This is a genomic window from Gordonia insulae, from assembly GCF_003855095.1.
GTDB classification, from domain to species: domain Bacteria; phylum Actinomycetota; class Actinomycetes; order Mycobacteriales; family Mycobacteriaceae; genus Gordonia; species Gordonia insulae.
The window spans coordinates 2,011,343-2,069,013 of the sequence record NZ_CP033972.1; the positions used below are offsets into that span (position 1 = coordinate 2,011,343).

Sequence of the window (57,671 nt, forward strand, 5' to 3'; positions counted from 1 at the left end):
TCCTCGGGGGTGATGTCGACAAACAAGGTCACCGGACATGTTTAGCGGCGCGCGAATGGACCGCCCAGACTTATCCTCGCGGAGAGGATAAGTCGGCGTCCGGCGCCGAGAACATTCAGAATCGCGCTGCAGCGGGGGATGTCTCAGCGGAGCGCGAGCCACACGGCAAGGGCCAGACCACCGATGCCGACGACGATGCGCAGCGGCTCGGCGGGCAGACGCTTGACCACCGGCGGTCCGCACCAGCCGCCGGCCAGGCAGCCGATCGCCATCGCCAACGCGGCCCACCAGTCCACCGGGCCGAAGATCATGAAACCGACCGCGGCCACCGTGTTCGCGATCCCCAGGAACAGCGACTTGGACAGCGCCGCACGCCACAACGGTTCGCTGGTGAGCACCAGCATCAGTGCGAGGACCATGATGCCGGCACCCGCACCGAAGTAGCCACCGTAGACCGAGATGACGACCAAGCCGATCAGCCAGACCCAGGGGCGGTCCTCGTGGCTCGTCGCCCATCGGCGCAGCATCGGCTGCACCAACAGTGCGAGCGCGGCGACCGCGACCAGGAAGGGCACGACCGCCTCGAAAGCGCCTGGCGGGGTGAGCAACAACGTCACCGCGCCGATCGTCCCGCCGATCAGGGAGGCGACGGCCCCCCAGATCAGCCGACGCCGGTCGCCGTCGAGCAGGGCGCGTCCGGACTGGGCGGTGCTGCCGATTCCGACGGCCACCAGGGACACCGTGTTGGTGACGTTCGCCGCGATCGGGTTCAGGCCCACCGCGAGCAGCGCGGGGTAGCTCACCACCGACGCGAGCCCGGTGATGTAACCGATCAATCCCGCGCCGAACCCGGCGAGCACCAGGAACGCGAACTCGGCCGCGTTCACGACATCACGGACTCAGTGCGCGAAATGTCGAGCACCCGTGAGGTACAGCGTCACCCCGGCCTCCGACGCCGCTTCGATGACCTCGTTGTCGCGGATGGAGCCGCCCGGCTGCACCACCGCGCGGACTCCGCCGGTGATGAGTACCTGCAGACCGTCCGGGAACGGGAAGAAGGCATCGGAGGCGGCGACACTGCCGACAGCGCGGTCGCCGGCGCGGGTGACCGCGAGGTGGGCGGAGTCGACACGGTTGACCTGCCCCATGCCGACACCGACCGAAGCTCCGTCGTGGGCGAGGAGGATCGCGTTCGACTTCACCGAACGGCAGGCACGCCAAGCGAATTCGAGGTCGGCGAGCGTCTCTGGATCAGCCGGTGCGCCCGCCGCGAGGGTCCATCCGCCGGGAACGTCGCCGTCGGCATCGAGGATGTCGCGCTGCTGCATGAGCAGGCCGCCCGAGATCGGTCGGGTCTCCACACCCTCGCGCTGCGGCGCCGGCGCGGTCAGAACCCGGATGTTCTTCTTCCGGGTCAGCACCGACAACGCACCGTCGGCGAACCCGGGCGCGATGATGACCTCGGTGAAGATCTCGGCGACCTGTTCGGCCATCGCCACGGTGATCTCCCGATTCGCCGCGATCACGCCGCCATAGGCACTGACGGGATCACACGCGTGCGCCTTGCGGTGCGCGTCGGCGATGTCGGTACCCACCGCGATGCCGCAGGGGTTGGCGTGCTTGATGATCGCGACCGCCGGGCCGTCGAAGTCATGTGCACTGCGCCAGGCCGCGTCGGCGTCGGTGTAGTTGTTGTAGCTCATCTCCTTGCCGTGGAGTTGCTGCGCGGCGGCCAGTCCCCCACCGCGTTCACTGACGTAGAGAGCTGCGGCCTGGTGCGGGTTCTCGCCGTACCGGAGCAGCGACGACCGGGTCCAGGTGGCACCCACCCATTCCGGGAAGATCGTCGACTCCGTCACATCCCCCGTCGCCTCGCTCGACGCAGCGGTCGGCGCGACAACGCTCGTCATCCACGATGCGACGGCCACGTCGTAATCGGCGGTGTGTCGGAAAGCCTTGGCCGCCAGAGCCTTGCGCTCCCCCAACGTGAATCCGCCGGCAGCCAGTGCGTCGCCGACGGCGGTGTAGTCGGCGGGGTTCACGACCACCGCCACCGACGGATGGTTCTTCGCCGCACCACGCACCATCGACGGTCCACCGATGTCGATCTGCTCGACGCATTCGTCCGGCGTCGCACCCGACGCGACGGTCTCGGTGAAGGGATAGAGGTTGACGACGACGAGGTCGAACGCCGCGATACCGAGTTCGTCGAGCTGGTCGACGTGGCTCTGCTTGCGGCTGTCGGCGAGGATGCCGGCGTGCACCTTGGGATGAAGCGTCTTGACGCGTCCGTCCAGGCATTCCGGGAATCCGGTGAGCGTCGACACCTCGACCACCGGAACACCAGCGTCAGCAATGGTTTTCGCGGTGGAACCGGTCGAGACGATCTCCACTCCCGCCCCGTGCAGGGCCGTCGCGAGGTCGGCCAGGCCGCTCTTGTCGTACACGCTGACGAGCGCGCGACGAATCGGTCGTCGTTCGCCGTCGGAGGGGCTCTGTGCGTTCACGGTATGTCGGCCTTTCGTCCGTCGATCACTACACCTCTGGTGACAAGGGCCGTCACCACGTCGGCGAGCAGGACACGCTCCGCCGATTTGATTCGTTCGTGCAGGCTGTCCTCGGTGTCATCCGGGTGCACCGCGACCGCCTGCTGGGCGAGGATGGGTCCGGTGTCCACGCCGTCGTCCACCAGATGCACGGTGGTACCGGTGATCTTCACCCCGTGGGCGAGCGCATCGGTCACGCCGTGCGCGCCCGGGAATGCCGGCAACAACGCCGGGTGGGAGTTGACGATCCGCCCCCCGAAACGTGAGAGAAAGCTCGGCCCAAGGATTTTCATGAATCCAGCGGTGACCACCCACGCCGGCCCGAATGCATCGACCTGCTCGGTGAGCGCGGCGTCCCAGGTGGCCCGGTCATGGTGATCGGCCAGTCGGCAGTCCACCAGCGGGATCTCGTTGTCGCGCGCGATCTCGGCGGCCCGGCACGCGCGGTCTACCACGATTGCGGTGACCTCGAAGGGTGCGTCCTGCCGGCCACGCTCCAGCAGCGATTCCAGCAGCGAACCGGTGCCGGACGCCATGACGACGATCGGCACACGAGCCGAGGAGGGTACGCGAACCGCAGACACGGGAGAATCTGCGGGCACTGCGTTCACAAGGAGAAGCCTAATGGGCGGGACCGGAGACCGGATCGCCGGGGCGGTTGCGCAGGTCGCGGTCAGTGGCGGTCGGCTGAGGACCCGACCTCGTCCCGGTCGTCGACCACACGAGCATCACCGGCCGGACGGTCGTCCACGACATCGTCGTAGCCGTCGTAGACCACGCCGGAGTGCTCGACACCGCCGTAGTCGGCAGCGTCGTCACCCGCATCGTCGTCATCTGCAACGTGGTCATCCGCAACGTCGTCAGCGAGGTCGCTCGTTCCCTCGTCCGACTCGTACTCCCAGTCCTCGTCGTCGGACTCGTCATACTCGGAGTCCTCGTAGTCGGAATCCTCGTACTCCCAGTCCTGGTACTCGTCGGTGAGGTAGTCGTCGTCATAACCGTCCTCGTCGTCGTAGTACTCCTCGATGTCGAGGTCACGACGAGCCGCGCGGGTCGAGGGCAGGGCCCCGTGGATCAGCGCCACGACGAGACCGACCACCGCGATCCACCCGAGCGTGAACACGCCGGCGGTGGGCAGCGTGATGCCGGTGTCGCCGAACTCGCCGAGTTCTCCACCGGCAGTCGCACACAGCACCACCATCGTGGAGGCGGCTACCGCGCCGGCGACCGCGACCGAGCGGACATTGGCGAGCGGATCGGCGTCGCGACAACGCAACGCCACGACCAGGGCGATCGAGGCAGGGACGACGAACCCGAGGAGCCCGATGGTGCCGGCGCCTGCTTCGGGCAGTGCGCCGAGCACCGGCAGCGGCGGAACCGGCCCGCCGTGTACGTCGAGCAGGTCGATCGATGCCCCGCCGACGTGCACATCGGAACCGACCAGGACCGCTGCGGTGCCGACCACCACATTCGGCAGGTACAGCACCGACAGGACGGTCAGCCCGAGAAAACCGTCGAAGTCGTTTCCACCGGCGATCAACTCCCCGGTGACGCGCCATCGGATCAGGAGTCGCACGACGACGACGATCGCCGCGCAGGTGAGCAGCGCGGCCACCGCCACGGCGCCGAGGCGGACCCCGCGGCGTATCGCCGGGGTGATCGCCGGCCTGCCGTAGAACTCATGACGACGACGCCACGCGATACCGCACGCGGCGGCCGCCGCATGGATGCCGAAGGTGTACCCGAACGCCGTCAACGCGACCGGACTCTGCACCGGTAGCACGGAGGCGCCGTCCATCACCACCGCCAGCGACAAGGCCGTCATCAGCAACGGCCCACCGATAGCCGAACAGAACACCGCGACGAGTTCGGAGGTCGGTCGCTCGGGCCCACTGGCCGAGGACGCCATGCGTCCGGCGGCAACCGCGACGACGAGGGTCGGCAGTAGCGGGAGCACGCCGATGGTCACGCCACTGATGGTCACCGGGACCTGGTGGATGGCGAGCCACATGGTGCCGACCGCGGTTCCCAGGCCCTCCAGGCCGCTGCCCGCGAAGAGCAGCACCGCCAGCACCACGGCAGCCAGGATCACCATGGTGATCACCGGTACCGCGAACGCCACGACGACGAGTTCACGCGCGGAACCGTCGCTCATCGACCGCTGGGCGCGACTGAGTCGCCGCACCTGTCGGAGACGCGACGCGAGGTTCTCAGCTGTTGGCGATGGCATCACCACGAGCGTGACACGACACAACCGTCACACCGGGCAGACGCGCCGCGCAGGCCCCAGAAAGCGACTCACGTCGCAGGAGTCGCGTGGGTGGTCGGGTCTTCCCCGGCGACCCACGCGACCGTGTCGGGTCAGTGCCCGCTCTGCTGGTCCGGCTTGTGGAAGGCAGTGGTCTTGTCCGTCCCGGATTCGGCGGCCGGGGTGTATCCACCCGACGTCGGTCCGGCGTCGGCCGCACCCGCGGACGGGGTGTATCCCGCACTCGGAGTCGACGACGGGGACTGCACCTGGGTGTAGGCGGACGGATCGTAGGTGGCCTGATGTGCCGATCCGGCGGCACTGCCGTATCCGCTCGACTGGGCGTCTCCGTAGCCGCCGGTCTGCGCGTCACCGTAGGCGGCCGCAGTCGACGTCGGCGTCGCGGCGTCCGCAGTGCCCCCGGCGGTGGTGGCCGGCGCCACCTTGACCAACTCGAGAGCGACGAACAGCCAGAAGATCGACACCGCCGCGACGATCAGTGTCAGGACGAGTTGGGTCCAGTCGACGCCGGAGTTCTTGACGAACTCCGAGCCACGTGACGCGGTGTGGATCACCGCATAGATGTCGGTGATCACTGTCGCGACCGCGGCTGCGGCGATCACCGGCACGACAGTCTTCGCCTCGACCTTCGGGTGCAGTGTCACCAGCGCGAGCAGCGCGATGAACGCCAGGTAGGGCAGGTAGGACCCGAAGTTCCAGAAGCTGGCTATCGCATCGACCGCGGCGACGGCGGCCACGGCAATGGCGAGAAGCTGACCGATGTTGGCCGGCAATCCGGCGCTCGGCGCCTTGGGCGCGGTGTAGCCGTACTGCTGCTGTCCATAGCCCTGCGGGTACTGCTGTCCGTACCCCTGCTGCGGATACTGCTGCTGGCCGTACCCCTGCGGATACTGCTGGCCATAACCTTGCTGCGGGTACTGCTGGCCGTATCCCTGCTGGCCCTGGCTCTGCTGGCCCTGGTCCGGCTGGCCGTATCCCTGCTGGCCATAACCCTGCTGGCCGTAGCCCGCGTCGGGCTGGCCGGGCTGTGAGTGGCCGCCGTACTGCCCATATCCCTGCTGGCCGGGTCCCGGTTGGTAGGTCATCACATCTCCTGCTCAGTCGTCATTCGCCCCCACGGTGAGCGCACGTGTCGGGCCCCACGCTAGTACATCGACCGCGCCGGAACCCGTGGCGTGCTCGGCGGTCGGCGTTATCCGGCCTCGACCTCGACTTCGGCGGACGCGAGGCCCGCCGCACCTCACCAGGTGTGCGCGCGCCCCTGTGCGGCGTACCAGTCGATCAGGCTGTAATCGTCGACAGACTTCGGATCGATGCTGACCTCGGAGCGTCCGGTGAGGATGCCGGTCACCGGCACCTCGAGCTTCTTGCCGGTCCTGGTGTGCGGGATGCCCGGTGCCGCGATCACCTCGTCCGGGACGTGCCGTGGCGACAGACGGGTCCGCACCTCGGATGCCAGCCGGGCGCGGAGGTCGTCGTCGAGGGCGGCGCCCGGCACCAGGGTGACGAACAACGGCATCCAGTACGCACCGCCCGGGCCGTCCACGCCGAGGACGAAGGCCTCGGCGATCTCGTCGATGCCCTCGACCACCTCGTAGATGTCGGCCGAACCCATGCGGATGCCATGCCGGTTCAGGGTCGCGTCACTGCGCCCGTGGATGACGAGCGATCCGCGGTCGGTCACGGTCACCCAGTCGCCGTGGCGCCAGACCGGACCGTCGGCCGGGACGTCCCACTCGTGCTCGAAGTACGCGGCCAGATACCGCGCGTCGTCGGGGTCGTTCCAGAAGGAGACCGGCATCGACGGCATGGGTGCGGTGATCACCATCTCACCGACCTCGCCGACCAAGGGCTTCCGGTCGGGAGACCAACTCTCCAGCGCCACACCGAGATAGCGAACCGATAGCTCGCCGGCCACCACCGGCACGCCGGTGGAACCCCCGGCGAAGGCGGTGACCACATCCGTACCGCCGCTGATGGAGGAGATCGGCAGGCCGGCCTTGACGTTGTCGTCGACCCAGGTGAACAGGTCGGCAGCCAACGTGGACCCGGTGCTGCCGAGAGTCCGCAGCGACGACAGGTCGTGGTCACGTCCGGGCACCAGCCCGGCCTTGCGGGATGCCTGTAGTTGACCGGGGCTGGTGCCGAAGTAGGTCACGCCCTCGGCCTCGACGAGCTGCCACAGCCGATCGGCATCCGGATACAGCGGCGAACCGCTGTAGCAGAGGATCCGTGAGCCGACGAGCAGCCCGGCGACCTGAAAGTTCCACATCATCCAGCTGAGTGCGGTCTGCCAGAAGAAGACGTCGTCCGACCCCAGATCACCGTGCAGCCCGGCCGCCTTCAGATGCTCGAGTACCACCCCGCCGTGCCCGTGGACGATGCCCTTCGGTTTGCCCGTGGTGCCCGAACTGAACAGCACCCAGAGCGGATGATCGAACGGCACCGCAGCCGGGTCGAGCCCCTCGGCCGGCGTACCGATCGCATCGTCGTAGGCGATCCGGCGCACGCCGGGCGCTGCGGCCGCATCCGATCCGGACTCGCCCACGACGATGTGCGCGACGAGGTCTGTCAGCAGCCCTGCCAACGCCGTGCTGTCGGCGGACTTGTCAACCGACTTGCCGTTGTACCGATAGCCGGTCGCCGTGACGAGCACCTTCGGGTCCAACTGGGACAGGCGGCCCGCCGCACCCTCGGGGGCGTAGTCCTGACCGCAGCCCGACCAGATCGCCCCGACATGTGCCGTACCCAGGAAGGCGATCACCGCCTCGGGGATGTCGGGGAGATAGGCCGCGACCACGTCCCCCTCACCCACGCCGAGGTCGGTCAGCGTCTGCGCGAAGCCGGTCACCAGTCCGGGCAGTTGCGCCCAGTCGATCGCGGAGCGCCGGCCGTCCTCGTCGATCCCGACGATGGCCGCGCCGGGACGGTCGCAGTGGCGGAGTACCGCGGACACATAGTTCAGTCGCACTCCCGGAAACCACTGCGCGCCGGGCATGTCCCGCGTCGCCAGGACGTCCACGTCCCCGGAGGGCAACCCTCCCTCGGCCGCGCGGGCGATCACCCCGAGGTCGTAGAAATCCCAGACCGCGCGCCAGAAGCCGGCGGGCTCGTCGACGGACCACTGCCAGAGCGCGGCGTAGTCACTCAGCTCACGGCCCGACCGAACTCGCGCGAGGTCGGTGAACGCGTCGATCTGTGTTGTGTCGGAGGAGATCTGGCCCGAGTCGCTCACACTGTGCCCCTGCATGTCGTTGCTACAGACCGAGAATGTCGACGGCCTCGGCCCGCATCTGGACCTTGCGTACCTTCCCGGTGACCGTCATCGGGAATTCCTTGACCACGTGGACATACCGCGGGATCTTGTGCCGCGCGATCTTGCCGGAGGCGAAGGTGCGCAGGTCGTCCTGGGTGAAGTCGGCCGCACCCTCACGCAGCCGGACCCAAGCCATCAGTTCCTCGCCGTACTTCTCGTCCGGCACGCCGATGACCTGGGCGTCGAGGATGTCGGGATGGGTGTAGAGGAACTCCTCGATCTCCCGCGGGTACACGTTCTCGCCGCCACGGATCACCATGTCCTTGATGCGCCCGGTGATCCGCACGTAGCCGGCGTCGTCCATCACCGCGAGGTCCCCGGTGTGCATCCACCCGTCGCCGTCCAGCGCCTCGGCGGTCTTCTCCGGATCGTTCCAGTACCCCTTCATGACCGAGTAACCCTTCGTGCAGAACTCGCCGGTCTCGCCGCGCTGCAACGTATCTCCGGTCACCGGGTCGATCACCTTGATCTCCAGGTGGGGGCCGACGCGACCGACGGTTCCGACCCGGAGCTCGAGCGGATCGTCGACCCGGGTCTGCGTCGACACCGGCGACGTCTCGGTCATGCCGTAACAGATGGAGACCTGACCCATGTGCATCCGGTCGACGACCTGTCGCATCACGTGTTCCGGACACGGTGAGCCGGCCATGATCCCGGTCCGCAGACCCGAGAGATCAAAGCTCCCGGCGCCGGACTCATCCGGCCCGCTCGCTCCGCTCCCGGCGCCGGTCTGATCGAGCAGATCGAGCTCCGCGATGAACATGGTGGGCACGCCGTACAGGCTGGTGCACCGGTATTCGGACACTGCGGCCAGCGTCGCCTCCGGATCGAACGCCGGCCCGGGGATCACCATCGCGGCACCGTGACTGGTGGCCGCGAGATTACCCATCACCATCCCGAAGCAGTGGTAGAAGGGCACGGGCAGGCAGATCCGGTCGGCGTCGGTGTAGTCGAGGAGCTCCCCCACCAGGTACCCGTTGTTGCCGATGTTGCGGTGGGACAGCGTGGCACCCTTCGGGAAACCGGTGGTCCCCGACGTGTACTGGATGTTGATCGCGTCATCGGGCGACAACGCGGAGGCGATCTCGGCAACGCGCGCCGCCTCCTCCGCGGTCGGCTCGGTGAGAAGCGCGGCCCATTCCGCGGAATCGAACAGAACGACTTCCCGGACCTCCGGACAGTTCGGCCGGGCGTCGGCGAGCATCGATGCGTACGCGGAGTCCTTGAAGCGTTCGGCAGCGACCACGACGCTCGTCCCGGACTGCGCCAGCGCGTATTCGATCTCGTTCTGGCGGTACGCCGGATTCAGATTGACCAGGATCGCACCGATCTCCGCGGTGGCGTACTGCGTGAGGACCCACTCGAACCGGTTGGGCGACCACAGACCGACCCGATCCCCCGGCGACACCCCGAGCCGCACCAGACCGGCGGCCAGAGCCCGCACGTCGCGGTGGAACTCGGCGTAGGTCCACTCCCGCTTCGCGGCGGCGTCGATGAGGGCGACGTTGTCGCCGAAGGATGCCACCGTCCGCGCCAGGGTCGCACCGATGGTCTCGGTCAGCAGATCCGGGGAGTCCCCACCCCGCGCGTAGGCCGATTCGGTCATGCTCGTGCTCCGGTTTCTCTCGATCGTGCTAGCGAGTCGTACTCGCGTCGGATTCCTGCTCGGTGTCGCCGACCGGGATATTTTGAGTGGCAACAACTCTCGCCAATACGACCTCCGCCTGCCGGAGGACCGGTCCATCGATCATCTGGCCCTCGATGCTGAACACCCCGCCCCGGTGCTCGGCCGAGCCATCGACCACGCGGCGCGCCCACTCGACCTCCTCGTCCGACGGTCGGTACCCGTCGCGGATGTAGGGCACCTGAGACGGGTGGATGCAGGCGGTCGCGGTATAGCCCAACGCGACCGCGTCGCGGACCTCCGCGATCAGGCCGGCGACGTCAGGGATGTCGAGGTGGACCGAGTCCACCGCGAACTTGCCATGGGCGGCGGCCGCGATCCGCGTGGACGAACGCACCCAGCGCGCGACGTCACGGTAGGAACCGGGCCGCTCCTCGTCGGGCCCGAACCGACTCGACTTGCCCCCAGACCGGCGACGAGGTCCTCTGCTCCCCACATCAGCCCGATGCAGTTCACCGCCGCCGCTATCTCGTGTGCACGGGTGGCGCCCAGCGGCGTCTCGATGAGCGCCACGGTCTGCAGTGCGGTGTCGATGATGGAATCGACATCCTCGGCCTTGGCCTGCATCACCACCCGATAATTGGTGTCGCCGAGCGCGGCCAGGTCACGGCGGTAGTCACCGGTGCCGGCCGGATTGATCCGCACGATGGTCCGGTCCGGGTCGAGCGGGTTGGCGATCAGCGCCTCACGAGCGGTCACCCGGTTCTCCGGGGACACCGCGTCCTCGAGGTCGAGGATCACCACGTCGGCCCGGTCGAGCGCCTTCTGATAGCGCTCGGGGCGATCGGCCGGACAGAACAGCATGGCCGGTCCCGGCGGTGTCCAGGCGTTGATCAACTGGTGGCTCTCGAGGTGCATACCTACTCCACTGGCTTCTTGCGCACCAGCGTGGCCCGTGCGGCACGCGCAACGACCTCGCCGTGCTGATTGCGTCCGATGTGGGTCAAGTTCACCACGCCTTCACCCGGTCGTGACCGGGACTCCCGTTTCCCGGTGCACTCGGTCTCCGCGTACAGGGTGTCGCCGGCGAACAGCGGGGCCGGAAACGCCACCTCACCGAAGCCGAGATTGGCGACCAGGGTGCCCTGGGTCAGCTGCGACACCGACAGGCCGACGATCGTGGACAACGTGAACATCGAATTGATCAGTCGCTCACCGCCGAACCCGGGCTGCTCCGCCGACCAGGCGGCGTCGAGGTGCAATGCCTGCGTGTTCATCGTCAGCGTGGTGAACAGCACGTTGTCGGCCTCGGTCACGGTGCGCCCCGGCCGGTGTTCGTAGACGACCCCCTCGGCGAACTCCTCGAAGAACAGTCCCCGCTGGACGATCCGGGTGGTCTGTGCCTGGTCGCTCATGCGAAGCCCAGCTCCCGGGCGATCAGCATCAGCTGCACCTCGGTGGTGCCCTCACCGATCTCCAGGATCTTCGAGTCGCGGTAGTGTCGCGCGACGGGATACTCGTTCATGAAGCCGTATCCGCCGTGGATCTGGGTCGCCATCCGGGCGTTGTCCATGGCCGCCTCGCTGGCGATCATCTTGGCGATCGACGCCTCCTTCTTGAAGGGCTTGCCGGCCAACATCTTCGCGGCCGCATCGTAGTAGGCGGTACGGGCGACATGCGCGCGCGCCTCCATCCGCGCGATCGCGAACGACACCGACTGGTACTCGCCGATCGCCTTGCCGAAGGACTGACGTTCCTTGGCGTACTTGACGCTCTCGTCCACACATCCCTGCGCCACGCCGGTGGCGAGCGCGGCGATGGCGATGCGTCCCTCATCGAGGATCGACAGGAAGTTCGCATAGCCGCGCCCACGTACACCGAGGAGGTTCTCGGCCGGCACCCGCGCATCGACGAAGCTGAGCGGATGGGTGTCCGACGCATTCCAGCCGACCTTGTTGTAAGCCGGTTCCGCGGTGAAGCCCGGGGTGTCCGACGGCACGATGATCGTCGAGATCTCCTTGCGGCCGCCGTCTCGGGTGCCGGTCACCGCGGTCACGGTCACCAGTGACGTGATATCGGTGCCGGAGTTGGTGATGAACTGCTTGGCGCCGTTGATGATCCACGAATCACCGTCCTGCTTCGCCGTGGTGGCGGTGGCGCCGGCGTCGGACCCGGCGCCCGGCTCGGTGAGCCCGAACCCGGCGAGTGCCCGGCCCGCGGTCAGGTCGGGTAGCCAGCGCTCCTTCTGCTCCTCGGTGCCGAAGTTGTAGATCGGCATCGCCCCGAGGCTGACACCGGCCTCCAGGGTGATGGCGACCGACTGGTCCACCTTCCCGAGTTCCTCGAGCGCGAGGGACAGCGCAAAGTAGTCACCGCCCATCCCGCCGTATTCTTCCGGGAACGGCAGGCCGAACAGACCCATCTTGCCCATTTGCGAGACGACCTCGTACGGAAAGCTGTGTTCCTCATCGTGTTTCGCCGAGACGGGCGCGACAACCGACTGGGCGAAGTCGCGCACGCTGTAGATGAGATCGGTGTAATCCTGGCTGAGTTCCATCAGTCCTCCTTCGTAGCTTCGGCCGACTCGCCCGCGCTCCCGGCGCCGGCCGTCACGGTGGCGAGCGCCCGACCGGCGGCGACCTTGTCCCCCACCGAGACCGAGATCGAGACGACGCCGTCGATCGGTGCCGCCAGTGCGTGTTCCATCTTCATCGCCTCGACGACGATGATCGGGCTGCCCGCCGTGACGGTCGCACCCTCGGATGAGGTGACGGCGACGACGGTCCCCGGCATCGGGCTGACGATCTCCCCGGCCTTCTCGTCGGCCGCCTCGTCCAGCAGCGGTCGCGCGAGCTCCAACAGCCATGTGCCGGTCGGTCCGGCGACCCACCGGGTCCCGTCGATCTCCGTCGTGGACCACGACTGGCTGACGCCGTCGATGATCAGGCGCCTCGAGTCGTCCGCGGTGGCCGGGGTGCCCGCGCGGTGCATCCTGCGGTACTCCACGTCGGCCTGCCACGGATCGCGGTCGATGTCCTCGTACTCGACGGACGCGCGGCCCACGAGCACCTCCTCGGTCGCGGTGTCCACCACGATGGAGACGGTGAAATGGTGTGACCCCCAGGCCAATCGCGTCACCACCGGCGCGACGTCGCCGACCCGCCAGCCCACTGCGGACTGCCAGACGTCCCTGCTGTCGCGGGGTCCGATCCGGGCGACCCCGGCCAGGATGAGTGCTTCCGGAACCGGCTCGGGCACCGCGTAGTCGACGACGAGGCGGTCGAGGAGTTCGGTGTCGAGCACGGCGTCGCGCACCGACTGCTGCGCGAGCACGTAACGGCAGAAGTCGACGTTGGTGACCACGCCGAGGACGCGGGTGTGGGCGAGCGCCTGATCGAGTCGTTCCAGCGCCTCCTCCCGGTCACTGCCGTGGGCGATCACCTTCGCGAGCATCGGGTCGTAGTCGCTGCCGACGACCAGCCCCTCGGTCATCGCCGAATCCACCCGGACGCCGCTTCCCGGGGAGACGTCCGGATGCACCAGGTGTGTGATGGTGCCGCCGGTGGGGAGGAAACCGTTCGCCGGATCCTCGGCGTACACGCGTGCCTCGATGGCGTGCCCGGTGAGCACGATGTCGTCCTGGACCAGGGTGAGGGTCTCACCTCGCGCGACCCGGATCTGCTGTTCCACCAGGTCGACCCCGGTGACGAGCTCGGTGACCGGATGCTCCACCTGTAGTCGCGTGTTCATCTCCATGAAGAAGAACGCGTCCGGGCGGTGCGCGGAGACGATGAACTCGACGGTGCCCGCACCGGTGTAGCCGACGCTGCGGGCGGCATCGCAGGCCGCGGCACCGATCCGGGCGCGGGTCTGCTCGTCCAGCAACGCCGACGGCGCCTCCTCGATCACCTTCTGGTGGCGTCGCTGCAGCGAGCACTCCCGTTCGCCGAGGTGGATGACATTGCCGTGTTCGTCGGCGAGGACCTGCACCTCGATGTGCCGAGGGGTGTCGACGAAATGTTCGAGGAACAGCGCGTCATCGCCGAAGGCGGAGCCGGCCTCGCGGCGTGCGCGCTGCAATGCGGCCGGCAGGTCGTCGGAGTTCTCCACCCGGTGCATGCCCTTGCCGCCACCACCGGCACTCGGCTTGATCAACACGGGGAACCCGATGTCCGGTGCGGCCGCGATCAGGTCGTCGTCGGTCAGCCCGGGACGTGACAGGCCGGGCACCACGGGTACGTCACGTTCGGTGACCGCGGCCCGCGCGGTGATCTTGTCGCCCATCGTCGCGATCGCCTCGGCGGGCGGGCCGATGAAGATGATGCCCGCACCGGCGAGGGCGGCGGCGAACTTCTGGTTCTCCGAGAGGAATCCGTATCCCGGATGCACGGCGTCGGCGCCGGTCTGTTGTGCTGCGCGCACCACCGCGTCGATGTCCAGGTAGCTCCGGGTCGCCGCCGCCGGGCCGATCCGGACGGCCACGTCGGCCTCCCGGACATGGCGGGCGTCGGCGTCCGCGTCGGAGTAGACGGCGATGCTGCGGATACCCATGCGGCGCAGCGTGTCGATGACACGGCAGGCGATCTCGCCGCGGTTCGCGATCAGAACCGAGCGGATGGGGCGGTGAGTGGTGTTCTGCATGCTGATCACATCCGGAAGACGCCGTAGCGCGGGTCGTTGAGCGGGGCGTATCGGCATGTCTCCAAGGCCAATCCGAGGGCGGTGCGGGTCTGTGCGGGATCGACGATCCCGTCGTCCCAGAGGCGGGCGGTGGAATAGTAGGCGTCCGACTGCTCGTCGAACTGTTCACGGATGGGCGCCTTGAACGACTCCTCGTCGCTCGCCGGCCACTCCTGTCCGGACCGTTCGATCTGGTTGCGCCGCACCGTCGCCAGGGTGTCGGCGGCCTGCGGGCCACCCATCACGGAGATGCGGGCGTTGGGCCACATCCACAGGAAGCGGGGCGAATAGGCGCGCCCGCACATCGAGTAGTTGCCCGCACCGAAGGAGCCACCCACCATGACGGTGAGCTTGGGTACCCGCGCGGTGGCGACCGCGTTGACCATCTTGGCGCCATTCTTCGCGATGCCGCCCTCCTCGTAGGCGCGGCCGACCATGAAGCCGGTGATGTTCTGCAGGAACACCAGCGGGATGCGCCGCTGGTCGCAGAGTTCGATGAAATGCGCTCCCTTGAGGGCCGATTCGCTGAACAGCACGCCGTTGTTCGCCACGAATCCCACCGGATGTCCGTGGATGTGCGCGAACGCGGTGACGAGTGTGGTCCCATAGTTGGCCTTGAACTCGGTGTACTCCCCTGCATCGCTGAGGATCTCCATCACCTCGCGGACATCGTAGGGCGTGCGGGAGTCGGTCGGCACGACGTCGTAGATGTCGGTCTGCGGGCGGAGCGGATCACGCGGCGCGATGGTCTCCCACTGCGGGGCGTCGCGCGGCCCCAGGGTGGCGACGATCTCGCGCACCTTGGCCAGCGCCTGCTCGTCGTTGTCGACGAGGTGATCGGTGACGCCGGACACCGACGAGTGCATGGCGCCACCGCCCAACTCCTCGGCTGTGACGTCCTCACCGGTTGCGGCCTTCACCAACGGCGGCCCGGCCAGGAAGATGGTCCCCTGATTGCGCACGATGACGGTCTCGTCGCTCATCGCCGGCACGTACGCGCCGCCCGCCGTGGACGAGCCGAGGACCGCGGCGATCTGCGGGATACCCGCCGCACTCATGGTCGCCTGGTTGAAGAAGATGCGGCCGAAATGGTCGCGGTCGGGGAAGACCTCGTCCTGCTGCAAGAGCATCGCGCCGCCGGAGTCGACCAGATAGATGCACGGCAGACGGTTGGCGGCGGCGATCTCCTGCGCCCGCAGGTGCTTTTTCACCGTCATCGGGTAGTAGGTGCCGCCGGAGACGGTCGCGTCATTGGCGACGACCATGCATTCGCGCCCGGCGACACGGCCGACACCGGCGACGACGCCGGCCGACGGTACCCGACCCTCATACATCTCGTGCGCGGCCAACGGCGCGACCTCGAGAAACGGTGAGCCGACGTCGAGGAGCCGGTCGACCCGATCACGCGGCAACAGCTTGCCACGCGAGATGTGCCGGTCGCGGGCCTTCGCGCCACCACCGCTGCGCGCGACGTCCAGCCGCTCGCGCAGGCGCGCGACGTTGGCGAGGTGGGTGGCGCGGAACCCGGAGGGTGCACCGTCGGGCGGGCCCGAGGCCTCTGTCCTGAACGTGCTGGTCACCATCGACCTTTCAGTTAGTGGCGATTAACTGAGTGCATCGTACGGCACCATCCGCCGACTTGTCACGCCCACATCGGTCGGCCATCACATTGTCGCAGCCGACGTGACGCGGCTCACGAAATTTCGTACTGTGGACTCAGGCCCACCACCCACCGGGCCGCCATAACCGATGTCCGCGCCGACTCCACCCACGGTCGCCACGGACTGACATACGAAGAAGGCCAGGTAACCCCATGACCCTCGCAGATGACCGCGCGCGCCGACTCGGTACGCACGACGACACGGTGACCGCCCCGTTCAGCGGCGCATCATTCTCGCTCGACGATCGCTACACGCGTGAGTCCGGCACCATCTATCTGACCGGCATCCAGGCACTGGTCCGGATGGTTCGCGATCGTGCCCGCATCGACCGGCGACAAAATCTGCACACGGCGTCCTTCATCTCCGGCTACGAGGGTTCCCCACTCGCCGGCTACGACCTCGAGATCGCCCGCCGCCACACCTACCTCGAACCCTTCGACATCGTTCATCGTCCGGGACTGAACGAGGAGATCGCCGCGACGTCGGTGATGGGCTCACAGGTCGCCGGACAGATCACCGAACTCGCACCCGATGCCGATGGTGTGGCCCGTGACGGCGTGGTCGGCTACTGGTACGGCAAGGCCCCCGGTCTGGATCGCGCCACCGATGCACTGCGGCACGCGAATCTCATCGGCACCCACCCGGCCGGTGGTGCCGTCGCGCTCGTCGGCGACGACCCCGGCGCGAAGAGCTCGACCGTTCCGTGTGCGTCGGAGATGGCACTCGCCGATCTGTACATGCCGATCCTCTATCCGGCCGACTCCCAGGACATCCTCGACCTCGGGGTGCACGCGGCGGTGATGAGCCGGACCAGCGGGCTGTGGACGTCGATGAAGATCTCCGCGCACGTCGCCGACGGCGCCTCGACCGCCGAGGTCGACCCGACCCGGACCATGCCGGTCTACGGCGACCTCGGCCGCAGTCCGCATGTACCCAGCGGACGCCTGCTGGGCAGCAGCCTGATGGAGCTCGAGCAGAATCAGCTGACCATCCGGCTGCCCCGCGCGCTGGAGTACGCACGACTCAACGGGCTGAACCGGATCGTGGTGTCGAGCCCGGACGACCGCATCGGCATCGTCGCGGCCGGCAAGACATACCTGGACCTCCGTGAGGCGATGCGGCTGATCGGAGTCTCCGACTCCGACCTGAACCGACTCGGCATCCGCATCCTGAAACTCGGCATGGTCTACCCCATCGAGCGGGATATCCTGAACCGCTTCATGTTCGACACCGCGAGCGGCGACCTCGACGAGGTGATCGTCGTCGAGGAGAAGCGCGACTTCATCGAGACGATGATGCGTGACATCCTGTTCCGGCATCCGCGCGCACCACTCATCGTCGGCAAGACCAACGAGGACGGATCGACACTCTTCTCGCGGTTCGGCGAGCTGGACGTCGACGCGGTCGCGCGCGGACTGGCACATCGTCTCGCCCGCCACCATCACGTCGACGCCGCGCAGGACTGGCTGGACCGTAAGGCCCGCAGGCGCACACGCATCGAACTGCCACTCGCCGTCCGTACCCCCTACTTCTGTTCGGGCTGTCCGCACAACAGCTCGACCAAGGTCTCCGATGGCACCCTGGTCGGCGCGGGCATCGGATGCCACGCGATGGTCCTCCTGATGGACCCGCGTCAGGTCGGCGACGTCGCCGGGGTCACCCAGATGGGCGGCGAGGGCGCACAGTGGATCGGCATGGCACCGTTCGTGACCGCCGACCACTTCGTGCAGAACGTCGGCGACGGGACGTTCGCGCACTCGGCCTCGCTGGCTCTGCGCGCCGCGGTGGCCTCCGGGGAGAACATCACCTACAAGTTGCTCTACAACGGCACCGTCGCCATGACCGGCGGCCAGGACCCGGTGGGTGCGATGAGCCTGCCGCGCCTGACCTCGTTGCTGCAGGATGAGGGAGTCGCCCGGATCGTGGTGACCTCAGACGATCCGAGTCGGACCCGCTCCCTCGGTCTGCCCGATGGTGTGGGCATCCGGCATCGTGACGAGATGCTCGATGTCCAGACCGAACTCGCCACCGTGCCGGGGGTGACGGTGCTCGTCCACGATCAGCACTGCGCAGCCGAGAAGCGTCGCAAGCGCAAGCGCGGGACGATGGACACCCCGAACACGCGGGTGGTCATCAACGAGCGGATCTGCGAGGGCTGCGGCGATTGCGGCGAGAAGTCGAACTGTCTGTCGGTTCATCCGGTGCAGACGGAGTTCGGCCGCAAGACGCGCATCGACCAGAGTTCGTGCAACCTCGACCTCTCCTGTCTCAAGGGCGATTGCCCGTCGTTCGTCACCGTCACGCCGGGCACCCGCCGCGCGACCCGGCGAGCAGACGACATCGCGAACTCGGTGCTGCCGACGCCGTCTGTGCCGGACCTGCGGGAGTCGTTCTCGTTGCGGGTCACCGGGATCGGCGGAACGGGTGTGGTGACCGTCTCGCAGGTGCTGGCCACCGCCGCCGTCCTGGACGGACACGCCGCACGCACCGTCGACATGACCGGTCTCGCCCAGAAGGGTGGCGCGGTCGTCAGCGACGTGAAGGTGACGCCGGGAGTGGTGGAGCAGGCGGCAAAGGTGGCGTCCGACGACTGCGACCTCTATCTCGTCTGCGATCCGCTCGTCGGCACCGATCCGGCCAATCTGAAGGTCGCGGCACCCGAGAAGACGGTCGCCGTGGTCTCCACGACCGAGATCCCCACCGGGATCATGGTGATCGACACCTCCGTCGGTTTCCCGGCGCAAGCCCAGGTCCACTCGGCGATCGACGCCAAGGTCGCCCGCGCCGTCTACCTGGATCCGGGTCAGCTGTCGACCGGATTGTTCGGCGACGAACAGTACGCGAACATGCTCATGGTGGGCGCCGCGTATCAGGCCGGCGCGCTGGCCATCTCGGCGGCGAGCATCGAACGGGCGATCGAGCTCAACGGTGTGGCCGTGGACGCCAACACCCAGGCGTTTCGTCGTGGCCGGCAGGCGGTGGTGGATCCGGAGGCGGTGTCGAGCACCTTGGACGCGCTGCACGGCGCTGCGTCGTCCGAGCTCGTCCCGAGCGATCGCGCGGTGTCGATGGTGTCCGGACTCGGTGTCGACGACGACCTGGCCCGGTCCATCGCCATCCGCTACGACGAACTCATCGCCTACGCCGACGAGCGTTATGCGCGTGGCTATCTCGATGTGGTGGCTCGTGTTCAGCGTGGTGGTCACGGCGAGTCGCTGACCGATGCCGTCGCCCGCAACCTGTACAAGCTGATGGCATACAAGGACGAGTACGAGGTTGCCCGCCTGACCCGGGATTCGGCATTCGCGGCCGCGATCGCCGAGCAGTTCGGTGATGACGCGGAGGTCGCCGTGCGACTGCATCCGCCCACGCTCCGCAGCATGGGGATGCGCGAGAAGATGTCGCTCGGCGCATGGGCCGACCGTCCGCTCGCGGGACTCGCGAAGATGAAGCGACTCCGCGGCACCAAGTTGGACCCGTTCGGACGCAACGAGATCCGCCGTACCGAGCGCGCCCTGATCGTCGAGTACCGGGAGATGGTCGAGGCGGTCCTGGCCGGGCTGTCGAGCGGCCGCATCGGCGTCGAACAGCTACCCTCCGCGGTCGCACTCGTCGACCTGCCGGACATGGTCCGCGGTTACGAGAGCATCAAGATGGCGAACGTCGAACGCTATCGCGAGGAGGTGGCGCAACAGCGCGCCGCGCTCGGCATCTGACGACGCTCGGCCGGTCGGGCATCGCGCAGTTCGTCGAGCCACGAGGACGGAGCGGGCGTGCCGAGACCACGCCCGCTCCTCCTCACCGACCGGACAGCAACGCCGACCACGCCATCGCGCCGAGCACCGTCCGCAACTCCGCCTCCCCGAACGCCGGCAGTCGCGGTGACGAGTTCAGCAGGCCGAACGTCGCATGCACCCGCACTCGCGCTTCTTCGCGAGACAGGCTCCCCCCGGATCCCGCGTCGACCGCGAGCAGCACATCGACCCACTGCTCGACGTACCGTCGCTGCAGCGACCGCACCTGGTGGTTGGCGGCCGGTGTCAACGACGACAGATCGCGGTCCTGCACGGCGATCAGATCGGGCTTGGTGACGAGGACGTCGATGTGGAATCGGATGAGGTCGCGCAGCGTCTGCTCGGGATCGCCCGCGCCGTCCACCACCTCGGCCCCACCATCGTGCAGCCGCTGACTGATGTCGACGAGCATCTGGTCGAGGAGGTCGATCTTCGAGGAGAAGTGGCGGTACATGGCGGGCCCACTCACCCCGACGGCGCGTCCGATGTCCTCGAGGGTCACCGCGGCGAAACCCCGCTCCGCCATCAAGCGGGCGGCCGCCTCCAGCAACTCGGCTCGGCGAGCCGCCTTGGCCTGGCCGCGACGGGTCCGCGCGGGCTGTTCAGCAGACGGCGACGGCGAGGTGCTCATGGTGTCTCGGGACTCTACCGCCCGGCATCGCAACCGGGGAGCGTCTCACCAGCCGTTGACGTGCAGGATGTCGTCGAGGGGTTTACGGCCGGCGGGCTTGAAGTCGGTGCCGGTGTAGTAGGCGACGGGGAGCAGCACCCCCTGGTGGACGTTGGGTGGGATACCGAGAATCTCGGCGACCTCACGCTCGTAGACCAGGTGCAGTGTGGTCCACGCCGACCCCAACCCACGCGCGCGCAGCGCCAACTGCAGACTCCACGCACCGGGTAGCAACGACCCCCACAGCCCGGCCTGGTTGCCGTCGGGCAGGTCCGCACCGCTGTAGATGGCGCCGATCACCAGCACCGGGACCTGCGCCATCGTGTCGGCGAGATACTGCGCACTCGATGCGACCCGGCGGGCCGTGTCGTCGCGGCGCGGCTGGTTCGCCGAGTACGTGGCGAACGACTTCGCGTACAGGTCGGCGACCTTCTGCTTGATCTCGGGGTCGGTCAGCACGATCCAGTGCCAGGTCTGACTGTTGCTGCCGGTCGGCGCCTGCAGCGCCACCTCCAGCGCCTCCTTGACCACGTCCAGCGGGACCGGACGCTCGAGGTCGAGGCGTTTGCGCACCGAACGGGTCGTGGTGAGCAGTTCGTCGGGGTCGAGCGGTAGCAGTTCTGGCATTGCGTCTCCTTCGTCGATGAGGAATCCGGCACGGGTCAGGTATTTGATGAGGCCTGTGGTCAACGGTAGGCCCGCCATCTCCGGTGGGCTGAACCAGCCCGCATCCGCCGCGTCGTCGCCGGCCTGCAGCGTCCCCGACCGCACTGTCGCGACGAAGTCATGCACCTCGAACACCACGTCGTCGTCGCCGGGGATGTCCACCACCCATGCGAGGTCCTCGACCTCGACGTGGAGTCCGGTCTCCTCGGCGACCTCGCGGACCACGGCCGCGCGCAGGGATTCACCGGGCTCGACCTTGCCGCCCGGCACCGTCCAGCGACCGGCCTGCGGTGCATGTCCACGCAACACCAGGAGGAACCGCCCGTCGGCATCGCGGATGACGGCCCCCACACCCAGGATCCGGCGGGTCATCGTCGCCCTTCGTGTCGCTCGCGAGCTCGCTCCTCCGGGACCGGGGTGGGCGCGCCATCTCGTCCCTCCGGGGCCGGATGGCGCGTCCGCCGGGATCGTGCCGGTAACGGTCCGGCGGCCAGTTCGGCGGCGATCACCGCCCGGAGATCGGCCATGCCACGCGGTCCAGCGACCTCGACGAGACGATCGAGGGTGCCGTCGGCGAACAGCGCTGCCGCGACGATGCCCTGATCCCTCGCCGACTCGGCCGCATGGTCGGTGTCGCGGTAAACGATGAGGCTGGCCCCCTCCGGCGGCAGCGGCGACAACCAGGCATCGACGGCAGCGATCCGGCGATCCGCCGGGAACAGCGCGAGCGCCGCACCGCCGGCACCCTGCCCGAGCAGCACCGAGACCGTGGGTACCGGGAGAGAGACGAGTTCGGCTGTGCAGCGGGCGATCTCGGTGGCCAGACCACCCTCCTCCGCAGCCACCGACAACTCCGCGCCAGGTGTGTCGATGACCGTCAGCACGGGCAGACCCAGATCGGCGGCCATACGCATCCCACGTCGCGCCACGCGGAGGTCGACGGGCGTGATGAGTTCACCGGCCGCCTGTGCCCGGCGATCCTGTCCGATGATCAGCGCAGTCCGCCCGCCGAACCGGTGCAGCGCCGTCCACACCGGAGCGTCGGCGCGCAGGACCACACTGTCCTCGCCGAGGAACTCGACGAGACCCGGGCGATCCGCGGATCGCGTGGCCTGCACCGCACTCCACGCATCGGCCGTCGGTGTCGGCGGGGCCCCGACATCGACATCCGCCGCGACGGGATCGTCGGGGCCCAGCCGAGCAAGGGTCCGGCCCACGGTCACGCGGAGATCTGCGACCGCGACGACGGCGTCGACGAGCCCGTGCCGCAGCAGATTCTCCGAGGTCTGCACACCGCTCGGGAAGGGCTCACCGTACAGGCCCTCGTAGACCCGTGGCCCGAGGAATCCCACCAGAGCCGACGGCTCCGCCCAGGTGACATGTCCGAGCGAACCCCACGACGCGAACACGCCGCCGGTCGTGGGGTGACGCAGGTAGACCAGGTAGGCGAGCCCGGCAGCCTTGTGCGCGTTGACCGCACCGGTGATGGCAACCATCTGGAGGAACGCGGCGGTTCCCTCCTGCATCCGGGTACCGCCGGATGCAGGCAGGGCGAGCACCGGGAGTCGCTCGCGGGTCGCACGCTCGATCGCCGCCACCACGCGGAGACCGGCGCTGCGCCCGATCGAGCCGCCGAGGAATCCGAATTCGCTGACGACCACCGCCAGTGGCATACCGCCGGCCATCCCGCGGCCGGTGATCACCGACTCGTCCACCCCGGTCTTGTCACGGGCGCGGGCCAGCGACGCACGGTAATCGGGATCGTCGGGCACCTGATCCACCGGCGCATCCCACGACTGCCAGGTGCCGGTGTCGAGAAGTGCGGCGATGATGCCGGCGGCATCGAGACGTGGATGCGCGGTCACGAGTACACCCTAGTGCGCTGTCCCCATGCCCCATCGGCATTCATCGCCCGAACGATCATTCCCGGGTCGCGGGGCAGTCATAATCACAGACATCACCGTCGCACCGCCATCCCCGACAGGAGTTCATCATGGCCGACTACACGGTCACCCGTACGCAGACGATCGCCGCACTGCCGGAGAAGATCTTCCCCCTCATCGCCGACCTCCACGAATGGCGTCGCTGGTCACCCTGGGAGGGACTGGACCCCGACCTCGACCGCGAGTACTCGGGCAACGACAGCGGAGTCGGCGCGAAGTATGCCTGGTCGGGAAATCGCAAGGCGGGCAAGGGGACCATGGAGATCACCGACGTCACGGAACCGACCCGCGTCGCGGTGCACGTCGTCTTCGAGAAGCCGATGAAGTCCACCAGTACGAGCGTGCTCACCCTCGCGCCCCGCGGAGCGCAGACCGAGGTCACGTGGACGATGACCGGACCGCATTCGTTGTTCTCCCGCGTCGCCGCACCGCTCGGGCTGTTCGACAAGATGATCGGCAAGGACTTCGAAAAGGGCCTCGCCGCACTGAAATCCGAGACCGAGGTCTGAGTCGGTCGGCGACCGACGGCGGTCAGCGCGAGTACACGACCCGGGTCCCGAGCACCACGTCCTGAATCGACCGCCGATGCAGGTCGACCGCGGCCCACGCGAGACCGATCGGGAAGAACGTGTAGAAGGCGGCGCGAACAAGCGCGATGCTCGGCCGCATCCGGTCACGGCGCCGACCTCGCACACGAAGACCCATCACGACGCAGCCGAGCGTGCGGCCGGAGATGGCCCAGCACAAGGTGTTGTATGCGATCGACGCGACGATGAGCCCGGTTGCGGTGAACAGCGGTCCCGGGTTGGGAAAGTCGAACTGGGAGGCGTTGACCACCAGCATGACGAGGGCGAGGCCCAGGTAGGCGCTGCCGAGCAGCGCCATGACGGTCGCCAGATCGATGCCCGCCGCGATGCCTCTGCTGACGATGCCGGCCACCTTGTCGGTGTCGTGGACGACGTGATGGGGGTGGGTCGGCCGGTGGGGCGCCCCCTGACTGCCCACCCCGGCGGGCTCCCCTGACCCGGTCAGCTCACTCATGCGGACGCTCCCCTTCCGGCAGCGGCTCGGCCGACGCCCCGTTCGCCCGTCGGCGCAGCACTCGGCTGACGAGATTGGCGACCGCATCGTCGGCCCGCTCACCGCTGCTGCGCACGTCGGTCATCACATCGGCGGTGACCGACGTGCTGGCCTCCCGGATGATGTCGGTGAGGTCGACGCCGTCGATGATGTCGTTGGCCAGCCCGATGAGATCGACCCGATCCAGGATGGCCTCGATGTCGATCCGCCCGGCGATGGCGTCGATGTCGATCTGCCGCGCGATCCCGTTCAGGTCGACATTCGCGACCGCGGCGTTCAGATCGACACGCTCACGGATGACCGCGTCGAGGTCCACGCGATCCAGAATCGCCATGATGTCGAGCCCGGCGGCGACCTCGTTGAGGTCGACGTTGTCACGCACCAGCGTCGTCAGGTCCAGCTCGGCGACGATGGCGGAGACCACCAGGACCACCAGGGCCTGCGCCCGTTCGATCGCGGTCGGCGCCAGGTCGAGGATGCGCTCCCCCTCGGCCGCGAGTCGGTTCACGCCCCGCCGACCGAGTGGACCGACCACCGGCAGGCGTAGCGCGAGCCGGACGCCGGAGGCGGCCAGACGAGCGGACGCGACCGTCATCCGTGTGCCGAGCGCGAGCGCACCGGTCACGAGAACGACCTCTCGCGGCATCTCCCGGGCGAGCGAAGCGACGGGCGGCACTTCTACGTGTTGACCCACGCATGAATCGTAGTCGTGCGCAGGTCAAGACCCGGTCACAACGACCCAGCCGTTGCCCCGAGCGACGGGGACAACGGCTGCGGAGTCGGCGCTGCGACGACTGTCAGAGGCTCTTGTAGAGCTCTCGTGCCAGGTTGGCGGTCTCGCTCGGCGTCTTGCCGACCTTGACGCCCGCGGCCTCGAGGGCCTCCTTCTTGGCCTGGGCGGTGCCCGAGCTGCCGGACACGATCGCGCCGGCGTGACCCATGGTCTTGCCCTCCGGCGCGGTGAAGCCCGCGACGTAGCCGACGACCGGCTTGGAGACATTGGCCTTGATGTAGTCGGCGGCACGCTCCTCGGCGTCGCCACCGATCTCACCGATCATCACGATCACCTTGGTGTCGGGGTCCTTCTCGAACGCCTCGATGGCGTCGATGTGGGTGGTGCCGATGACCGGGTCGCCGCCGATGCCGATGGCGGTCGAGAAGCCGATGTCGCGCAGTTCGTACATCATCTGGTAGGTCAGCGTGCCCGACTTCGACACGAGACCGATCGGCCCGGTGCCGGCGATGTTCGCCGGGGTGATGCCGACGAGCGATTCGCCCGGGGTGATGATGCCGGGGCAGTTCGGCCCGATGATCCGGGTCTTGTTGCCCTTGGACACGTTGTAGGCCCACGCATAGGCGCTGTCCTGCACCGGGATTCCCTCGGTGATGACCACGAGCAGCGGGATCTCCGCGTCGATGGCCTCGATGATGGCGTCCTTGGCGAACTTCGGCGGGACGAACGCGATGGAGGTGTCGGCGCCGGTCTTCTCGATGGCCTCGGAGACCGATCCGAAGACCGGCAGCTCCACGCCGCCGTCGTGGCTGACCGTGGTGCCGGCCTTGCGTGCGTTGACGCCGCCGACGATGTTGGTGCCCGCCTTGAGCATCAGCGCCGTGTGCTTGGTGCCCTCGCCGCCGGTGATGCCCTGGACGATGACCTTGTTGTCTTTGTTCAGAAAGATGGACATTGCTCTGTTGCTCCTACTTGCTCGCCAGTTCGGCGGCCTTGTCGGCGCCGCTGTCCATGGTCTCGGCCAGCGTCACCAACGGGTGATTCGCGTCGGCCAGGATCTTGCGGCCCTCATCGACCTTGTTGCCGTCGAGACGGACGACGAGAGGCTTGTTGGCCTCCGCACCGAGCTTGTCGAGGGCGCCGACGATGCCGTTGGCGACCGCGTCGCAGGCGGTGATGCCACCGAAGACGTTCACGAACACGCTCTTGACCTGCTCGTCGTTCAGGATGACGTCGAGTCCGGCGGCCATCACCTCGGCCGAGGCGCCGCCGCCGATGTCGAGGAAGTTGGCCGGCTTGACGCCGCCGTGGTCCTCGCCCGCGTACGCGACGACGTCCAGGGTCGACATGACCAGACCCGCACCGTTGCCGATGATGCCGACCTGACCGTCGAGCTTGACGTAGTTGAGGTCGTTCTCCTTGGCCTTGAGCTCGAGGGGATCGGTCGCGTCCTTGTCCTCGAAGGCCTCGTGGCCGGGCTGACGGAAGTCGGCGTTGGCGTCGAGGGTGACCTTGCCGTCGAGCGCGAGGATCTGATCGTCCGGCGTGCGGACCAGCGGGTTGACCTCCACCAGCAGAGCGTCTTCGTTGATGAAGACCTCCCACAGCTTCTGGATGGTCACGGCCGCGGCGTCGAGCACCTCGGCGGGCAGCTTGCCGGCCTCGGCGATGCTGCGGGCGAAAGCGAGATCGACGCCCTTCACGGCGTCGACGGGGATCTTGGCGAGTGCGTCGGGGTTCTCTTCGGCGGTGACCTCGATCTCGACGCCACCCTCCACCGAGCACATCGCGAGGTAGGTGCGGTTGGTGCGGTCGAGCAGGAAGGAGATGTAGTACTCCTCGGCGATGTCGCTCGCCTCTGCGACCAGCAGCTTCTTGACGACATGGCCCTTGATGTCGAGGCCGAGGATCGACTCGGCATTCGCGACAGCGGCGTCGACGTCGGCGGAGTACTTCACGCCGCCTGCCTTGCCGCGGCCGCCGACCTTGACCTGGGCCTTGACCATGACCGGCTTGCCGATTTCCTCGGCAATCTCACGTGCCCCGGCAACCGTGTCGGTAACACGGCCGGCCGAGGTGGGCACCTCGTGCTTGGCGAAAAGTTCCTTCGCCTGGTATTCGAAGAGATCCATTCAGCTCACCATCTCGTAGGTTTGTCCGCAGGAGGGGTGTAACACCGTTGGGGGTGTAATGCGGGCCATATCGGACTTTAAACCTGCGCCATTCCTCGCTGGTGAGCGCACCCGGCGCTTGTGCGACAGATCACTCGCTCGGTCCGCACCTCGGGGGCAGCCCGCCGACCCCGCGCAGCATTCCGATCGACAACATGGTTTCATGTTCCGGGCGCCGACGGACCATTCGAGCAAACGATTCACAGTAGTGAACTCGGTGTTTGCAATGGTCTCAAGTTCCGTGATCGATCAGTGATGCAGCTCACATAAGCACCGGTTTTACGACCGTAGCGTTGGACTTGCCGCAATCATTTCGTTACCGTCGGCTGTCAGTTGGTCACAAAAGGATTACGGACGGCAACGTGGTTGTTCGTGCTAGCAAAGAGATGAGGTGGACGATTTGACGGGACGTGGTCATCAAGGCCGGCCGGTCACGACCACCGGGCACTCCGACGCCCGCTTCGACGACCGCTCTGCCTCGGAAGTCACCACGATCATCCCGATCGATGAGTTCGCCGACGCCCAGAGCGCATGGGACTCCGACAGCTGGGACCGGTACTACCGCCCGACGCTCTCGGAGATCACCCAGGACATCCTCATCCCCGAGAGCGAGTTCGACGCCTACGAGCACGACGAACCGTTCGACGTCGACGGCGCACGCCCGGACACCTTCTCACTCCGCAGCACCGACGGTGACGAGACTGTCGGCCACGTCTCCGACGAGAAGCCGTTCCGCACCAAGCCCGCCTCCCAGGGCAGCTCGGTACGCCGTGGCGGCAAGCACCGCATCAGCGCTCCCCCGGCCGCGCTGAAGGGCGGTCGCGCCGCCCTCATCGCGATGGCCGCCGGCGCTGCCGTCGCCGCGGTCGCCCAGGTGGGCACCACGGACACGACGACGACCACCCCTACCAACGCCGCCAACGTCGACGCGGCCGGCGAGACGCCCGATCTGGGTCCCGGTCTCGCCGCTGCCACCCCGGCGAAGGACATGAGCACCTTCACCGACCAGCTCGCCGTCGGCAAGCAGATCGCGGCCGCGGAGGCCCAGCGGGAGAATCTTCTCCGCCGCCCGCTCTTCACCTCACCCCTTCCGCTCGGGCAGTACCAGTTCACGTCGACGTTCGCGATGCGCTGGGGCAGCTTCCACGGCGGGATCGACTTCGCCGCACCACTGGGCACCCCGATCCACGCCGTCACCGACGGCGTCGTGATCGAGGCGGGCCCCGCATCCGGATACGGCAACTGGGTACAGGTCCGCGCCGCCGACGGCACCGTGACCATGTACGGCCACATGTCGTCCTCGGGTGTGCTGGTCCAGAAGGGCCAGCACGTCACTGCGGGCGATGTGATCGCACTCGTCGGCAGCGAGGGCTTCTCCACCGGTCCGCACTGCCACTTCGAGGTCTGGAAGGGCGGGACCACCAAGATCGATCCCGCACCCTGGCTGGCCACACACGGCGTCCGTCTCTCCCCGTACGTCGGCGGTTAGTTCCGACGCACGCCGAGCCCCGTTCGGCCGGACGTCTGACTACAGCTTGTCGCCGGGCAGACCGCCGGCCGTCAGTAGCGTGACCCGTCCGACGTTGCCCCCGAACTCGAAGGTGATGCGCTCGGTCGCACCACTGCCCTCCTTGGCCACGGCCTTGCCGAGACCGTACTTCGGGTGGTTGATGCGATCCCCGATGTCGTAGTTCACCTGCTTGTTGCGCCCGCGCGTCGGGTCCGTCGAGTACGAGGACCGTCCGCGGCCTCCCCCACCGAAGCCCGAATCACCGCGACCGAACACGCCACCCGACGATCCGAGATGCCGACTCATCGACCGCCGGGGTTCGGTACGACGCCAATCGACCAGATGTTGCGGAATCTCTTGCAGGAAACGCGATTCCGGGTTCGAGACCGGCTGACCCCACGATGCGCGGGTGATCGACCGGGTCACATACAGACGCTCCTTGGCCCGCGTGATGCCGACGTAGGCGAGTCGACGCTCCTCGCTCAGCTCGGCGGGGTCACCCAACGCGCGCATGTGCGGGAAATGCCCGTCCTCCCAGCCGGTCACGAACACCACGGGGAACTCGAGCCCCTTGGCGGTGTGCAGGGTCATCAACGTGACCACACCCTCGCCCTCGTCGGGCAGCTGGTCGGCATCGGCGACCAGCGACACCTTCTCCAGGAACGAGGCCAGCGATCCGGGTTCGGGTTCGCCGTCGTTCGCCGGGATCTCATCGGCATCGTCCAGATCGTCGAAATCATCCGGCTCGCCGCTCGCGAGGCCGGCTGCCTCCGCACTGAATTCCCTTGCGACCGCGACCAGTTCGTTGATGTTGTCGAGGCGGGCGCCATCCTGGGGATCGCGCGACGCCTCGAGCTCCGCCCGATACCCGGTGCGCTCGACGATGGCGTCCACCAACTCGCCGATGTCGGCACCCTCCTCGGTGGCGTCGACGACGGCAACATCCTCACCCGCCTCCCCGGCCGCGCCGAAGGTGGCCAGGAAATCGTTGCGCAGACCCTCGATCAGCTCGACGAATCCGCCGATCTGCTTCACGGCGCGCGTGTTCAGCAGCGCCACCTTGCCTTCGGCACCCTCGACCAGCGCCTCGTAGAAGCTGATCCCACGATTCTCCGAATGCACCGCGACGCACGCCTCGGCACGATCTCCGATGCCACGCCGCGGAGTGTTCAGGATGCGTCGCAGACTCACCGCGTCGTCCGGGTTCGCGACCACCCGGAGATAGGCGACGATGTCGCGAACCTCCTTGCGCTCGTAGAACTTCGTCCCGCCGACGACCTTGTAGGGGATGCCGTGCCGGACGAACACCTCCTCGACCGATCGGGAGCCGGTGTTGGTGCGGTAGAACACCGCGATGTCGGAGTAGGAGTGGCTCGACGACCCGCCGATCGAGTAGTCGGTCAGCGACTCGATCTCCTTGGCGATGAACAGCGATTCCTCGCGGTCGGAATCGGCCACGTACCCGACGATCAGTTCACCGTCACCCGAGTCCGTCCACAGTCGCTTGTCCCGCCGGTTCTCGTTGCGGGAGATGACCGCGTTCGCCGCGGACAGGATCGTCTGCGTGGACCGATAGTTCTGCTCGAGGAGGATGGTCTCGGCGTTCGGGAAGTCTCGCTCGAATTCCTCGATGTTGCGGATCGTCGCCCCGCGGAAGGCATAGATCGACTGGTCGGCGTCGCCGACCACGCACAATTCCGACGGCGGCACCGGCGACTCGGTGTCCGCGTCGCCGACGAGTTCCCGGATGAAGACGTACTGGGCGTGGTTGGTGTCCTGGTACTCGTCGACCATGACGTGGCGGAACCGGCGACGGTAGTATTCGGCGACCTCGGGATGACGCTGCAGCAACGCCACGGTCTCGCCGATGAGGTCGTCGAAGTCGAACGCGTTGGCCGCCCGCAGGCGACGCTGATACTCCGCGAAGATCTGGGCGATCACCAGCACCGACGGTTCCCCGTCCGTCGCGGTCGCCAACGCGTCCTCCGGGCTGATCAGTTCGTTCTTGAGGTTGGAGATGCTGACCGCGACACCACGCGGGCTGTACTTCTTGGGGTCGAGCTCCAGATCTCGGATGATCATGCCCAGCAGGCGCTTCGAGTCATCGGAGTCGTAGATGGAGAAATTCGAGTTGCGCGGTCCGAGCAGCGCCGACTGGGCACGCAGGATGCGGACACACGTCGAGTGGAAGGTCGATACCCACATGAAGTTGGCCCGCGGACCCACGAGTTCGATGACCCGTTCCCGCATCTCCGCGGCGGCCTTGTTGGTGAAGGTGATCGCCAGGATCTGACCGGGAGTGGTGTCGCGCTCGGCGAGCAGATAGGCGATGCGCCGGGTGAGCACCGCGGTCTTGCCCGAACCCGCGCCCGCGACGATCAGCAGCGGAGCACCGGCATGCAGGACCGCCGCGCGTTGGGGCGGGTTCAGCCCGTCGAGGAGACGGGCGGTGCGGTCCTCGGGCGCGGTGCCGATACCGGATTCCGGGGAGGTGGGGGCCGTCTCGCGGGTGGAGCTTGTCATCAGGAGACAAGGCTACTCCGGCGGGCCGACATTCCCGGACACGGGCGACCGGCCGGGAAGCCGCGCGGACGGACCGTCGGGGATCCGCGCACCGGGTGGCGCAGCGGTTACGATATGCCCGAAATCTCGGGATGTGTGCCGCCCGGGGGGTCATTCATCCGGCGCATGTTGCCGACCGCGCCCGTCGTGGTCTGCTGTCACCATGGACGACCGCTGTGGGTCGTCCCGGCATCTGAAGGGGTCTGCGATGAAGCGTCAGTCCAACACCGTCCCCGTGTTGGTGTTCGGCACCGGGGTCGTCGCGTTGATCGTCGCACTGATCCTCGCCTTCGTGCCGTTCTCCACCAGCGGCGCCGCCGAACCGACCGCGGCCTTCACCGCGCAGAAGAATCTCGACGAGGTCGCCTTCCAACTGGGCAGCGCCCCCGGGGCGCGCTATTCCGGGACGTTGTCGATGACCAGCGACGGTTCCGCGGGCACCAAGACGGTCGAATTCACCGATCTCACCGTGGCGTCCACCAAGAACGCCGAAGGCAGCATCACCTTCGATTCGACGGGCGCGCAGTACCGCCAGATCGGCAACTACCGCTACGTCAACGGACCGTCGAAGCTCTGGCGGGACCTGTTCGCCGGTGCGTCGATCGCCAGTCAGATCGACTTCGCCGCAACGGACAACAAGTGGACCAATCTGCGGTATTCGGGTCTGCCGGACCTGGGCTATCTGTTGTCACCGGCCCTGCTCGCGGGACGGATCGGCAACACCGAGCGCGTCAAGGAACCCGAACTCGGCCTCGAGCTGCCCGCGCCGAACAAAGGTCTGCCCGACGCCCGGTTCTGGCCCACCAGCGACCCGCAGGTGACCGCCATCGGTGCCGACAAGGTGCAGGTCGGGACGATGGAGACGACGTTCGATCCGTCGTCGAAGCGGGTCACCCACATCAAGGGCGAGTTCGCCCGGGAGGGCTACCGCGTGACCGTGGACACGGCGGTGGACCTGCTTGCGCCCGAGGACCTGACCAAGCTCTTCGCCAACGAGCGATCCCTCGTCCCGGAACTCACCAACGTCCCAGCCCCTGCGGTACCGCTCGCCGGCAATGCGATCAACACCCGCGCCTCCGGCAACTGCACCACGGCCGCCTGCGAGTTCACCATCGCGGCCAGCGGCGCGCTCGCCCCCGAGGTCGTCACCGAGATGCGCGGGGCCACCGGCCACGTGAACTTCGGGATCACCGTGCAGTTCGAGGTCGACGGCTCCCGTGCGGGCGAACGCGGCGGCACCTGCACGCGGGTCCTCACCGTCCCGTTCGGCGGTCGAACCCAGACCACGTGCTCGGCGACGAATCTGCCGCCCGGTTCCCGCAGCGTCAAGACCGCCACGAACATCCAGTTGCTGCCGTTCATCGAGGTGACCGCGACAGATCTGACGGACTACATCGACAGCCAGGAAAAGTCGAGCAAGCAGCCTGTCGAGATGGTGCGCACGGGCTCCAAGAAGGCCGAGGCGGCCCGCTACAACGACCAAGTGGCCGGATTCCCGAGCAGCTACGGCATCAAGCAGGGTGACTACGTCTTCGACGGCGTCGGCCCCGAGGGCAACCTGTTCGTCGCGTTCGGACCCGGCTACGCACAGCACATCACCACCGGGCGGCTCGACCCGAGTTGGTCGGGGACGTCCATGCTCACCGATCAGTTGAAGCAGCAGATCGCCGCCTCCGGCGACCGCGAGATCACCTATGTGACCGCGGAGGAGGAACTCGCGACCGCCCTGCGGCTGCTCGCCATCGGCGAGGGCATCAGCTCGGACAAGTTGAAGGTGTTCGCGACCGCGCCCGACAACTCGTGACCTGACGGGTCAACCGACGAGCCGCGCCTCGGCCACCTCGCCGACCCGACCCTCGCCGGTGTGCAACGTCAGTCCCGCCGTGACCGGACGGACGGCGATGGCGCGTCCGCGACCTTCCAGCTGGACGTAGACGACGTGCAGACCTGCCTGCACCGGTACCCGGACCGTGCGTCCACCCTCCAGCGACATGTCGAGTTGCCCGGATCGGTTGGCGCAGTAGCTGACACCGATCGTCCAGCGCCACTGGATCAATGGGCCGTCGAGGGACAGGCGCCCGGGACCGGTGATCTCCGGCCGATCGCATGCCCCGCGGCCGGGACGGATCTTGCGGGCCGGGGTCACCGCACCCGGAACGAGGTTGCCGGCACTGTCGAGCACGTTGAGCCGGTCGGTGGTCACCGCGAACTCCGGACGATCCCGCACGCGTCCGAAGGTATGACTGATCTGGTTGTTCGGGTATGCGACCGGCAACAGCACCTCGAGCGGCAGGGACTGGTCGAACATCGGATGGTCGCGGTTGGCGGCCAGCGAGCGCTTCGCGGTGGCGAGATAGTCGCCGGTCGGGTCGTCGCGCCACGACGTCGAGAACGACACGAGGGAGATCGTCGCCGAGGCGACGGCGAGCGCGCCGACCAGAGCCACCACCGGCACGAGGCCACGATCGTCGGCACCGGGTCGCGCATGGCGGACGGCGGTCGCCGTGCGGGCACGCTCCGGCGAGCCGATGATGAGCGCGATCGCGATCGTGATCACCACCGCGGTGTCGGGGAGGTAGCGCATCGTCTGGGCGAGCTCGAGTGCCGTGTTGGCGCTGGAGCGGTTCCACATCACCGGAATCTGTGCGGCGATCACGTAGAACGCGGTGCAGATGACCACCCCGGCAGCACCGCGACGTCGTGACACCGCCCACCAGACGAGCACCGCGAGGACCACCCACCCGAGCACGATCATCCAGACCGGAGGGAAGCCCATCGGTGGACTCGGCACCCACCGTTCCCACTCCCATGGTCCGCCGACGAAGGACGGGATGACCGCGTCGTTGATCGACCGCCACACCAAGCGCGCGGTCTGTGCGATCGAATGCTGACCGGCGGTGGCATCGGAGACGGAGAAAAAGACGACCAGCCAGATGACGAAGACGATTGACATCGACGCCCACAGCGTGCGCGCCGCGGAGAAGGCGCGCGTCAGTGCCGTGTCGGCGTATCCCGGGGTCGCACGGTCATCGCCGATCGCCCCGGTCGCGTCCGGATCCGCCGTCGCGGTGGTCCCCGGCGACCGGGATCCCGTGTAGCGCACGGCCAGCACCGCCGCCGCGAAAGCAACCGGGAGGATGAACAACGACTTCTCGAAGAATGCGAGCGCCACCACGAAGATCACCGTCGACCGGATGACGATCAGGCGCGCGTCCGGTCGCCGGCCACGCGACCGGACCAGCAGGACCGCGTCGGCGACGATCCAGGCCATCGCGGCCTGCATCGGCAGCGAGTTGAGGGCTGCCGCCCACCACGCGAACGCCGGGACCGTCATCGGGGTGACCAGATAGAACGCCAGCGCGGCCAACGCCCCGATCCCGGCGGTCCGACCCGCCACGACCCGGATCATCCGCCACACGGCGAGCGATGCCAGCGCCTGCATCACCACGAGGGTGATCGCCGGGAGGACCCAGTTCACCGGTGCGATCACCGTGGAGATGCCGGCGACCAGGAAGGCAGCGGGCATGAAATGTCCGTCGTGACTGTGGCCGAGGTAGTCCCAGCTGAGGATGGGCTGCGACGACGCGCGGCCGATCAGCACGAGATCGTCCCAATAGAAGTTGCCGGTGGCCGCCAGCCAGGCCCGAACCACCAGCTGCGCGATGATCAACGCGATGGCCACCGACGACACCGTCCGCCTGCTGAGCATGCGGTCCAGTCTCACGGCCACCATGGCCCGTGGCAAAATCGGTCGGGTGACTGACGCCAACACACCCGACGACAAGGCCGGTAGCGCCATCGGTACCGGAACACCGTTCGACGCGGACGCCTACGACCTGTCCGCGGATGTCGACGCGTTGGCCGAGGACATCGACCTGCTCCGCGGTGAGATCGATCGCCTCGATGCGATGATCCTGGCCGCCGTCAAGCGCCGTTCGGCGGTGTCGAAGAAGATCGGTGCGGCCCGGATGGCCTCCGGTGGCCCGCGGTTGGTGCACAGTCGCGAGGTCAAGGTCCTCGACCGCTTCGCCGAACTCGGCCAGGAGGGCCATACGCTCGCGATGTTGCTGCTGCGGCTGGGTCGCGGTCCGCTGGGTCGCTAGCCAAGCCGTCGCGGCCCGGGCAACGACAGCATAGGGTTGACGCCATGAGTGACGTCTCCGGCAGCGACTTCGACACCAGTGACCACGACGACATCACCGCAACCCAATCCTGGCAGGCACTCGCCGCGCATCAGCCGCACGTCTACGCGATGCATCTGCGTGAGGTGTTCGCCGTGGATCCCGACCGCGGCCGGGAACTGACGGTCGACGTCGGCGACCTGCACATCGACTACTCCAAGCACCGCGTCCTGCGGGAGACCCTGGAGTTGTTGGCCAGCCTGGCCCGCGAGGTCGGTCTCGAGGACCGCCGGGACGACATGTTCGCCGGCGAGCACATCAACACCTCCGAGGATCGTGCGGTGCTGCACACCGCGCTCCGCCTACCTGCCGACGCGTCCCTGCACGTCGACGGACAGGACGTCGTAGCGGACGTGCACGAAGTCCTCACGGCCATGGGCGAGTTCACCGACCGACTGCGCAGCGGCGAGTGGAAGGGCCACACCGGCAAGGCCATCACCGACGTCGTCAACATCGGCATCGGAGGTTCGGACCTGGGACCGGTGATGGTCTACCAGGCGCTGCGCCACTACGTCGACGCGGGCATCCGTTGCCATTTCGTCTCCAACGTCGACCCGGCCGACATGGTCGGCACGCTCGCCGACCTCGACGCCGAGACCACCCTGTTCATCATCGCGTCCAAGACGTTCACCACACTCGAGACGCTGACCAACGCCGCCGCCGCGCGCACTTGGTTGCTGAGCGAACTCGGCGCGGGTGATGACGCTGTCGCCAAACATTTCGTCGCCGTCAGCACCAACGCCGACGAGGTCGCGAAGTTCGGTATCGACACCGTCAACATGTTCGGCTTCTGGGATTGGGTCGGTGGCCGGTACTCGGTCGACTCGGCCATCGGGCTGTCGGTGATGGCCGCGATCGGCAAAGGCCGCTTCGCCGAGTTCCTCGACGGCTTCCACATCGTCGACGAACATTTCCGCACCGCGCCACTGGAACAGAACGCGCCGGTGATCCTGGGCCTGATCGGCCTCTGGTACAGCAACTTCTGGGATGCGCAATCGCGGGTCGTGCTCCCCTACTCCAATGACATGGCCAGGTTCGCGGCATATCTGCAGCAGTTGACCATGGAGTCCAACGGCAAGTCCGTGACCGCGCACGGGCATCATGTGACAACCGACACCGGCGAGGTGTTCTGGGGTGAGCCGGGCACCAACGGCCAACACGCCTTCTACCAATTGCTGCACCAGGGCACGCGGATGATCCCGGCCGATTTCATCGGGTTCGCCGACCCCACAGATGATCTCCCGACGGCCGACGGATCGGGCTCGATGCACGACCTGTTGATGAGCAACTATTTCGCCCAGACCAAGGTGCTCGCGTTCGGCAAGACCGCGGACGAGATCGCCGCGGAGGGTGTGGCCCCGAATGTTGTCGCGCACAAGGTGATGCCCGGTAGTCGACCGTCCACCTCGATACTCGCACCGAAGCTGACACCATCGGTCATCGGTCAGCTGATCGCGCTGTACGAGCACCAGGTGTTCGTCGAGGGCGCGATCTGGGGGATCAACCCGTTCGACCAATGGGGTGTCGAACTCGGAAAGACCCAGGCCAAGGAGCTACTCGGGACCATCATCGAGGCGCAATCCCCTGCGCCCCAGGATGATTCATCGACCGATGAGTTGGTTCGGTGGTACCGCGAGCACCGGGGTCGCACGCCCTGACTCACCAGTCGGCGACTATTGCCAGCGGGCCTCGTCGAACACCTCGTCGGGGATCTCGTCACCGGGCTCCACCCCGAGGGCTTCCATCCGACCCATCAGGGCCGCCGCCACGGCGATGAAGGTGATGAGATCCTGTGGCTCCGTGCTTCGTTCGGCCGGGTCGCCGCCCAGGAACTCGAACACCGCCGGTGGCACGCAGTCACCCATGTCGATCGACCGCTGACCGGTCGCCGCCCGCCACGCGTCGAAGCTGTCCGCATCGACCGCTTCGGCGATGTCCCCGGACCGCACCGCGGCCAGGACCTCGTCCACCGACGTGAGCGGACCACTGCTCCCGCTCGACGGGTCGAATCCGACCACCGTGTCCGCGGCGATCTCCTCGTCGTCGTCGAGGGTGAAGTAGACGATCCCACGCCAGTCGGCGCCGAACGCCGTGACGTCCTCGCGCCCGAAGATGTCCGTCAGCAGCTCGCCGACCTCATCTCGGCGACGCTCGCCGAACACCTGGAACGCGCCATGGGCCACAACCTGCCCCTGCTTTGCCGACACATCGGCTACCTTACGCAAGGTGAGCCTCGCACAGATGGTGTCGTGCACGCCTCGGCGTGTGCTCCTGCTCGCGTGCCTGCTCGCCGCTCCCACGATGGCCGGCTGCGCGAGCGCCTCCTCCCCCGACGGCGAGACCCCGACATCCGTTCCGACGAGCGCCGCGGTGACCGTGCCTGCCGGCGTGTCGGTCCGCTCGGCACCCGGCACGACGTTGCTCTTCGGTGAGAGCGCGGTACTCCCGGCCGACGCCTTCGCGGCCACCGGGTCCCGCGCGATGTTCACGGTCACCGGGATCACCCCGGCCGAGGGCGTCCCCGACGACGTCACCGACGGCGGCGTCGCCTACTTCCTCTATGTGACCGTCACATCGCTCTCGCCGCGGTCGGCCCCGGCGCCGGGCGTCGTCGGGTTGAGCGGGACCGCCGACGGCCGGACACCGACGCTGACGCTCTCGCCCACACCGGGTTTGGCCAAGTGCCCGATCACCACGCCACCGGAGCGGATGCGGCGGGGCGAGTCGTACTCGACCTGCCTGGTGTCCGTCGCCGACGAGGGACAGCGGCTGCGGCAGGTGATCTACTGGGCCGACACCACCGGCGATCCCGCGTTCGACTACCAGGCGACACCGGTGGTCTGGTCGTCGACCACGCCGGCGCCGCCGTCGGGCTCCGCACCGCCACCCACCGGATGACCGGGCTCCGATCGGCCGGCGTCACACCATTCGTCGGGTGATCGCGTCCGGAAGATTGCGCAACGCGGCCGCGATCGGAACCCACGGCCAGCGCGGCACCGGCGCCCACGACGACTCCTTCTCGATGGCGGAAACCATTGCGTTGACGCCTGTCTCGGTATCGGACATCATCGCGGTCCGCACGCCGCGGTTGATGTCGGTCTCGATGTAACCGGGCAACAGGACCGAGACGGTGATGGGCGAGTCGGCGAATTCCGCCTGCAGGCCCTGCCCCAGCGCCGACAACCCCGCCTTCGACGCCGAGTAGGCGGCCTGGGCCCGCGGTAGTCCGCGGATCGCGCTCATCGAACTGATCAACACCAGATGTCCGCGATCCTGGGCCCGGAAGATCTCCAGAGCGGCCTCGATCTGGGCGAGCGCGCCCACGAGGTTGGTCTGGACGGTCTCGATGTTGGCGGCTGCGTTGCCGGTCCCGACGGGCGCACCCTTGCCGAGTCCGGCATTGACGATGACCCGGTCCAGGCCGCCGAGTTCATCCGCGAGAGCACCGAAAACACCGGGCACGGAGTCGGTGTCGGTGACGTCGAGGTGGGCGGTGGCCACCTGCGCCGCGGCCGGACGGAGTTCGGTGGCCAGTGCTTCGAGCCGGTCGAGTCTGCGCGCACAGAGTGCCAGGGCGCGGCCCTCCGCGGCGAACCGGCGGGCCATACCTTCGCCCAGCCCCGAGCTGGCTCCGGTGATGAGGATCTTCTGCCGTGTGGTTGCGGTCACGGCACACCAACCTACCCGGCTCATCCCTCCTCACGGAGGCGGGTTCAGGCGGTCAGCGCGGTGAGCCGCAGGCTCTGCACCACGTAGTCGGTGCTCGCGCGGTCGCCCACCGTGATCCGCGTACCGCGACCCGCGCATTCCTTGGTCGCCACGCCGCAACTGCCCAGCAGGCGACCGATGGCGATCCCGTCCGCACCGGGCAGGAAAAGGAAATTGGCCTGACTCGGCAATGACCGGCACCCGATCGCGTCCAGCAACTCGACCATCCGGGCCCGTTCCTGCCTCATCGAGTGAACTCGTTGCGCAAGTTGTTGTTCCGCGTCCAATGCCACCGGGATCGCGGCGATCGCCGCGGAGCCGAGGGCGAAGGGCACCTCGTGCCGACGCATCGCCGCCGCGACGGACGGGCTGCCGATCCCGTACCCGGCCCGCAACGCGGCGAGTCCGTGGGCCTTCGAGAAGGTGCGCAGCACGAGGACGTCGTCGTGCGCGGCGAGCCGATGCAGGTCCGGTGGCCGTGCACAGAATTCGACGTAGGCCTCGTCGAGAATGGTCAGGACACCGGTGGGCAACGCCTCGATGAACTCGTGGAGGTCCTCCTCGTCGACCACCGAGCCCGTCGGATTGTGCGGGCTGCACACCACCACGGCGACGGTGTCAGGCGTGACCGTCGCGAACAGGTCATCGAGGTCGACACGTCCGTCGTCGCCCAGTGCGACCGCATCCATCCGCATACCGACCATCGCGGCGAGGATCGGATAGCCGTCGAAGGTCGGCGTCGCGGTGACCATGGCCGGCGTCGCCGTTCCCCGAGACGCGGCCCGGCGTGCACACATCTGCAACGCCGACAGTGCGATGCCGGTCGCCCCGGCGCCCACCGTGATCAGTTCTGCCGGTACACCGAGACGATCCGCGATCACGACGCGCGTCGCATCGGGCAGGAAATCCGGATAGCGGTTCGCCGAGACGACACCCTCGCGCAGCACGTCCGCGACCGACGGCAGTGGCGGGTACGCGGATTCGTTGAGATTCAGCCGCACCGGTGGGCGGGCGCCGGCGCGCGGAGCGAACGGCGGGCTCATCCTCGGCCGCCCCAGCGCAACGCGGCCGCACCGGCGAAGTCGCCGGCGTGTGCGAACGCGGCCGTCATCACGACGTCGCCGTCGTGGATTCGACCGTCGGTGACCGCCGTGTCGAGGGTGATCGGTATGCCGACCGCGAACAGATTGCCGCATTCGTCGAACGTGTCGGCGTGGCGACTCTCCGGGAGTTCCAATGCGTCACGCCAATTACGGAGAAAGATCCGGTTGGGTTGGTTCGTGATGAACCAGTCCAGGTCGGCCGGGGCGATGCCGATGGCGTCGGCGACCTCGATCGCGGCCTCGGGCACCATCCGGTTGCCACGGGCCAGGACCTTGGTGATCTTGGCCTCGGTGAATCCGATGTGGATCTGACCCGGCCCCGCCTCCCAGTACTTGCGTTGCGGGTCGGACACCCCGGTCATGTCGCCGGAGTACTGGCCGTACGAGTGACACGTGAGACCCAGGACGGGACTGCCCCGGTCGTCGTCGATCGTCACGACGGCGACCGCGGCACCGTCACCCGGGATCGAGGCCTGGGGCTTGCCGCGGACCTGCTCCTGGGTGAACACCTGCGATGCGCTGTTCTGGGCGAGTCCCAGCAGCGCTCGTCGCCCGCCGTTGGCGCGCAACAGCGCACCGGCGAGGTCGATCATGTGGATGAAGGCGGCACAGCCACCGTTGTGCACGTCGAGGACGGTCGTCGGACGCAGTCCCAGCCGATGCGCCACCTCCCCGCCACAACCGCGGACGGGGACCTCCGGCAGTTGGCTGTGTGTGAGCACCACGTCGACCTCGTCGAAGTAGTCCTCGCCGTGCCGTTCGGTGAGCACCCGCGCGGCCGAGAGCATCATGTCCGCCGACGTCTCGTCGTCGGCGGCGTGATGACGGAACGCGGGGGCGCGGAACATCACGTTGTCGACCAGGTCATCGTCCTGCGCGTACTGCGCGAAATATGCTGCCGGGACACGCTTCTCGGGTAGATAGCCGGCGACGTCGAGAACCGTGGCGGAGGTATCGGTGGTCGTCATGACCGCATCCAATCGGGGGTGAGGGACAGGCCGTTGTGGTGCCGGTATTCGGCGATGGCCGTGAGGTTGTCCAGTTCGAGCTGATGTCCGGCGGAGAACATGTCCCAGAAGTCCCCCACCCAGACGGGGCGTTCGGGAGGGGCGGTGTCGGGATAGGGATTCTCGTCGTAGAACGGGTGGTGGCAATTGGTCCACAACACCACCGATCCGGGCTTGTCGAAGACCACCTGCGCGTCGACGACCCGCATCAGGTAGATCATCCAGAGGTGCCGGCCCTGGTCCCACGCGCAGTGATAGTCGACGGTCATCGCGTCCGGGTTGGCGACCGTCCGCGTGTAGATCGTGGTGTCCGCCCCCAGTCGGTCCTCGGCGACCCAGAGGCCGGGTTCATCGGTCTCGGTGAACCCGCGGAGACTGTAGGTCCACTCCTCGAGAGATCGGGTGTCGGAAAGCCAGTCGAAGAGTTCGCGTGGCGGCGCGTCGACGTACCCCTGCACCGGGCAGAAATCGCCGTAGATCTGCTGGTGTGGATACACCGACCGCAGCATGTCCAACAGGATCGGCGTCGCGACCGGACGCGGATGGGATTCGATGCGGGTCAGGCCGGCGAGGGTGGTGGCGTCGTCGCCGAGGTCGGAGAGGGCGGGCGCTACTGCGGTCATGACATACCTTTCGGGAGGAACGGGGCGAACGGCGGAACCTCGTCGGGGTCGACGTCGACGACGAGGCAGTTGGGTCCGGGCCGCGAGAGCAGGTCCTGCGCGGCGGCACGGAGCGAGGATCGGTCCGTCGGGTGCGCGACGGTGAGACCGTCGAACATGGCATCGAGCCCGGCGGCGATGTCCGTCGGCCGAAACCGGTTGACGCTGGGCGTGTCCGGGAAGAAGAGGTGCTCGCGGGTGATGCACATACCGTGTGCGTCGTTGTTGAGCACCACGACAGTGACGGGCGCATCGTGTTCCACGGCGGTGTGGATCTCCATGCCGTGCATGAAGAACGAGCCGTCACCGGCGATCACGACGGTGCGCGACATGTCGCCGTCCGCCGATGAGCGGATGGCGTTGCCGATCCCGGCAGCCATCGCATGTCCCATGCCGCCCATGCCGAGCGCCACGACGAATCGGCCGTGCCTGAACGGTAGATGATGAATTGCTGCGGCCCCGGCGTTTCCGGCATCGGCGAACACGGCGGTGTCCGGCGGCAACCAGTGGCCGATCTCCTCGATCACGGACCGCATGTCCAGATCGAAGGCGGACGCGGGAACCTGGAGCGCGACGAGTTCGGTTGACGCCCGGGGAGTCACGCCGTCAGTGCCATCTACGCGGCGGATCAGCTCGTCGAGGCAACCGCGGAGGTCGCCGCACCCGATGTGTTCGACTCTGCCGGGCATGCGCGGGGGCTCGGCGCCGAGATGGATCACCCGCACGCGTGCGAGTGCGTCGTCGAGCCCCGCGCGGTCGGTCATCGTCATTCGGCAACCGATGACGAGGCAGGTGTCCGATCCGGCGATCGCACGATGCGCCGACGGGTGCCCCATCACACCGGTGACACCGGCGAATCCGTTGCCTGCGCGGAGTATGTCGCGACCGCCCGGAGCGGCGACCACGGCGGCCCCGAGCGCGTCGGCAAGGGCGGCGATCTGCTCGCCGGCGCCCGCCACCGAGGCCTCGTCGCCCACCCAGATGGTGATCCGACCACCGGAACCGGCCACCGCGCGAAGGTCGTCGGCGACCGCGCGCAGGTGCGCGAGCGGGATGACGCCGGACCCGGTGGACGCCGCAACCGGGCCGAGTTGATGACCGTCGGTCACCGAAGCGGACTGCACGTCCTTCGGGATCAGGACGGCGGCCGGCAGGCCACGGCCCAGCGTGGCGAACGCGGTGGCCAGGGCTGCGGGGATCTCGTCCGGGTGCGTCACCACCGAACAGGATCCGGTGATCGCGGAGAACAGGCCGGCGACGTCGATCGTGTCCGGCGGCGACAGCATGTCCTGAAACGCACCGCGCCCGACGAGCGGCGACGGCGCCGTGCCGATCAACGCGAGCACCGGGCTCCTGCTGTCGTAGGCCTCCGCGATCGCCGGCACCACATTCATCGCGCCCCCGCCCGACGTCGTCATCACGACCCCCGGCCGCCCGGTGATCCGGGCGGTGCCGTCGGCCATCGCGCCGGCCGCGAACTCGTGTTTGGCGACCACGGCTGTCATCCCCTCGACCCGGACGGCTGCGTCGTACAGATCCTCGACGTTGGCCCCGTGTACCCCGAACATGGTGGTCATCGACTTCGAGAGAAGTTGCCCGACTATGTATTCCGCAACAGTCGGCTGCGCGGTCGACTGGGCACTGGCCGATTGGGCACGGGGCGACGACGACTTCTGCGGCGGGTGGGCGATCGCGGTCATGTGCCAACTCTGCGTCGTGCCACCTGAAGGAGTGCTGAAAGCCGGCCCATGACAAACACTGTCATGCGTTCGCACGACGTCTTACGATGAGGGACCAGCAGGTGCGATCGTCAGGTCCGGCAAGGGGTCCCGGGCAGACGTCGCACCGGCAAGGAGTTGTGATGTCTGGGTTGACTGCGCTGTCCGGTGCGCGAGTTCTGTTCCGGCGCCGCCAGGGTGTGCGGGTGCGATCGACGATCGTCGGTACATGCCTGATCGCCATCGCCCTGGTGATCGGTGCGACCGCGATGCTGTTCATGCTGTATCGGGCGGACAACCGCTCGATGTACGAATCGACCAGCTATCGCGCCTACGAGATCGCGTCGATGATCCGCGACGGCGGCGTCGAGTCGATCCCGCCGGAAGAACTCATGGTGGGAACCGGCGTCGACATCATCCAGGTGATCGATGGCGACGGCCGGATCGTCGCGTCATCCCCCGGAGCACCCGGTGTGCCCGTCACCGGCGAACGGCCCGCGACCTGGACGTCGGCGTCGATCGAGGGGCCGATGGTGCCGGGCACCGACGACGACTATTGCGGCACGATCGCCGGGACCAAGTTCGGCGACGCCCGGTTCACCGTGGTTGCCGCCATCTCCGCCGGCCCGTACCGGCAGAGCCTGTTCAACACCGCGTTGTTGCTCGCGATCGAGTTGCCGATCCTGGTGATCCTGTCCGGATTCGCCATCTACTACTTCGTCGGCCGCGCCCTGCGTCCGGTCGGGAAGATCACCGAGCAGGTCAACATGATCACCAGTTCTGATCTGTCCCTTCGAGTTCCGGTACCCAGCACCGACGACGAGGTGACCCGCCTGGCGTCGACGATGAACGCGATGCTCACCAGGCTCGAGCAGGGGCACGAGGCACAGTTGCGATTTGTCGGGGACGCGTCGCACGAGATGCGCAGCCCGCTGACGACCGTCGTCGGCATCCTCGACCTCGCGGACGACACCGACTCGGCAATCGATCTCCCCACGGTGCGGACCATCCTGCTCCCCGAGGCCCGCCGCATGCAGAACATGGTCGACGACCTGCTGCTCCTCGCCCGCGCCGACGAGCGCGGCGTGCCATTGCGTGTGGAGGACGTCGACCTCGACGACATCGTCGCCGCCGAGGCGCACCGCCTGCGTTCACTCGGACTGGCCCGGGTGGAGTCCACCATCACGCCGATCCGCATCGCCGGCGATCGCGACAAACTGGCTCGCGCCGTGCGCAACCTCGCCGAGAACGCGGTCCGCTACGCGCAGTCGACGATCCGGCTCGACATGCGTCTCGACACCGAGGGGATGGCGACGATCCTGGTGACCGACGACGGACCCGGCATCCCCGAGGACCAACGCGCACTGGTCTTCCGGCGATTCACCCGACTCGACGTCGACCGACGCAACCGCGAGGGCTCCGGACTGGGGCTGTCGATCGTCGCGGAGATCGTCCGCGCGCACGGCGGCAGCGTCGCCACCGCCGACCCGCCCGCGGGTTTCGCACACGGCATCACCTTTGTCATCTCCCTGCCGACCACAGTGACGACGCCCGGCGCCCCGGCCGACGGTGCGCGCAGTATTCCTGTCGCCGTGCCACCGGCGCCCTGAGTAGCATCCGCGGCCGGGCGCGACCATCGTTGCGACTCAGCCGATCCGGTACCCCGCACCGCGTACGGTCTCGATGCTGCGGATGCCGAACGGTACATCCACCCGCTTGCGCAGGTAGCCGACGTAGACCTCGACGATGTTGGGATCGCCCTCGAAGTTGTCGTCCCACACCGAATGCAGGATGTCGGCCTTGGAGACGACGGTGCCCGCATTGCGGATCAGATACTCGAGGACGGCGAACTCGCGCGGTGTCAGGCTGATCTCGGTGTCCCCGCGCCGCACGGCATGTTCGGCCGGATCGAGGACGAGATCACCCGCCGTCAGCAATGCCGGCCGCTCGGGCGCGCCGCGCCGCAGCAGTGCGCGGAGCCGGGCCTTGAGCACGACGACGGAGAACGGCTTGACGAGGTAGTCGTCGGCACCGTAGTCGAGCGCCTCGGCCTCGTCGTATTCGCCGTCCTTCGCGGTCAGCATCAGCACCGGCGCCCAGATGCTGCGTTCACGGAGTTGTTTGAGGACCTGGTAGCCGTTGAGTCCCGGCATCATGATGTCGAGCACGATGACGTCGAAATGGCCTTCGGTGGCGCGCCACAGCCCGTCGACCCCGTCGTGGGCCACCGTCACCGCCCACCCGTCACTGACGAGCATCCGTCGGACGGTTTCCGCGGCGCGGGTGTCGTCGTCGACCACGAGCGCATGCACGCCGGCTCACTTCAGCAATCGCGACATCCGGCGGTCGGCCAATACCTTCCCACCGGTCTGACAGGTCGGGCAGTACTGAAAGGACCGATCCGAGAACGACACCTCCCGGATGGTGTCCCCGCAGACGGGACACGGCAGACCGGTGCGCGCATGCACCTGCAGGCCGGTGCGCTTCTCCGACTTCAATCGGGCCACCGTCTGGCCCTCGAGGCGAACGATCGCATCGGCGAGGACCGAGTGCACCGCGTCGTAGAGCGTGTCCACCTGCGCGTCGGTGAGTGATCCGGCGGAGGCGAACGGCGACATCCGCGCGGTGTGCAGGATCTCGTCGGAGTAGGCGTTCCCGACACCGGCGATGGTCCGCTGGTCGGTCAGGACATTCTTGATCCGACTCGTGGTGCCGGCCAGGATCGCACCGAACTCCTCGCGCGTGCACGCCAACACATCGGGGCCGAGTGACGCGATACGGTCGACGTCGCCGACGTCGCGGACCACCCAGACCGCCAGTCGCTTCTGTGTACCTGCCTCGGTGACGTCGAAGCCCTCACCGGGCAGACCGCAGTGCACCCGGATGGCGATCGGCCCCTTGCCACCGGGTCGCGGCGGGGTCTGCGAGAGCTGCTCGCTCCACCGCAGCCACCCCGCGCGGGACAGGTGGATCACCAGGCTGATCACCGGGTCGGCGGTGGAGTCGGGGCCCGGCACGGTGCGGATCACCAGGTACTTCCCGATCCGGCCGACCGACTCGATCACCCGGCCGACCAGCGCCGTGTACGGCGGATCCGCGGTCTTGAGCACCGCCAACGACGCCACGTCGACCCGACGGATCGGGAATCCGGCGGCTCGACCGTCGACATAATCCGCGATCGCCGCCACCTCAGGAAGCTCAGGCATGACTCCAGTGTGCTCTAGTAAGAGGATGATCTCGCGCCTTTCCGATGCCGACCTCGCGGCGCGCATCGCCGAGGGCGCGGGCGAGATCCTGGTCGGTGTCCGCCATGGCGACCTGCTGACCGGACGCCACCTCGGAGATCTCGGCGACGCCATGGCCCAGGCGTGGATCTCCAATGTGATCGTCCGGCACCGTCCGCACGATGCGGTGCTGTCGGAAGAAGGCGCCGACATCGGCGACCGGGCCTCCGCCGAGCGGGTCTGGATCATCGACCCGCTCGACGGCACCCGAGAGTTCGCCTCCGGAACCGCGGATTGGGCCGTGCACGTGGCATTGACCGAGGCCGGTCGGGTGACGACGGCGGCGGTGTCCCTGCCTGCGGTCGGTGAGGTGTTCCGCTCCGACACCGTGAAGCCACCCGCCGGAGCCCTCACCGGCCGGATGGCGGCCTCACGCTACGGCGGTTCGTACGAGAGCGCGTGGGTGTCACGCCGACTGTCGCTGAACATGATCGGCATCGGTTCCGCGGGAGCCAAGGCGATGGCGGTCGTACGTGGCGACGTCGATGCGTACGTCCACGCGGGCGGTCAGTACGAGTGGGACAACTGTGCACCGGTCGGTGTCGCGCTCGCCGCCGATCTGCACTGCAGCCGCCTCGACGGCTCGCCCATCGTGTACAACCAGCCCCAGCCTTACATGCCCGATTTCGTCATCTGCCGCAAGGAGATCCGCGACGACCTGCTCGCCGCGCTCGACGAGGTCTGGTGATCGCCGCCCGTGCGCCGCGTGCCGTGCGCAGTCGGCCCGGTGGCCGGGCGTCAGGGTCAGCGCTTGCGCAGCAGATAGATGTCCATAATCCAACCGATCCGCTCGCGCGCCTCGGCGCGGACGGCCGCGATCCGGTCGCCCACGTCGGCGACCCGGCCGCTGATCAGGATCTCGTCGTCCGTGCCGACGTATGCGCCCCACCAGATGTGGTCGTCGGGATCGGCGGTTCGACGGAATGCGAGGTCACCGTCGAGCATCACGATCTGGTTCGAGTCGGCACCGGCGGGGGTGTCGGGCAACCTGCGTCCGGTGGTGATGTGGATCGGTTCGCCGATCCGGTTGGCCGCGATGCGATGGGCGGCGGTCAGCGCACTGGCACTGGTCACTCCCGGGATCACCTCGACGTCCAGGGACATCGCGGAGTGTGCGGTCAGGTCGTCGACGATGCGCAGCGTGCTGTCGTAGAGTGCGGGATCCCCCCAGACCAGGAACGCAGCGACCCCGCCATCGGGCACCTCGTGGGTGAGGACGTCGGTGAAGAGCGCGGCGCGAGCGGCATGCCACCGACGGACCTCGGCGTCGTAATCCGCCGGGGAGCGGTCGCGAGGCGGGTCGACGACCTCGATGACCCGGTGCCCCTCGGCCGCGTGGCGCGACAGGATGTCTCGCCGCATCGCATTGAGCGAGTGCTTGTCGCCGCCTTTGTCCAGCACCAGGAACGCGTCGACGTCGGCGAGCGCATCGATGGCCTCGAGGGTGATCTGACGAGGGTTCCCCGGGCCTATCCCGATGACGCGCAGGGTGATCCGCATGGGCCGATCAGATCCGTACCCGAGGCAGTCCATGTTTGCGCGCGGTCAGGTCGAGGACCAGCTGACGCGGGGCGAGACGGCGCAGAGCGAAGACGATCCCGGCCTGATTTCCCTTGGCGTAGAACGGCTTCGGATGCTCGAGAAGTGCAGCGTCGACGATGACACCGGCCATGGTGGGTGCGTCGATACCGGCGTCCTCGTTCTTGCGGGTGGCGGCCGCGAGGGTCTCGTATTCTGCCCGATAGGGCGAAGCGTCGCCGATGTGAATGCTGCGCCGGTCACCGATACCGGTCGCGATGGTGCCCGGCTCCACCGAGATCATCCTGATGCCGTATGGCGCAACCTCCCGCCGGGTGGCCAGCGCAAAGGCCTTCAGTGCGGATTTGGTTGCCGCATAGTTGGATCGGAACGCCACCGGGAAACTCGAGAGCATCGAGCCGACCATCACGACGGTTCCACTGCGCCGCTCACGCATGCCCGGCAGCACCGCCTTGGTGAGCGCCACCGGCCCGAAGACGTTGGTGGCGAACAGATTCTCGATGGCCTCCATCGGTGTGTCCTCGAGCGCGCCGGCCTGGCTCTCACCGGCATTGTTGATCAGGATGTCGATGACGCCGACCTTGGCGGCGCACTCGATCGCACTCTGGTAGTCGGCGTTGTCGAGTCGCACATAGTGCACGCCCGGGACCGGTCGGGTCACCGCATCCGGCCGACGACTGGTGCCGTACACCGTATGTCCGCGTTCGACGAACTGCCGGGCGACCTCGGCGCCGATCCCGCTCGACGCCCCGGTGACCAGGACGACCTTCGATGCTGCTGCTTGTGCCACGCCACCACCGTATCCTGCCCGGCCCCACCCCCGGCCCCGGGCCGGACGGCCCGAGGGATGATCCGGTCCGATCAGTCGGACTCGGCCCGCGCGAAGTGGGCGGCCTCGGCGGCGGACGTCGAGGCGAACCAGATCTGCGGCGTGACCTCGGCAAACGACGACACATCGGGCGGGTAGTACAGGCCGGCGTCTGCGCTCGCCTTGATCGGATAGCCGTCGGGGGGTTCGTGGGGATCGTCGAGGGCCAGATGCGCCCCGATCGGAACAGGTACGGCCTCACCAGCCTTGAGGTACGTGCCGACTCCGTCGCCGACATGCACCGGCTCCGCGGCGACCGCTGCGTCGACCTCCGCCTTGAGGGTGCTCAGATCGAGCACCTCGGTGGGACTGTCGTCGAACGGCCGGACCGCGGGAAACCCTGCGGCAGCATCGGTCTCCGCATCCGACTCGGCCTCTGCCTCACCCGCATCCCCGGCGGCGACGGTCTCGCCCGCGCTCACGTCGGGGTCGAGCTCGCCCGGTACGGCCTCGGACGCACCGGCATCGGCATCGGCCGTCGACACCGATCCCTGCCGGGCCTGCATCGCCGCGCCGGCCGCTGCGGCACCGGCCGTGGCAGCGGCGGATGTCCCGGCTGTGGAGGTCTTCAGGGCATCGCCGCCGGCCGGTGCGTCGACGGCGCCTACGTCGGGCGTGATGCCTGCATCTGCCGCAGCGTCGATCTGCGTGGGCTCATCGGGTGTCATCTCGTCCGGTGTCGTCCCGTCCGGCGTGGGCTCCGTCGGCAGAGCGACCTCCCGCACACCGTCGGCGGACGTATCGGGCCGTGGCATGCGCGCCCTTCGGAACAGCCAGATGAGCAGCAATCCGACGATGATCAGCAGGAACGGGATCAGCAGCCACCACCAGTCCGAACCCTCGGTATCACCGTCCTGCGCGATGTCGAGCGGGGCGGCGACAGCATGCGGCACCACCGGTGTCGCGGCCCCTACGGCCACGACGAACCCGAGTGCCAGACCCCCGGCCCGCATCTTCTGTGTCTTCGATGTAGTCATGCCACCGTGACCTCGTTGCGATCAATTGGGTGGAGGAATCCGCCCAAAATACCAATTTGCCTCAATATGGCAGATAACATACGCCATTTCGCAAAAGTGTCGCGAAACCGTGTGGCCTGCATTCGGATCGGTATCACCCCGTGCCCAGCCGCAGGTAGTCGGGCCGTCGAGGTCAATTCATCGCTGCAAACGAGGGATTCGTTCTCTCGCATCGCAATTGTCGTCCCAATGCGTGCGAGGGTCTGCGGCAAGAGTTCGCTATACCGCAATCCGCCGGCGGAGGACGGCAGGTTGTGAGGGTGCCCCAGGCAGGATTCGAACCTGCGACCCTTCCTTTAGGAGAGGAATGCTCTATCCCCTGAGCTACTGAGGCGCTGACCGGGCCGTCACGCGACGATTCGGCCAGTCGGGAGTCTACGGCACACCGCCGAGGCCGCATCCGACGTGGTTTGACGTCGGCGCACGTAACAGGGCTCACTGGAAGGATCGGTGCACGTGGCATCGGCGATCCGTAGGCTGGCCGACGACGGCTGTCGCCGCTGAACGCACACCGCACAGCTGTTGTCGACGAGGACGAGGGAGTCATGGCGAAGAAGCAGGGAACACCGATTGTCGATCCGCGGGAGGCCGAGAAGCGCCGGTCCCTCCTGATCAAGATCGGCGCAGCCGTCGTGCTGATCGCACTCGCCGTCGGTGTCGGCGTCTGGGTGGTCCAGTCGAACAAGTCCGCCACGGGCTCGTCCGCGCAGGTCACCGTCGCCACCGACAACGCCTATCGCATCACCGCCGCACCGGACGGAACCGAACCTCCGGTCACCGTCACCGTGGTGGAGGACTTCCAGTGTCCCGCCTGCCGCGCCTTCGAATCCTCGTTCGGTGATGCACTCGGACAGTTACGCGCCAATCCGAAGGTCGCCGTCGACTATCAACCGATCGCGTTCCTGGACAAGATGTCGAGCACCGAGTACTCCACGCGGTCGGCCAACGCGTCCGCGTGCGTCGCCCAGGCCACCGCCGGCGACGGCAACTTCGACGTCTGGCTGAAGTTCCACAACCTGCTCTACGCCAACCAGCCCGAAGAAGGCGGAGCCGGCCTCACCGACGACCAACTCAACGACTACGCCACGCAGGCCGGGGCACCGAATGTCCGGCAGTGCATCGACGACCGTCAGTTCGGCGATTTCGTCCAGGACACCACCCAGCAGGCACAGCAGTCCGGCGTGACCGCGACACCCACGGTAAAGATCAACGGTGAGCCGCATCAACTCACGACGCCCGACGCGCTCCTGCAGGCCGTCGAGCAGGCTGCCCAGAATTGATCCACCGGCAGGAAGCACCGTCGCCATGACCGCCAGTCCCAACGTCGACCCGACCGCCGAAGACCCGGCCGGTGGCGATGACATCTCGAGTCGGCCCGACGGCCGGCGCGGAAGTTGGCTCACCACACTGCCCGACGTCGGTGTGGCCACCTCGATCACCCTCTTCATCACGGGGATCATCGGTCTCGTCGCCTCGGCAACGCTGACGGTGGAGCGCTTCCATCTGCTGACCGATCCGGGTTACCGGCCGAGCTGCAGCATCAATCCGATCATCTCGTGCGGATCGGTGATGGTGAAGCCGCAAGCCGCGATCTTCGGGTTCCCCAACCCGCTCATCGGCATCGCCGCGTTCTCCGTCATCGTGGTCACCGGTGTGATCGCGACTGCTCGCATCTCACTGCCCCGCTGGTACTGGCTCGGTCAGAGTATCGCCACCGCAGCGGGATTCGTGATGATCAACTGGCTGGCCTTCCAGAGCCTGTACCGCATCCACGCACTGTGCCCCTACTGCATGGTGGTCTGGACCGTCACGCCGATCATCCTGATCATCAGCATCGGGCGCCTCGTCGACGACACCCGCCGCGGGCACGAGATCCGGTCATGGCTCTGGGTTCTGCTACCCGTCTGGTACGCCGTCGTCATCGTCGCGATCGGCGCCGAGTTCTGGGATTACTGGTCCACCCTGATCTGACTTGTTGTGGCGGACCGGCTTCGGTGAACCCTGGTGTGACACCCGTCACGCCAACCGCATGAGCGACACCCGAAAAAGCGCTGCCACCAGCCATTTTGAGGTTCTTGCCAGGAACGGTGCATACACTGCCTGGCGCGAAGAACTAGGAGCCGATCACCCGGGGGTGTTGTGCAGACTGTCGCCAGAGCCGAGCGGGCAGATGGTGGGACCGATCAATCGGCGGACGTCGCCGTCCGGGAGGTGTCGCCACCCCGCCCGAGACCGGACCGGGGTCGCGCCCACACCGCCGATTTCCTCCGGGTGATGCTGTTCACCGGTGTCGTCGTCGCCCATGGCGTGAACGCGATCAACACCTCGCCCGACGTGATCCGGTCCGCCAATCTCGTCGGCACGCTTCTGCATCTGACCCGCTACGGATTCGTCGCGGTGACCCTGTTCGTCCTGGTGTTGAGCACCCGCGGGAAGTCGATGTCGCCCGTCGCCTTCTGGCGTCGACGATTCGGCCTGGTCGTCGCGCCGTACCTGGTATGGACGCTCATCTACACGATCACCGACCACGTGGTCATCGAGGGCAATCCCTTCCCCACACCGGCGAAGCTCGTCGGCGACCTGGGGAACGCGATCATCACGGGTGAGGGCAAGTACCAGCTCTATTTCCTCTTGATCTCCATGCAGATCTACCTGTTCTTCCCGGCTCTCTCCTGGATTCTGGACCGGACCGCACATCGCCCGTGGCGGGTCCTCGGCGCCGGCGCGGCGATCCAGCTGGGGATGTTCGTCCTCTATCAGTACGCACCCCGGCCCGCCGGCCACGCCTGGACGGTGGTCTTCGACAATCTGTGGAAGACCCTGCCGATGTATGCGCTGTTCGTGGCCGTCGGTGCGCTCGCGGCGGTCCATCACGAGGCCGTGGATCGGGCCTTGCGCACACATACCCTCCCGATCATCGCCGCCTGTGCGATCGGGGCAGCGTTCAGCGTCGGCGCCTATCTGGTCACGACGTCCCCGGGAAATGTTCCACTGCAATCGAACACACCGTGGAATCCCCTGTTGCTGCCCTGGCTCGCCGGTGGCCTCGTCCTCCTCTGGATGCTGGCGATGGCGTGGAACGACCGCCGCGCCACCGCGCGGCGAGCCGGGTCGCGGGCGGTGTCGTACGCCACTCTCCGCGCCTTCGGGGTCTTCGCGATCCACCCCCTGATCCTCGACATCCTGGGACGGCTCGGCTTCCTCGGACTGCTGTTCGACTGGTTTCCCCACTCGTCGGCCATCCGCACAGCGTTCCTCGTGCTCGTGACACTCGCGCTCTCACTCGTCCTCGTCGACGTCGCACTGCGCACCCCGCTGAGCCGCTGGCTGGTCGCCCGCCCACGGATATCGATCCGGCGCCGCACCACGGGCGACGCCCCCGTCACCCCTGCTGTGAGACCTGTTGGGACAGATTCGCTTCGGTCTGCTTGATCGCCTGGCCCATGAAGGGCTCGAGGATGGAGCCCAACGCCCGGCCGGCGAGGCCGCCGGGCAGTGTGTAGCCGAACTCCACGGCGACCTCGGTGCCGCCGTCGGCGTCGGCGAATCGCCACGTGGTGTTCGCGGAGAACCCTTCGATCGATTCGAGTCGGATGACCTCGTTCTCGACCCACTCGACCGTCTGCACAGTGGACTTCAATGTCTTCGGGCCGGCGTTCATGGCGACCGCGAACGTGGAGCCGACACCTTCTGTCGTCTCCGATGTCGGGTCGAAGCGGGTGACGCCGTACATGAAGTTGGGCACGTTCTGATAGTCGTTGACGTACGCGAACACACGATCGCGCGGGACGTCGACCACGGACTGATGGCGGATGGTCGCCACTATCGCCTCCTCCGATGAGCGCGTCCGAGCCGGATGGCCGGAACAGTCGCAGTCGACCCTATGTGTCACACCGGTCGTGGCCGCGCATACGCGCGGCGCGTCGGGGGTCACGCGACTTGACTCGGACCCGTATTCCGATGATCCTCAGAATATGTCCGGAATCGATCGCCCGCGCATCCCGGACACCGCAGGCGCCGTGTCACCGTCCGGAACATGGCGTGAGCTGTTCGCGCCGGAGCATCGGGTCGCGGTCACCGTGTTCGCCGGCGGCATCGCGGTCTTCGCGATCAACACCTATCTGACCGCGGCATCTCTGCCCAGCGCGGTCGCCGACATCGGCGGCCAACGCCTCTACGCGTGGGTGATGACGGTCTTCCTGATCACCTCGGTGTTCTCCTCGATGATCGTCACACGCAGCCTCGCCCGCTGGGGTGCACGCGGCGCGTATCTGATCGCCTTCGCACTGTTCGGTGTCGGCTCGCTGATCTGCGCCGTGACCCCGACGATGCCGATCATGTTGGGCGGCAGGGCGATCCAGGGACTCGGCGGGGGGTTGCTGACCGGTCTGTCCTTCGCTGTCATCCGCCTGGCCCTGCCCGCACGACTCTGGGTACGAGCCGTCGGACTGACCTCGGCCATGTGGGGCGTCGGGAACCTGATCGGACCGGTCCTCGGTGGACTGTTCGCCCAGATCGGGTTCTGGCGCGGGTCGTTCTGGCTCCTCGTCATCGCGACCGCGATCATCACCGTCCTCGCCCGGCGCGCATTGCCGGCCCGCCGCAGCGCCGACGCCGACCCCACGCCGATGCCGTTCGCGTCGTTGACGTTCGTCGTCGTCGCCACGGTCGCGGTGTCGGTCGCAGCTGTCGTGGACGGCACACGCACGGTCCTCGTCCTCGTCGGCGTTGCGGTGGCAGCCATGCTGGTCTTCGTCCTGGTGGACCGGCGCCGGCCCGCGGGACTGCTCCCCCGGCTCACCTACACCTCCGGCAGCCCGCTGCGATGGATGTACGTATCGATCGCAGTACTCGCCATCGGGTCGACGTCGGAGGCCTTCATCCCGCTCTTCGGCCAGGAGATCGCCGGGATGGGGCCGCTGGTCGCCGGCATGCTCGGCGCCGCACTCTCGTGGGGTTGGTCGTCGGCGCAGATCGCCAGCACCACATGGGCCGCGGGCCGTGCGGCCGCGATCGTCCGCATCGTCGGGCCGGGACTGCTCGGGACGGGCCTCGCCACCTACGGGTTGTTGCAGTTCTCGTCGAGCGGAGTCATGGTCGCCGCCTGGTTTGTCGCATTGTTCATCGCGGGCACCGGAATCGGAATGGCCTTCCCGCACATCGCCACCGCGGCCATGACGATCACCCCTGACGACGCCGAGGCGGCCCGCGCATCCGCGGGCGTCAACACGGTGCAGATGGTCGCGAACACCTTCGGGTCGGCGATCGCGGGCTTGCTCGTGAGCGTCGGGGCCACCGTGAAATGGGCCGGCGGGGACCCCGTCGTGGCGTCGGCACGGTTCCTCACCTTCGGCTTCGCCGCACTGGCACTGGCGGGCGTCTTCGCCGCCGTCGCGTCGGTGCGGCGACCGCGCGAGGAGGCCGCCACACAGGATCGATCGGCAAGGAGCACACCATGACCGAATCCGTCGACACCGCCGCGCCGCGCTTCCCCGAACTCGGCATCTACACCGAGCTCGCCCGGGTCGGCAAGGCGCTGGCGAGCCCGGTCCGGCTGCGGCTGCTCGACATCCTTGAAGAGGGTGAGCGCACCGTCGAAGACCTCGCCGCGACAGCGGGATTCGGCGTCAAGAACACCTCGTCACAGCTGCAGATCCTGCGTGCGGCACAACTCGTCAGCAGTCGGCGGGACGGCGTCCGCATCCACTATCGGATCGCCTCGCCACGGGTGTCGACGCTGTTGGGCGCGTTCGCGCGCTTCGCCACCGACAACGTCTCCACGGTTCGCGCCGAGATCGACGCCTACTTCGCCGATCACCGCGACCTGGTCCCCGTCACCGCGGACGATCTCGCCACCATGATCGACGCCGATGCCGTGCTCGTCGTCGACGTCCGCGACCCGGACGAGTTCGGCCGCGGCCACATCCCGGGGGCGATCTCGGTGCCACAGAACCGTATTCGCGAACTGCTCGCTTTGCTGCCGGCCGACCGCCGCATCGTCGCGTACTGCCAGGGGCCGTACTGCCTGGCGTCGCCCGAGGCCGCGCACGAACTCATCGACGCCGAACGCGACGCGACCATCGTCGAGGGCGGCCTGACGGCATGGATCCGGTCCGGTGGCTCGTTGTCGCGCTCGCGCTGACCGTCACGAGTGCAGCGGGGGGCCGTCGAACCGGTCGACGGTGACGAACTCCTCCACCGGTTGACGCCGCAACCTCGTCAGCTGACGCACCGGCTTTCCGATGGGTACCACGGCGGCAACGGCGTGGGTCTGCGGTAGCCCGAGCAGTTCACGCACGGCGGGCTCCTGGAGCACGGCCATCGAGGTGATGGTCCCGCCGAAGCCCTCCTGGCGGGCTGCGAGCAGGATGTTCCACACCAGCGGATAGACCGACGCCCCGCTCACCACGCCAACCCGGTCGAGGTCCTGGTCGATCGCCGCGACCGCCGTGAGATCCACCGACACGACCAACACCGCGGGCGCCGTGCGGATCGGCTCGACGAAACTCGCCGGTACCGGGGTGCTGTCGATCACCGCTTGCGGGACCGTGGTCGGATGCACCGGATTCCACGGCATCTCGCCGGCCGATTTCTGCGCGACGTACCGACGGACCGTCGGCTCACCCAACTCGGCGATTCGCTGTTTCGCGAGGTCGTCGCGCACCACGACCACGTGCGCACCCTGCCGGTTGCCGCCGCTCGGCGAGAAGCGGGCGTTGTCCAGGATCCGGTACAGCACCTCGTCGGGCAGCGGGTCATCGGTGAACTCGCGTGCGGCGAAAGTGGTCCGCATGACGTCGTACAGCTCCATGGCACCCACTATGCCCTCCGCGTGAGGAGCCCGGTCACGGACCGCCGACCGCGACCGCCACCTTGCGCAGCAACGCTGCGAGCGTCTGCCGCTCGTCGGGGGTGAGGCCGGCCAGCGCCCGCTCGTCGTCCGCGAGGCGACGCGGGAGTTCGGCGTCCACCAGCCGGCGGCCCGCGTCGGTCGGCTCCAGCAACACCACCCGACCATCACGCTCGGATCTGCGCCGCTCCAGCAGCCCGCGGCGCGACAGGCTCTCGGTGATCTTGGTGATGGATGCCCCGCTGAGCATCGTCGTCGAGACCACCTCGCTGGCCCGCAACGCCCGATCACTGCGGGCGAGTGCGCTGAGCACGTCGTATTCCGATCGCGATACCCCGTGGGGTTCGAGATGACGGTCGAGCCGGTGGCTGCTGACCGCGGCGATGTGGTGAATCCGTCCGAGCACCCCGATCGGGCCGACATCCAGTCCGGGATAGGCACGCTCCCATTCCTGCTGGATGCGGTCGACCAGATCGGGAGCCTCGGGTGTGGTCACCCTCTCATCGTAAA

Annotated in this window: 49 protein-coding genes, 1 tRNA gene and 2 pseudogenes (1 of these 52 cut by a window edge); 14 read left to right on the plus strand and 38 right to left on the minus strand. The window is 67.8% G+C overall.

Features of this window, described 5'->3' with window-relative positions; genetic code table 11:
• The 13 genes and pseudogenes from D7316_RS09085 to D7316_RS09145 all read right to left on the minus strand — a co-directional run.
• Positions 1–32, minus strand: the start of a protein-coding gene (locus D7316_RS09085) for an ABC transporter permease (protein WP_124707994.1). Its footprint begins 838 nt before the window's first position; 32 of the gene's 870 nt are visible here — the first part of the coding sequence; its start codon is at positions 30–32; the stop codon falls past the left edge of the window.
• 111 nt (positions 33–143) lie between these two features.
• Entirely contained in the window at positions 144–887 is a 744-nt protein-coding gene (locus tag D7316_RS09090) for a sulfite exporter TauE/SafE family protein (protein WP_124707995.1), read from the minus strand.
• A gap of 12 nt (positions 888–899) precedes the next feature.
• Positions 900–2,507 (minus strand): bifunctional phosphoribosylaminoimidazolecarboxamide formyltransferase/IMP cyclohydrolase, encoded by a 1,608-nt coding sequence (gene purH, locus D7316_RS09095; protein ID WP_124707996.1) that lies wholly within the window; start codon positions 2,505–2,507, stop codon positions 900–902.
• A complete protein-coding gene (purN, locus tag D7316_RS09100) occupies positions 2,504–3,082 on the minus strand; it encodes a phosphoribosylglycinamide formyltransferase (protein ID WP_124711222.1) in 579 nt (192 codons plus the stop codon). The genes purH and purN overlap by 4 nt, the downstream gene beginning before the upstream one ends.
• A 137-nt stretch (positions 3,083–3,219) precedes the next feature.
• Positions 3,220–4,776, minus strand: coding sequence for a cell division protein PerM (locus D7316_RS09105; protein WP_197718207.1), 1,557 nt, complete (start codon positions 4,774–4,776; stop codon positions 3,220–3,222).
• Between the two features lie 131 nt (positions 4,777–4,907).
• A complete protein-coding gene (locus D7316_RS09110) occupies positions 4,908–5,900 on the minus strand; it encodes a hypothetical protein (RefSeq protein WP_124707997.1) in 993 nt (330 codons plus the stop codon).
• A 155-nt stretch (positions 5,901–6,055) separates the two neighbouring features.
• On the minus strand, positions 6,056–8,065 hold the full coding sequence (locus D7316_RS09115; protein WP_124707998.1) for an acetoacetate--CoA ligase: 2,010 nt from the start codon (positions 8,063–8,065) through the stop codon (positions 6,056–6,058).
• A gap of 7 nt (positions 8,066–8,072) precedes the next feature.
• On the minus strand, positions 8,073–9,737 hold the full coding sequence (locus tag D7316_RS09120) for an AMP-binding protein (RefSeq protein ID WP_124707999.1): 1,665 nt from the start codon (positions 9,735–9,737) through the stop codon (positions 8,073–8,075).
• Positions 9,738–9,765: 28 nt separating this feature from the next.
• Positions 9,766–10,673: pseudogene (locus D7316_RS09125) on the minus strand (HpcH/HpaI aldolase/citrate lyase family protein).
• Between the two features lie 2 nt (positions 10,674–10,675).
• Positions 10,676–11,170 (minus strand): MaoC family dehydratase, encoded by a 495-nt coding sequence (locus D7316_RS09130; protein WP_124708000.1) that lies wholly within the window; start codon positions 11,168–11,170, stop codon positions 10,676–10,678.
• The gene (locus tag D7316_RS09135) at positions 11,167–12,312 is read right to left on the minus strand and encodes an acyl-CoA dehydrogenase family protein (RefSeq protein ID WP_124708001.1); all 1,146 of its coding nucleotides are present in this window, start codon (positions 12,310–12,312) and stop codon (positions 11,167–11,169) included. Before D7316_RS09135 ends, D7316_RS09130 begins: the two co-directional genes overlap by 4 nt.
• Positions 12,312–14,396 carry an acetyl/propionyl/methylcrotonyl-CoA carboxylase subunit alpha gene (locus D7316_RS09140; RefSeq protein WP_124708002.1) on the minus strand — a complete coding sequence of 695 codons (2,085 nt, stop codon included), beginning with the start codon at positions 14,394–14,396 and terminating at the stop codon, positions 12,312–12,314. Before D7316_RS09140 ends, D7316_RS09135 begins: the two co-directional genes overlap by 1 nt.
• Before the next feature lie 5 nt (positions 14,397–14,401).
• Positions 14,402–16,018 (minus strand): carboxyl transferase domain-containing protein, encoded by a 1,617-nt coding sequence (locus D7316_RS09145; RefSeq protein ID WP_124708003.1) that lies wholly within the window; start codon positions 16,016–16,018, stop codon positions 14,402–14,404.
• Positions 16,019–16,248: 230 nt separating this feature from the next.
• On the opposite strand from D7316_RS09145, the gene D7316_RS09150 reads away from it, so the two are divergent.
• A complete protein-coding gene (locus D7316_RS09150) occupies positions 16,249–19,812 on the plus strand; it encodes an indolepyruvate ferredoxin oxidoreductase family protein (RefSeq protein WP_124708004.1) in 3,564 nt (1,187 codons plus the stop codon).
• 82 nt (positions 19,813–19,894) lie between these two features.
• Here the strand turns inward: D7316_RS09150 and D7316_RS09155 are convergent, their stop codons facing one another.
• The 4 genes and pseudogenes from D7316_RS09155 to D7316_RS09165 all read right to left on the minus strand — a co-directional run bounded on the left by D7316_RS09155 (position 19,895) and on the right by D7316_RS09165 (position 23,091).
• A complete protein-coding gene (locus D7316_RS09155; RefSeq protein WP_124708005.1) occupies positions 19,895–20,521 on the minus strand; it encodes a TetR/AcrR family transcriptional regulator in 627 nt (208 codons plus the stop codon).
• A 45-nt stretch (positions 20,522–20,566) separates the two neighbouring features.
• Positions 20,567–21,187, minus strand: a complete 621-nt coding sequence (locus D7316_RS27410; RefSeq protein WP_232017159.1) for a nitroreductase family protein — start codon at positions 21,185–21,187, stop codon at positions 20,567–20,569.
• A 135-nt stretch (positions 21,188–21,322) separates the two neighbouring features.
• Positions 21,323–21,598, minus strand: a pseudogene (locus tag D7316_RS27415) (NUDIX domain-containing protein); the annotation flags it as partial.
• Positions 21,595–23,091, minus strand: coding sequence for a carboxyl transferase domain-containing protein (locus D7316_RS09165; protein ID WP_124708007.1), 1,497 nt, complete (start codon positions 23,089–23,091; stop codon positions 21,595–21,597). The pseudogene D7316_RS27415 and the gene D7316_RS09165, both read right to left, overlap by 4 nt.
• Positions 23,092–23,219: 128 nt before the next feature.
• Here D7316_RS09165 and D7316_RS09170 point away from each other — a divergent pair, with 128 nt between their 5' ends.
• On the plus strand, positions 23,220–23,678 hold the full coding sequence (locus D7316_RS09170; RefSeq protein WP_164473755.1) for an SRPBCC family protein: 459 nt from the start codon (positions 23,220–23,222) through the stop codon (positions 23,676–23,678).
• Positions 23,679–23,700: 22 nt separating this feature from the next.
• Here the strand turns inward: D7316_RS09170 and D7316_RS09175 are convergent, their stop codons facing one another.
• The 4 genes from D7316_RS09175 to sucC all read right to left on the minus strand — a co-directional run bounded on the left by D7316_RS09175 (position 23,701) and on the right by sucC (position 27,114).
• The gene (locus D7316_RS09175) at positions 23,701–24,210 is read right to left on the minus strand and encodes an RDD family protein (RefSeq protein WP_124708009.1); all 510 of its coding nucleotides are present in this window, start codon (positions 24,208–24,210) and stop codon (positions 23,701–23,703) included.
• Positions 24,203–24,943 carry a hypothetical protein gene (locus D7316_RS09180; protein WP_232016839.1) on the minus strand — a complete coding sequence of 247 codons (741 nt, stop codon included), beginning with the start codon at positions 24,941–24,943 and terminating at the stop codon, positions 24,203–24,205. The genes D7316_RS09175 and D7316_RS09180 overlap by 8 nt, the downstream gene beginning before the upstream one ends.
• A gap of 103 nt (positions 24,944–25,046) precedes the next feature.
• Positions 25,047–25,937 carry a succinate--CoA ligase subunit alpha gene (gene sucD, locus D7316_RS09185; RefSeq protein ID WP_124708010.1) on the minus strand — a complete coding sequence of 297 codons (891 nt, stop codon included), beginning with the start codon at positions 25,935–25,937 and terminating at the stop codon, positions 25,047–25,049.
• A 13-nt stretch (positions 25,938–25,950) separates the two neighbouring features.
• Positions 25,951–27,114, minus strand: coding sequence for an ADP-forming succinate--CoA ligase subunit beta (gene sucC / locus D7316_RS09190; protein ID WP_124708011.1), 1,164 nt, complete (start codon positions 27,112–27,114; stop codon positions 25,951–25,953).
• Between the two features lie 430 nt (positions 27,115–27,544).
• Here sucC and D7316_RS09195 point away from each other — a divergent pair, with 430 nt between their 5' ends.
• The gene (locus D7316_RS09195) at positions 27,545–28,642 is read left to right on the plus strand and encodes a M23 family metallopeptidase (protein WP_408609996.1); all 1,098 of its coding nucleotides are present in this window, start codon (positions 27,545–27,547) and stop codon (positions 28,640–28,642) included.
• Between the two features lie 39 nt (positions 28,643–28,681).
• Here the strand turns inward: D7316_RS09195 and D7316_RS09200 are convergent, their stop codons facing one another.
• On the minus strand, positions 28,682–31,186 hold the full coding sequence (locus D7316_RS09200; RefSeq protein WP_124708012.1) for a UvrD-helicase domain-containing protein: 2,505 nt from the start codon (positions 31,184–31,186) through the stop codon (positions 28,682–28,684).
• Between the two features lie 247 nt (positions 31,187–31,433).
• Here D7316_RS09200 and D7316_RS09205 point away from each other — a divergent pair, with 247 nt between their 5' ends.
• The gene (locus D7316_RS09205; RefSeq protein WP_124708013.1) at positions 31,434–33,029 is read left to right on the plus strand and encodes a hypothetical protein; all 1,596 of its coding nucleotides are present in this window, start codon (positions 31,434–31,436) and stop codon (positions 33,027–33,029) included.
• 9 nt (positions 33,030–33,038) lie between these two features.
• Here the strand turns inward: D7316_RS09205 and D7316_RS09210 are convergent, their stop codons facing one another.
• On the minus strand, positions 33,039–34,934 hold the full coding sequence (locus D7316_RS09210) for a hypothetical protein (protein ID WP_124708014.1): 1,896 nt from the start codon (positions 34,932–34,934) through the stop codon (positions 33,039–33,041).
• 22 nt (positions 34,935–34,956) lie between these two features.
• Here D7316_RS09210 and D7316_RS09215 point away from each other — a divergent pair, with 22 nt between their 5' ends.
• Both D7316_RS09215 and pgi read left to right on the plus strand, forming a co-directional pair.
• Positions 34,957–35,328 carry a chorismate mutase gene (locus D7316_RS09215; RefSeq protein ID WP_124711225.1) on the plus strand — a complete coding sequence of 124 codons (372 nt, stop codon included), beginning with the start codon at positions 34,957–34,959 and terminating at the stop codon, positions 35,326–35,328.
• A 44-nt stretch (positions 35,329–35,372) separates the two neighbouring features.
• Entirely contained in the window at positions 35,373–37,064 is a 1,692-nt protein-coding gene (gene pgi, locus D7316_RS09220) for a glucose-6-phosphate isomerase (protein WP_124708015.1), read from the plus strand.
• A gap of 15 nt (positions 37,065–37,079) precedes the next feature.
• On the opposite strand, the gene D7316_RS09225 is transcribed toward pgi, so the two are convergent.
• Positions 37,080–37,613, minus strand: coding sequence for a hypothetical protein (locus D7316_RS09225; RefSeq protein ID WP_124708016.1), 534 nt, complete (start codon positions 37,611–37,613; stop codon positions 37,080–37,082).
• 19 nt (positions 37,614–37,632) lie between these two features.
• On the opposite strand from D7316_RS09225, the gene D7316_RS09230 reads away from it, so the two are divergent.
• Positions 37,633–38,304 (plus strand): hypothetical protein, encoded by a 672-nt coding sequence (locus D7316_RS09230; protein ID WP_232016840.1) that lies wholly within the window; start codon positions 37,633–37,635, stop codon positions 38,302–38,304.
• Positions 38,305–38,325: 21 nt separating this feature from the next.
• On the opposite strand, the gene D7316_RS09235 is transcribed toward D7316_RS09230, so the two are convergent.
• From D7316_RS09235 to D7316_RS09255, 5 genes are read right to left on the minus strand one after another with little or no spacing between them, the layout of a single operon-like run.
• Positions 38,326–39,099 carry an SDR family oxidoreductase gene (locus tag D7316_RS09235; RefSeq protein ID WP_124708017.1) on the minus strand — a complete coding sequence of 258 codons (774 nt, stop codon included), beginning with the start codon at positions 39,097–39,099 and terminating at the stop codon, positions 38,326–38,328.
• 20 nt (positions 39,100–39,119) lie between these two features.
• Entirely contained in the window at positions 39,120–40,157 is a 1,038-nt protein-coding gene (locus D7316_RS09240; protein ID WP_124708018.1) for a pyridoxal phosphate-dependent aminotransferase, read from the minus strand.
• The gene (locus D7316_RS09245) at positions 40,154–41,185 is read right to left on the minus strand and encodes a 3-oxoacyl-ACP synthase III family protein (RefSeq protein ID WP_124708019.1); all 1,032 of its coding nucleotides are present in this window, start codon (positions 41,183–41,185) and stop codon (positions 40,154–40,156) included. The genes D7316_RS09240 and D7316_RS09245 overlap by 4 nt, the downstream gene beginning before the upstream one ends.
• Entirely contained in the window at positions 41,182–41,847 is a 666-nt protein-coding gene (locus D7316_RS09250; protein WP_124708020.1) for an SRPBCC family protein, read from the minus strand. The genes D7316_RS09245 and D7316_RS09250 overlap by 4 nt, the downstream gene beginning before the upstream one ends.
• Positions 41,844–43,586: a thiamine pyrophosphate-binding protein gene (locus D7316_RS09255; RefSeq protein WP_124708021.1), complete on the minus strand. Its 1,743-nt coding sequence runs from the start codon at positions 43,584–43,586 to the stop codon at positions 41,844–41,846. The genes D7316_RS09250 and D7316_RS09255 overlap by 4 nt, the downstream gene beginning before the upstream one ends.
• A 161-nt stretch (positions 43,587–43,747) precedes the next feature.
• Between D7316_RS09255 and D7316_RS09260 the strand changes: the two genes are divergently transcribed.
• Positions 43,748–45,214: a sensor histidine kinase gene (locus D7316_RS09260; protein ID WP_124708022.1), complete on the plus strand. Its 1,467-nt coding sequence runs from the start codon at positions 43,748–43,750 to the stop codon at positions 45,212–45,214.
• Between the two features lie 36 nt (positions 45,215–45,250).
• Here the strand turns inward: D7316_RS09260 and D7316_RS09265 are convergent, their stop codons facing one another.
• Both D7316_RS09265 and D7316_RS09270 read right to left on the minus strand, forming a co-directional pair.
• Positions 45,251–45,916, minus strand: a complete 666-nt coding sequence (locus D7316_RS09265; RefSeq protein WP_124708023.1) for a response regulator transcription factor — start codon at positions 45,914–45,916, stop codon at positions 45,251–45,253.
• A 6-nt stretch (positions 45,917–45,922) separates the two neighbouring features.
• Positions 45,923–46,810, minus strand: coding sequence for an Fpg/Nei family DNA glycosylase (locus D7316_RS09270; protein WP_124708024.1), 888 nt, complete (start codon positions 46,808–46,810; stop codon positions 45,923–45,925).
• 25 nt (positions 46,811–46,835) lie between these two features.
• Between D7316_RS09270 and D7316_RS09275 the strand changes: the two genes are divergently transcribed.
• Positions 46,836–47,576: a 3'(2'),5'-bisphosphate nucleotidase CysQ gene (locus tag D7316_RS09275; RefSeq protein WP_124708025.1), complete on the plus strand. Its 741-nt coding sequence runs from the start codon at positions 46,836–46,838 to the stop codon at positions 47,574–47,576.
• 56 nt (positions 47,577–47,632) lie between these two features.
• On the opposite strand, the gene cobF is transcribed toward D7316_RS09275, so the two are convergent.
• The 4 genes from cobF to D7316_RS09295 form a co-directional block, all read right to left on the minus strand.
• Positions 47,633–48,388 carry a precorrin-6A synthase (deacetylating) gene (gene cobF / locus D7316_RS09280; RefSeq protein WP_124708026.1) on the minus strand — a complete coding sequence of 252 codons (756 nt, stop codon included), beginning with the start codon at positions 48,386–48,388 and terminating at the stop codon, positions 47,633–47,635.
• 7 nt (positions 48,389–48,395) lie between these two features.
• On the minus strand, positions 48,396–49,217 hold the full coding sequence (locus tag D7316_RS09285; RefSeq protein WP_124708027.1) for an SDR family oxidoreductase: 822 nt from the start codon (positions 49,215–49,217) through the stop codon (positions 48,396–48,398).
• Positions 49,218–49,288: 71 nt separating this feature from the next.
• The gene (locus tag D7316_RS09290) at positions 49,289–50,272 is read right to left on the minus strand and encodes a sunset domain-containing protein (protein WP_124708028.1); all 984 of its coding nucleotides are present in this window, start codon (positions 50,270–50,272) and stop codon (positions 49,289–49,291) included.
• A 300-nt stretch (positions 50,273–50,572) separates the two neighbouring features.
• Positions 50,573–50,645, minus strand: a tRNA-Arg gene (locus D7316_RS09295).
• 211 nt (positions 50,646–50,856) lie between these two features.
• On the opposite strand from D7316_RS09295, the gene D7316_RS09300 reads away from it, so the two are divergent.
• The 3 genes from D7316_RS09300 (at position 50,857) to D7316_RS09310 (ending at position 53,743) form a co-directional block, all read left to right on the plus strand.
• A complete protein-coding gene (locus D7316_RS09300; protein ID WP_124708029.1) occupies positions 50,857–51,591 on the plus strand; it encodes a DsbA family protein in 735 nt (244 codons plus the stop codon).
• A gap of 25 nt (positions 51,592–51,616) precedes the next feature.
• Entirely contained in the window at positions 51,617–52,282 is a 666-nt protein-coding gene (locus tag D7316_RS09305) for a vitamin K epoxide reductase family protein (protein ID WP_124708030.1), read from the plus strand.
• A 168-nt stretch (positions 52,283–52,450) separates the two neighbouring features.
• Positions 52,451–53,743: an acyltransferase gene (locus tag D7316_RS09310; RefSeq protein ID WP_408609997.1), complete on the plus strand. Its 1,293-nt coding sequence runs from the start codon at positions 52,451–52,453 to the stop codon at positions 53,741–53,743.
• Here the strand turns inward: D7316_RS09310 and D7316_RS09315 are convergent.
• A complete protein-coding gene (locus tag D7316_RS09315) occupies positions 53,694–54,134 on the minus strand; it encodes an SRPBCC family protein (RefSeq protein WP_124708032.1) in 441 nt (146 codons plus the stop codon). The genes D7316_RS09310 and D7316_RS09315 overlap by 50 nt on opposite strands.
• A 151-nt stretch (positions 54,135–54,285) precedes the next feature.
• On the opposite strand from D7316_RS09315, the gene D7316_RS09320 reads away from it, so the two are divergent.
• Positions 54,286–55,770, plus strand: coding sequence for an MFS transporter (locus D7316_RS09320; RefSeq protein WP_124708033.1), 1,485 nt, complete (start codon positions 54,286–54,288; stop codon positions 55,768–55,770).
• A complete protein-coding gene (locus D7316_RS09325) occupies positions 55,767–56,453 on the plus strand; it encodes an ArsR/SmtB family transcription factor (protein ID WP_124708034.1) in 687 nt (228 codons plus the stop codon). The genes D7316_RS09320 and D7316_RS09325 overlap by 4 nt, the downstream gene beginning before the upstream one ends.
• Before the next feature lie 3 nt (positions 56,454–56,456).
• Here the strand turns inward: D7316_RS09325 and D7316_RS09330 are convergent, their stop codons facing one another.
• Together D7316_RS09330 and D7316_RS09335 are read right to left on the minus strand one after the other, a co-directional pair.
• Complete coding sequence (locus D7316_RS09330; RefSeq protein WP_124708035.1) at positions 56,457–57,122, minus strand: nitroreductase family protein; 666 nt, start codon at positions 57,120–57,122, stop codon at positions 56,457–56,459.
• 34 nt (positions 57,123–57,156) lie between these two features.
• The gene (locus tag D7316_RS09335) at positions 57,157–57,657 is read right to left on the minus strand and encodes a MarR family winged helix-turn-helix transcriptional regulator (protein WP_124708036.1); all 501 of its coding nucleotides are present in this window, start codon (positions 57,655–57,657) and stop codon (positions 57,157–57,159) included.
• Between the last annotated feature and the right edge of the window lie 14 nt (positions 57,658–57,671).

Coding starts and splice junctions, on each gene's coding strand:
- D7316_RS09150 (WP_124708004.1), top strand. CDS start 16,249: ATGACCCTCGCAGATGACCGCGCGCGCCGACTCGGTACGCACGACGAC.
- D7316_RS09270 (WP_124708024.1), bottom strand. CDS start 46,810: ATGCCTGAGCTTCCTGAGGTGGCGGCGATCGCGGATTATGTCGACGGT.
- D7316_RS09200 (WP_124708012.1), bottom strand. CDS start 31,186: ATGACAAGCTCCACCCGCGAGACGGCCCCCACCTCCCCGGAATCCGGT.
- D7316_RS09170 (WP_164473755.1), top strand. CDS start 23,220: ATGGCCGACTACACGGTCACCCGTACGCAGACGATCGCCGCACTGCCG.
- D7316_RS09290 (WP_124708028.1), bottom strand. CDS start 50,272: ATGACTACATCGAAGACACAGAAGATGCGGGCCGGGGGTCTGGCACTC.
- sucD (WP_124708010.1), bottom strand. CDS start 25,937: ATGTCCATCTTTCTGAACAAAGACAACAAGGTCATCGTCCAGGGCATC.
- D7316_RS09140 (WP_124708002.1), bottom strand. CDS start 14,396: ATGCAGAACACCACTCACCGCCCCATCCGCTCGGTTCTGATCGCGAAC.
- D7316_RS09110 (WP_124707997.1), bottom strand. CDS start 5,900: ATGACCTACCAACCGGGACCCGGCCAGCAGGGATATGGGCAGTACGGC.
- D7316_RS09155 (WP_124708005.1), bottom strand. CDS start 20,521: ATGAGCACCTCGCCGTCGCCGTCTGCTGAACAGCCCGCGCGGACCCGT.
- D7316_RS09115 (WP_124707998.1), bottom strand. CDS start 8,065: ATGCAGGGGCACAGTGTGAGCGACTCGGGCCAGATCTCCTCCGACACA.
- D7316_RS27410 (WP_232017159.1), bottom strand. CDS start 21,187: ATGCCAGAACTGCTACCGCTCGACCCCGACGAACTGCTCACCACGACC.
- D7316_RS09240 (WP_124708018.1), bottom strand. CDS start 40,157: ATGAGCCCGCCGTTCGCTCCGCGCGCCGGCGCCCGCCCACCGGTGCGG.
- D7316_RS09255 (WP_124708021.1), bottom strand. CDS start 43,586: ATGACCGCGATCGCCCACCCGCCGCAGAAGTCGTCGTCGCCCCGTGCC.
- D7316_RS09130 (WP_124708000.1), bottom strand. CDS start 11,170: ATGAGCGACCAGGCACAGACCACCCGGATCGTCCAGCGGGGACTGTTC.
- D7316_RS09175 (WP_124708009.1), bottom strand. CDS start 24,210: ATGAGTGAGCTGACCGGGTCAGGGGAGCCCGCCGGGGTGGGCAGTCAG.
- D7316_RS09275 (WP_124708025.1), top strand. CDS start 46,836: ATGATCTCGCGCCTTTCCGATGCCGACCTCGCGGCGCGCATCGCCGAG.
- D7316_RS09320 (WP_124708033.1), top strand. CDS start 54,286: ATGTCCGGAATCGATCGCCCGCGCATCCCGGACACCGCAGGCGCCGTG.
- pgi (WP_124708015.1), top strand. CDS start 35,373: ATGAGTGACGTCTCCGGCAGCGACTTCGACACCAGTGACCACGACGAC.
- D7316_RS09325 (WP_124708034.1), top strand. CDS start 55,767: ATGACCGAATCCGTCGACACCGCCGCGCCGCGCTTCCCCGAACTCGGC.
- D7316_RS09205 (WP_124708013.1), top strand. CDS start 31,434: ATGAAGCGTCAGTCCAACACCGTCCCCGTGTTGGTGTTCGGCACCGGG.
- D7316_RS09210 (WP_124708014.1), bottom strand. CDS start 34,934: ATGCTCAGCAGGCGGACGGTGTCGTCGGTGGCCATCGCGTTGATCATC.
- D7316_RS09120 (WP_124707999.1), bottom strand. CDS start 9,737: ATGACCGAATCGGCCTACGCGCGGGGTGGGGACTCCCCGGATCTGCTG.
- D7316_RS09300 (WP_124708029.1), top strand. CDS start 50,857: ATGGCGAAGAAGCAGGGAACACCGATTGTCGATCCGCGGGAGGCCGAG.
- D7316_RS09235 (WP_124708017.1), bottom strand. CDS start 39,099: ATGAGCCGGGTAGGTTGGTGTGCCGTGACCGCAACCACACGGCAGAAG.
- D7316_RS09105 (WP_197718207.1), bottom strand. CDS start 4,776: ATGCCATCGCCAACAGCTGAGAACCTCGCGTCGCGTCTCCGACAGGTG.
- D7316_RS09135 (WP_124708001.1), bottom strand. CDS start 12,312: ATGGAACTCAGCCAGGATTACACCGATCTCATCTACAGCGTGCGCGAC.
- D7316_RS09260 (WP_124708022.1), top strand. CDS start 43,748: ATGTCTGGGTTGACTGCGCTGTCCGGTGCGCGAGTTCTGTTCCGGCGC.
- D7316_RS09250 (WP_124708020.1), bottom strand. CDS start 41,847: ATGACCGCAGTAGCGCCCGCCCTCTCCGACCTCGGCGACGACGCCACC.
- D7316_RS09215 (WP_124711225.1), top strand. CDS start 34,957: ATGGCCCGTGGCAAAATCGGTCGGGTGACTGACGCCAACACACCCGAC.
- cobF (WP_124708026.1), bottom strand. CDS start 48,388: ATGCGGATCACCCTGCGCGTCATCGGGATAGGCCCGGGGAACCCTCGT.
- D7316_RS09145 (WP_124708003.1), bottom strand. CDS start 16,018: ATGGTGACCAGCACGTTCAGGACAGAGGCCTCGGGCCCGCCCGACGGT.
- sucC (WP_124708011.1), bottom strand. CDS start 27,114: ATGGATCTCTTCGAATACCAGGCGAAGGAACTTTTCGCCAAGCACGAG.
- D7316_RS09305 (WP_124708030.1), top strand. CDS start 51,617: ATGACCGCCAGTCCCAACGTCGACCCGACCGCCGAAGACCCGGCCGGT.
- D7316_RS09330 (WP_124708035.1), bottom strand. CDS start 57,122: ATGGAGCTGTACGACGTCATGCGGACCACTTTCGCCGCACGCGAGTTC.
- D7316_RS09245 (WP_124708019.1), bottom strand. CDS start 41,185: ATGACGACCACCGATACCTCCGCCACGGTTCTCGACGTCGCCGGCTAT.
- purN (WP_124711222.1), bottom strand. CDS start 3,082: ATGGCGTCCGGCACCGGTTCGCTGCTGGAATCGCTGCTGGAGCGTGGC.